This window comes from Streptomyces sp. NPDC091279 (genome assembly GCF_044757465.1).
Lineage (GTDB): Bacteria > Actinomycetota > Actinomycetes > Streptomycetales > Streptomycetaceae > Streptomyces.
In genome coordinates this window covers 531,392-589,062 of the sequence record NZ_JBIVVA010000002.1, presented here as the reverse complement: position 1 = coordinate 589,062, position 57,671 = coordinate 531,392, and the positions used below count along the sequence as shown (strand labels likewise).

Here is a 57,671-nt window from a genome sequence, read left to right as displayed (position 1 = left end):
CGGGGGTGTTGCCGTAGGTGTTCCGGAGACTTGGCGTGGGCATTTCATTCAGGCGGGAGCGCGTGGGGATTTCGCTATGCCGGGCCGTTGTTATATCCCTCACCTACTGGCCAGTCCGGATTTCAATGTGAAGTTGCCTAGAATTTGGCCCGGACACGCCACAGGGAGGGAGCGGTGACCTTGCGACGGGACTTCAAGGAGCCTGCCAGAGGCCGCCCCGACCTGGTCATCGGCCGGGACGGGCTGGTTGTCGCGGCGCGTGAGCAGCTCGCCCGGGGCGGCAGTGTGCTGTTCCACGGCCCCGCCGGAATAGGAAAGTCGACCGTGCTGCGGGCAATGGCCGCGCAATACGGGTCGGCGGCCCGCACCGTGTTGCGCTGCTCGGCGACGGAGTCCGAATCCCATCTTCCCTTCCTGGCCCTGGCCGATCTGCTCGGTCTGGTCCTGGACGAGGTGTCCGAGCGGCTGCCCGCCGCCCAGCGCACCGCCCTGGAGTCGGCCCTCACCGGGCGCGGCGAGTCCAGCCTCCAGCGCGACGGCCTCGCCCTGCGGCTGGCCGTGCTGTCGGCGCTGCGCGCCCTGGCCGCCGAGGGTCCCGTGCTGATCGTCGCCGACGATCTCCAGTGGCTGGACTCGGCCAGCGCCGAACTGCTCGGCTTCGCCGCCCGCCGCCTCGGCGACACCCCCGTGCAGATGCTGTGCGCGGTGCGGACCGAGGGCCAGGAGTACGACCGGCATCTACGCGCGTCCCCGCCGGACACCCTCGCCGTGCGGCTCGGCCCGCTCTCCGGTTCCCAGGTCTCCGCGCTCCTCGACCACCGCGGGTACACCGGGCTGCCCCGTTCCATCGTGCGGGACATCCACCGCACCAGCGGCGGCAACCCGCTCTTCGCCCTGGAGCTGGGCCGGGCGCTGGCCGAGAGCGCCACCCCGCCCCGGCCAGGTGAGGCGCTGCCGGTGCCGACCTCGCTGCGGGCCCTGGTCCTCAACCGGCTGGAGATGCTCTCGGCCGAGGCCCGCCGCACCCTGCTGGTGGCCAGCGCCGGTGCCCGTCCCACGCTGGCCCTGCTGCACGCGGCCGGGCGGGAGAACGCCGAGGCCGAGACCGCGCAGGCCGCCGAGCTGGGCCTGCTGGCGACGGAGGGGGAGGGCCCGGCGGTACGGTTCGCGCACCCGTTGATCTCGGCCGCGCTGTACGCGGAGGCGCCCGCGCAGGACCGGCGGGCCGCGCACGCCGCGCTGTCGACGGCCGCCTCCGACCCCATCGAACGCGCCCGGCATCTGGCGCTCGCCGTGACCGGCGCCGACCCGGAGGCCGCCGCCCGGCTCGCCGAGGCCGCCGCCCAGGCCCGGGACCGGGGGGCGCCGTCGGTCGCCGCCTCGCTCGGGCTGCTGGCCGCCCGGCACACCCCGGCCGACGACGAACCCGGCCCGGACGAACGGCGGTTGGAGGCCGCCGAGGACGCGATCACGGCCGGTGAGGTGGATCTGGCCCGGGACATCGCCCGCGAGGTGCTGACCCGGGCGACGGCGCCGACGGACCGGGTGCGGGCCTGGATGGTGGTGATCGAGGCGGCCGGGCAGGCGCTCGGCGAGGTCGACACCGTCTATCCGCAGGTCCTCGCGGACGCCGGTGACGATCCGGGGCTGCTCGCCCTGGTCCGCTATCAGCTGGCGTGGCGGGCGCTGGTCGTCGAGGGCGATTTCGCGGAGGGCCGTCAGGAGGCCGCGCACGCGGCGGAACTGGCGGCGCGTGCGGACGACCGGCGCACCGAGCTGCTCGCGCTCGCCTTCCAGGCCCAGACCGAGACCCTGATGGGCCACCCGGACGCCCCCGCGACCATCAAACGGGCGCTGCGCGAGCCCCAGGACCCGCAGGTGGCCTGCCATCACAACGGCCCCGGCGCGACCCGCTACCGCTGGCTGATCATGAGCGACCAGCTGCCCGAGGCCCGTTCCACGGTCGCCGCGCTGCTGCGCGAGGTGCGGCGGCGCGGCATGGTCGAGTCCGAGGTGCACTTCGTGCGGCTGCTCGCGGAGACGGAGCTGCGGTCCGGGCACTGCGGCCGCGCCCTCGACCTGGCCCGGGAGAGCCGCCGCCTGGCCCGTGACTCCGGGATCGGCGAGGTGCCCTCGGCCGTGCTGACGTCGCTGGCCGAGGCGTCGGGGGGCGATGTGCAACGGGCCCTGGAGCTGGCCCGGGAGGCGGTCGCGCAGGCCGAGGAGGTCGGCGACCAGATCTATGTGTCGCGCACGCTGGCGGCGCTCGGGCACGCCCAGCTGGTGGCCGGGGACGACGCCGGTACCGTCGTCTCGCTGCGCCGGGCACGGGAGTTGGAGAGCGGCCTCGGCATCACCGACCCGGCGCGCGGGCGCTGGCAGGGCGACCTGGCGGAGGCGTTGGTGCGGGTCGGTGAGGTGGACGAGGCGCAGGAGCTGGTCGACGTCACCCGGGAGCACGCGCTGCGGCTCGGGCGGGAGAGTGTGCTGGCGGTCCTGGACCGGGCGGAGGCGATGGTGCGGGCTGCCCGTGGCGACCACGAGGCGGCGCTGGCCCAACTGACGTCCGTGCAGGACCGGTTGGCGAAACTGGGCTACGGCCTGGAGGAGGCGCGGGCCGCGTTCGCGCTGGCGGCGCTGCGCAGCGGTGGTCAGGCCGCGGGGGGAACCATCACGCCGGTTCCTTCGTCCTATGACGAGGCGGCCCGGTTGTTCCGGCGCTGCCGGGCGCTGCCGTGGCTGCGGCAGGTGGAGGCCGCCGGTTCGACACCGCCGGTGCTTCAGCCGCCCGCACCGGGCGCCGCCGCGCTCGACGGACTGGAGGGGCTCGCGGCGATGGAGCGTCAGGTGGCCGGTCTCGTCATGGAGGGCGCGACCAACCGGGAGATCGCCGCCCGCCTCTTCATCAGCGTGAAGACGGTGGAGGCGACGCTCACCCGGGTCTACCGGAAGCTGGGCATCCGCTCGCGGGTGGATATCGTCCGACTGGCGGCGGGGCGTAACCCGAAGTGACGTCACTGCGGGTTAACTGAGCGCCGACCGAGGGTTTTCCCTGCCCAACTCCCCCTAGGGGGTTCCCTCATTGGGACGAGGGTGTGCCGGGTCCTAGCGTGTGGGCATGCCGCTTCGCCGGGCATACGGAGGTCGGTCCCGCGACCCCCGTGCACACCCCCCACACCCGCGCGACCCCCACCGGCAACCCCACTGAGGAGACTCATGTTCGGGCTCAACCGCGCCAAGAAGTCCGCCGCTGTCGCCGTCGCGACGGCTGCCGCAGCCGCTACCGCCCTGCTCGGCGCCCCCCAAGCCGTGGCCGCCCCGCAGCCCATCGTCGGCGGTTCGACGACCACGACGACGGCGTACCCGTTCGTCATGCAGATCACGGACGCCTCGCAGAACCAGTTCTGCGGCGGAACGCTGGTCTCGGCGACCAAGGTGATCACGGCCGCCCACTGTATGGTCGGCGAGTCCACCAGCAGCGTGCGTGTCGTCGGTGGCCGCACCAACCTCAACGGCACCAACGGCACCGTCGCCCGGGTCAGCAAGATCTGGGTCAACCCGAGCTACACGGACGCCACCAACGGTGACGACGTGGCCGTTCTGACCCTCTCGACGTCGATGCCGTACACGGCCGCGTCGTACGTCTCCTCGTCGCAGACCAGCCTGTACGCGGCCGGCACCACGGCCCGCATCCTCGGCTGGGGCACCACCTCGGAGAACGGCAGCTCCTCGAACACCCTGCGGACGGCGACCGTGCCGCTGGTGTCCGACTCCAGTTGCAGCAGCTCCTACGGTTCGGACTTCGTCCAGTCCGACATGGTTTGCGCCGGACTCACCTCCGGTGGCGTAGACACCTGCCAGGGCGACAGCGGCGGTCCCCTGCTCATCGGGGGCGTCCTGGCAGGGATCACTTCTTGGGGCGAGGGCTGCGCGCGCGCCGGTTCTCCGGGTGTCTACACCCGGCTGACCACCTTCTCCAACCTGGTGACCACGCAGGTCAACTCGTAACCCAGAAGGTCTCCTGAGCGCGTCTCAGGTGCAATGCCAGGGGGCGTTGCGGGCTTCCACGAGCAGCCCGCAACGCCCCCTATCCATGTCCGGCGCCCGGTCGCCCAGCTCGACGCCGTTGCCGCCCGGGAGGACCGGGAGCCGACGGGCGAGGGTCGCGCGACCGAGGACGCGGGGGGGGCAGGCGGGGACGCCGCCACGGTCGTCATGGCGAGACCGCCAGGACGAAACCGGCGGGACCGGCGGGACCGCGAGATACGGACAACGGCGGTCCCGGCACTCTCACCGAATCCCGCACGGAGGCTCACCTCGCGGGGCTGATCGTCCCGTATATCCTGCGGAGGATCACGCCCGCACGGGCCCGGGGTACCGCCGACCGCAGGCTCGACGACCCGAGAGGCAGCCGCATGTCCGAGCGACGCGCCCGTCCCGCCTCCCCCGACGCGAAGAAGTCCGGCTGGCGCCGTGCCCTGACCCCGCCGCAGTCACCGGCCGAGCCGGAGCCCGAGCCGCCGGTCGAACCGGAGCCGGAGCCGCCCAGCATCGTGCAGGCCGCGCTCTACCGGGACGGCGTGCGCGTCTCGACACCGGCGACGCTCGCCGAGACCTACCGGGAGCTGCGCGAGCAGCCGGCCGGCATGGCGTGGATCGGCCTGGCCCGGCCGACCGAGAGTGAACTCCATTCCCTGGCCGCCGAGTTCGACCTCCACCCGCTCGCCGTCGAGGACGCGATGGAGGCCCATCAGCGCCCCAAGCTGGAACGGTACGGCGACACCCTGTTCGTCGTGCTGCGCGCGGCCCGCTACCTGGACGCGCAGGAGGAGGTCGACTTCGGCGAGCTGCATGTGTTCGTCGGCCATGACTTCGTGATCACCGTCCGGCACGGCGCGGCCCCCGACCTGTCGGCGGTACGGCGCCGGATGGAGGAGACGCCTGAGCTGCTGCGGCTGGGGCCCGAGGCGGTGCTGTACGCGATCCTCGACTCGGTCGTCGACGGCTATGTCCCGGTCGTCGCGGGCGTCCAGAACGACGTCGACGAGATCGAGACGGAGGTCTTCCGGGGCGACCCGAAGGTCTCCCGGCGCATCTATGAACTCTCGCGCGAGATGGTCGAGTTCCAACGTGCGACGCGTCCCCTGGTGGGCATGCTGCACAGTCTGATGGCGGGGTTCGCCAAGTACGGCACCGACGAGGAGCTCCAGCGCTATCTGCGCGACGTCGCCGACCACGTCACCCACACCAGCGAACGCGTCGACGGCTTCCGCCAGGCCCTCACCGACATCCTCACCGTGAACGCGACCCTGGTGACCCAGCAACAGAACGCGGAGATGCGGGCGTTGGCGGAAGCGGGCTTCGAACAGAACGAGGAGATCAAGAAGATCTCCAGCTGGGCGGCCATCCTCTTCGCCCCCACCCTCGTCGGGACGATCTACGGGATGAACTTCGACCGCATGCCGGAGTTGCACTGGGCCCTCGGCTACCCCTTCGCCATCATCCTGATGGCGGTGGTGTGCACCAGCCTGTACGTCATCTTCAAGCGGAAAGACTGGCTCTGACCGGGGGAGTAGCCCGGGTCAGGCGATGCGGGCCGCCGCGATGGGGCGCTGGGCGACCGTGTGGGTGTTCGCCGCGTTGGTGTTGACGCTCCACCGGTAGCGGGAGAACTCGCCGGTGGCGTCGGAGGCGTAGAACATCATGTGGCCGATGCCGACGCCCTCGAAGGCGTCGGTGTCGGCGCTGCCGCCGGTGCGGGTGTCGGGGTAGGGGGCGTAGCTGGCCAGGCCGTGGACGCCGTGCGGGTCGGAGGTGCAGTCGACGACCTCGACGGCGTACTGCGTCTCGCCCGCGAAGTTCGCGGCGTTCGGGTAGACGCCCTTGATCTGGCGGACCATCACGATGTGCCCGGTGTTGTTCGCGACGGTGCCGTTGTAGTCGACGGCGATCACATCGCCGGGGCGCAGGTCCCTGACCTTGCGGATGCGCTGGAAGCGGGGGCCGCCGGTGTGGTCGGCGAAGGCCTTGCGGTAGTCGGCGGCCTCGGGGATGCGGTCCTGGAAGTACTGGCGGAAGTAGGCGTCGTCGGCCCAGCCGTAGGTGTGCCGCAGCACCCAGGTGATGAACGAGGAGCAGCGGGCGCGGGCGATCCAGCCGGCCAGGTCGTCGGGGCGTCCCCAGGTCACCGTGGACGGGGAGCCCACGAGGTAGACGTTGTTGGCGCGGGCGGTCCTGCCGCTGATCAGCGCGATCTCCGCGGCGTCCAGGGCACGCCCGTAGGCCCGGACGTCGTCGACGGCGCCCTTGAAACGGTTGGCGTAGGCGCCGTCCCAGCGGGCCCGGCCGATGTTGAAGCCCTCGGTGGCGGCCCAGGAGAGGGTGGCGTCGGCGCTGCCTTCCAGGACGCCGTTGACATGGAGGTGGACGCGGGTGCCGTCCCAGACGCCGGTGAGGTGGGTCCAACTCCCCAGCGCCACCGGGGTGGTGGAGAGCGCGGAGATCTTGACGCTCTGGTCCTCGCCGCGCACCTTGAACGCCCACGCCGACGCGGTGTCGTCGTACTGGAGCAGGAAACGGCTGCACGTGGCGCCGTCCTGGCTGACGGCCGTGTACATGGTCGCCGGGTTCGCGTCGGGGGCGAGCCGCAGCCAGGCCGAGACGGTGAAGGGGGCGGTGGTGTCCAGGACGGAGGCGGTGGCGGCGTACGCCCCGGAGGTTCCGTCGAGGCTCAGCTCGCCGCCCGCGCGCAGGGTCGTCCAGGTGGCGCCGGTGCCGGTGGTGACGGGACGGTCGCGCCCGGAGCGGTCGGCGCCGGAGCCGTCCAGCGCCCAGTGTCCGACCAGCCCCGTCGTCAACTGCCCTGCCGCGAGCAGCCGTTGGTACTGCACCATCCGTTCGGCCTCGGCGAGATGCGGCACGGTGACGGGGGTGAACGGCGTGTCCAGCACAACGTCGGCCGCGGCGCTCCCGGCGCCACCGGTCACCCCGGTCACCGCACCGGCCCCCACCAACGCCGCTCCGCCCAACAGCCCACGTCTGCTGACCATGGTCGCTCTCCCCCACCCGTCGCCCCGCGCACGCTGCTGTGTGCGGGGTCGGCAGAGTCTATGGGGTTTCGGTGAAGCGCGGCCCGCCGGTCGCGCGGCGGGGGCCCGGCGGCGGTCAGGTCACGGTGAGGGTGTGCAGCAGGTCGTTGTAGCCGGTGGCGGCCTCCCAAGTGCCTTGGTTGGCAAGCCTGATGGAGTACTCGGGCCGGGTGGGGAGCTGCGGGTCGGGGAGGTTGAGCAGCATGCGGTAGCTGCCGGCCGGGAGGTCGGCGGGCAGGGTCGGGGTGCGGTCGACCGTGGTGGTGGTGCCGGGCGCCCACCGGCGCGGGTCGCCGGTCAGCGGGAGCCGGTACACCTGGGAGGTGGCGGTGTTGCGCAGGACGAGTTCGAGGCCGCGCGGGTTGAACGGCGCCGCGAACCCGTCGTTCTTGACGGTGAGGTGCACCGGCAGGGAGCCGCCCCGGCTGGCGGTGTCCGGGTAGGTGCCGTTCTGGAGGGCGAAGCGGTAGCCGAGGTTCCTGGTGATCTCGGGCAGGCAACCACCGCTGCGCCAGCCGTTGATGACGTTCGGCTCGTAGTCGGTGTTGAGGTACGACCAGTGGAACATCCGCAGCTCGGAGAGGGTGGTGGGGCAGTCCGTCCGGGGCGCGTTGACGCCGCAGGTCTCGCCGCCCATCGCGAGCGCGGACGTCTCGGCGGCCAGGTAGGGGTATTCGACGGCGGTGTTCTCGTAGGTGCCGTAGTCGTCGGCGCTGGCGAGGAAGCAGTCGTTGTGGTGACCGAGGCGCGCGGCCGGCGTGCCGTTGTACGCCTGGTCGGCCGGGAGCGCGGTGGCGCCGTACATCGTGCGCTTGTATGCGGGCGTGCGCAGCTGCACCATGCGGGTCGACGGCAGCGCGCTGAGCGTCTTGTCGACGACGGCCTTGCGGTTGGCCCGGTCGGCGGTGGTCAGGTTGCCCGCGTTGCCGAAGTTCTTGGTGTAGTAGCCCTCGCCCCAGGCGCCGACGAAGCCGGCCTGGACGACGTCGATGACGTCGCTGCCCGCGCTCAAGTAGGGCGCCAGCTGGTCGAGATGGGCCAGGACCCGGTCCTTGGTGGCGTCGTCGCCGTCGGCGGAGTCGGTGTAGGCGAACCGGACGATCAGCTTGACCCCGGCGCTGCGGGCGGCGGCGAACTGCCGCTGGAGCCGGTCCAGTTGGCCCTGGCTGATGGGGCTGTTCCTGAACTCTTCCAGGTAGAAGACGCACATCACCAGCGAGATGCCCTCGTCGGTGCGGTACTTCTGGAGGGTGGCGGCGCTGAAGTCGTTCTTGTCGCAGCTGTCGGTGTGGTGGTAGAGGCCGCGCTCGGGGTTGGCGAACGTGTCGCCGGTCTGCGGATAGGACACCGCGGCGGCGGTCGCGGCGACCTCGTCCGGCTGGGCCGGGACCGGGGCGGCGCCGACGAGCAGCGCCCCCAACAGGCCTGCCACGGCAAGGCTGTTGAGGACGGTGGGGTGGGGAAGGAGTCTCTTCATCGAGGCGATTCCTGACCTGAGAGGTCCTGCGGGGGCCCGGTGGCCTGGGCGACCGGGAGGATCAGGTGGCGATCCCCTGGATGAACGGAAGCAGGGCCCACAGGGTTCAACTCGCCCTGGAGGATGGTCAGTTGTGCGGGGACGTGACAACATCCTTGTCCCATAGGTGAGTTGGGTCGCGCCGGACGCTGTTGCGTGTGCTCAGCCGTTGAAGGTGTCCGGGTCGAAGCCGATGCGCTCGTCGCGGTTGAGGGCGGAGATCTCGCCCATGTCGCCCGGGCTCAGTTCGAAGTCGAAGAGGTCGAAGGCGCCGAAGCCGAGTTGGGGGATCTGCACGGCGTTGTTGAGGGTGCGGGCGGGTACTGCGGTCACGGTGACTCCCTGCCCCCGGCGCGCCTGTGGCCGCAGATGATCTGCGGCCACAGGGGTGCTGCGAAGGGGGTGCCTACCGGCCCCGGCAAGGGGGTCGGCGGGCGCTCAGGTTCCCTTGGTCCGTCGGTCCCGTCAGAAGGGGAAACGGTGGTTCGGGGCCGCGCCCTCCCAGCGGGACCCGCCACAGCCTTCGGCGTAGAAGCCCTTGCCGTTGGCCGCGCCCGCCACGATGCCGCAGCCCGCGGTCTCGCCGCGCGAGCCGTGGTGGTCGTCGTAGTCGTGGGCGAGCGCCGAACCGGCGCTGCCGAAGATCGCGGCGGCGGCGAGGACGCCGGCTGCCAGAGTGGTGCGCATACGCATGGATACTCCCGATGGAGAGAGGGAAGGACGTGCTAACCCTCCCCGTGGACATATGCGCACGAAACGCCATTCACCTGGACGCCACCCGAAACCACCCGTCTGCCGCTCCCTGCCCGGCGTGTCGCACCCCGGAGGGTGAGGGCTACGTACGAGAGGTGACGGCGCCGACCGGGACGCGACGGCCGACGGCTCCCCTGGGTGACGCGCCTAGGTGACGGCCGAGTCGGCCTCAGAGCGCGGTCGGGATCGGCCTGTCGTCGCGCTTCCCCGGGCCGCCAGATCCCGTTCCCGGGTCCTCTCACCTGCGTCCTGTACGGTGCCGTCGACGCCGGGGTCGCGCGTTCCCTCGGCCTGGAACGCGGGGTAGAGCCTCGTGGCAGGTCCGACAAAGGGGGCGCCGCACCCGGAACTCCCGCTGCCCACTCGGAGGACGCCCCGATGACGACGGACCCCCACGCTCCGTTCACCGCCCGCACCACGCACGGTGCGGTGCGCGGAACCCGCACCGACGGCACGGCGGGCGTGTTCGCCGGTATACCGTTCGCGGCGCCGCCGGTCGGCCCGCTGCGGCTGCGTCCACCGCAGCCGCCCACCCCGTGGGAGGGCGTGCGCGAGGCCACCGCGTTCCCCGCCGGACCCGCGCAGCGCGGCGCGGACGGCCCCGGCGGCTGGGAGACGTCCGAGGACTGCCTGTACCTCAACGTGTGGACACCCGACGTCGACGGCCGACGCCCGGTGCTGGTGTGGATCTACGGCGGCGGCTTCGAACTCGGCACGGCCTCACCGCCGTTGACCGACGGCGGGGCGCTCTCGCGGCTGACCGGTGCGGTGGTGGTGGCGCCCAACTACCGGGTCGGCGCGCTCGGTTGGCTCACCCCGGCCGGGCCGGACGCGCAGCGGTGGGCCGACAGCGCCAACCTCGGCCTCCAGGACCAGACGGCGGCGATGCGCTGGATCAGCGACAACATCGGTGCGTTCGGCGGCGATCCGGACAACGTCACCATCGCCGGGCACTCGGCGGGCGCCTTCTCGATCGGCGCGCTGCTGGCGCGGCCCGCCGCACGCGGAACGTTCCACAAGGCGATCCTGCACAGTGGCAGCATCGGCCGCGTCTACCCGGCCGACCTGTCCGCCTCCCTCACCGAGGAACTCCTCGCCGAGGTCGGGGCCAAGGACCTGGACGAGCTGTCCTCCGCCCCGCTCGACCGCATTCTCGATGCCCAACACACGCTGATCGACCAGGACTTCGGCGTCCGTAACCTGCCCGGCGGCCGGGCCTGGGGCCTCGTGCTCGACGGCACGGTCCTCACCGAGGACCCGGCCGAGGCCATCGCGGCGGGCGCGGCGGCCGGTGTTCCGCTGCTGATCGGCGCGGACCGCGACGAGTTCCGGACCTTCCAGTACCTCTTCAACAGCGAGTTCTACCGCCACCCGGCCGACGAACAGGCCCTGTTGGCGGAGATGGAGAGCGCCGGGGTGGAGCACCCCCGCGAACTGCTGGCCGCCTACCGCGCCCAACTCCCCTCCCCCACCACGCCGGACAGCCCCCGGCGCTCCGAACTCTCCGACCTGCGCACCCTGTTCCTCTCCGACGCCGTCTACCGGCGCCGCGCGACCCGGCTGGCCCGCGTCCAGACAGCCGCGGGCGGCACCGCGTACACCTACCTGTTCGCGGCCGAGCCCCTCGGCCCGCAGTACGGGGCGTTCCACGGGTGCGAGCGCTTCTACGCGTTCGACCAGCTGGCGGCCCTGCGGATCGACACCCCGGAGCAGCGTGCCGTGCGCGATGCGCTCACCGGGGCCTGGTCGGCGTTCCTGGCCGACGGCGACCCCGGCTGGCCCGCCTACGACGAGGAGCGTGCCGACAGCACCCGGCTGATCGGCGGTGCCGTGCCCTTCGTCGAGGAACCGCCGGCCGAGGTGGCCCGCCGGTGGCCGCTCACGCCCTGACGAGCCGCCACAGCGAGGTGACCTCCGCGGCGCGGGCGGCGTGGAGGGGGTCGGCGGTGTCCCGGGCGCGGGGATGTCCCGGCCGGGTGCCGATCCGGTCGACCACGCGCAGGCCCGCTGTCTCGATGGTCGCCAACAGCTCGGCGCGTGTGCGGAGTTGGAGGTGTTCGGCCAGGTCCGAGAGGACGAGCCAGCCCTCGCCTCCCGGTGCGAGGTGCGCGCCGAGCCCGTCCAGGAAGTCGTGCAGCATGGCGCCGCCCGGGTCGTAGACACCGTGTTCCACGGCGGAGGTCGGACGGGCGGGAATCCAGGGCGGGTTGCACACGACGAGGTCCGCCCGGCCGTCGGGGAAGAGGGCGGGGCCGACGACGTCGACGCGTCCGGCGAGGCCCAGCCGGCTCACGTTGGCGCGGGCGCAGGCCAGGGCGCGGGGGCTGATGTCGGTGGCCACGACGTGCGCGAAACCCCGGCGGGCGAGGACGGCCGCGAGCACTCCGGTGCCGGTCCCGAGATCGAACGCCGTTCGCCTACAGGGGAGTTGGGGGCCGGTCGGGGTGGACAGGGGTGCGTGGGCGACGAGGTCGACGTACTCGCCCCTGACCGGTGAGAACACCCCGTGGTGCGGGTGGACGCGGGCGCCGAGGGCCGGTACCTCGACGCCCTTGCGGCGCCATTCGTGTGCGCCGACGACGCCCAGCAGTTCGGTGAGCGAGACGGCCATCGGCCCGGTGGGCGGGCCGTACGCCTCGACGCACGCCTGCCGGACGTCGGGGGCGCGGCGCAGGTCGAGGCCGTATTCGTCGTCGAGAAGGACGAGGAATCTGCCCAGGACGCGCGAACGGTGGCCCCGGGCCCGGCGGTTGAGGTGGAAGGAGTCGGCCGGGCCCTCGCCTCGCCGGGGAGGTTTCCGGTCGACGCGGCGGCCCACGGCGTGCAGGAGTTGGCGTGCCTGGGGGAAGTCCCCGCGCCACAGCAGGGCGGTGCCTTCGCAGGCCAGGCGGTGAGCGGTAGCGGCGTTCAGGCGGTCGTCGGCGACAACGACCCGGCGGGGAGCGGGCGTTGCGTTCTCGGAATGCCAACGGGCGGAACGGGGCGTGTGGTTCTCGGTCCAGTGGAGGGTGGCCACCAGTACTCCTCGTGATCGAACGTGCGGGGCACGAAGAGCACTTCGACGAGGAGCGCGGAGCGATGCGCGGGCCGGACGGCCCGTACCGGGGCACGGGCGCGTGGATCGGGTCGGGTGGGGCTACCGCTCCCGCGTCGAAGCGCGGAAGGAGAAGTCGCCGAGAACCATGCCGAGCGTCACGACCAGCCCTTTCAGAGAGATGACCCCAGAGGCTCGCACAGCCCCGTCCGCCCGGGCAAGCCGGGCGGGGCGGTTGGCCGTTCGGGGCGTTGTCAGTGGGTCCGTCTATGTTCGTTGCATGAGTTCTTCCCTGAGCGTCTATCTGCTCGACGTGGCCGCCACGCGCGCCTTGGTCGGTTCCCGCGACGACCAGTTGCTGGAGGTCATCCACAAGAGTTACGCCGACGATCTCGCCCACGACGACGCCTCTTTCTCGCACGCGATAGCGCAGGGCGCGCCCACGGCGTCCGAGGCACTGCACGCGGTCGTGCACGGCGGCCCGTTCAGCGCGAACCGGGACCACGCCTTCCAGTACGGCTACGCCTACCAGCGGTTGTGCTCGCTGACCGGCTCGTTCCTGGACAACAGCTCCTTCACCCCGCACCGGGGCGCCTGGCTCTCGGCGGTCGACGAGGGCCTCCACGCGCTGGGCATGACCGCCGTGTCCGTCGAGGACTTCAGCTACAACGGCCTGCCCACTCCCCTGCCGTACGCCTACACACCGGGCTGCGGTGAGTGGACGCCCGATCAGATCGCCCGGGCACTGGAACAGTTCGAGGAAACGCAGCGGGCGACCGCCGAGTCGGGGCAGGTGCCGCCGCTGGAGCCGGAGGTCGTGGAGGCCGTCATGCAGTGCCTGGGCTGGATGCGCCGAGCGGCCCGACAGCCGGGATTCGGGGTCATCGGGTTCCGATTCTGAGCGGCGGCCACGGCCCGGCGGACGCCCACCTCCGACTCTGAACGCCGGGGCGGACCCGTCGACATCCGCCTGCGCCCCTGAGCCCCGGGGGCGCATCGGCCGACGCCCACCTCCGGCTCTGAACGCCGGGGCGAACTCAGCGACGCCCGCACCCACCCCGCGCCCACCCCGCCCCGCTCAGAGGCGCGGGTGCCTCGCCCAACCGCCCCGCCCAACCGCCCCGCCCCGCCCCGTCCCTACACGCTCGGCGTGTTGGTTCCGTCGGTGCCGGCCAGGGCCGCTACCTCGGCCTCGAAGTACTGGTCCGGGTCGAAGCCCATGCCCGTGAAGTGGCCGGCGAGTTCGAGGGAGAGGATGCCGTGCACCCGGGTCCAGAAGCTGAGCCCGCGGTGCAGCACCGCCGGCGGGGCGGGGTGGCCGCGGGCCCAGTCGCGGTGGTTCTGGAGATGCGCGGCGAACCGGATGCCGGCCGTGCCCGACGGCGGCGACAGCGGCGCCTTCTGGAACGCGTCCAGCAGCACCGACATGGCCTCCGCGCTGATCACGGTCGTGTCCTCGGGCGCCTCGTAGCCGGGCACCGGCGTGCCGTAGATGAGGAAGTAACGGTGCGGGTCCGCCAGCGCCCACCGGCGGATCGCGTGGGCCAGCGCGGACACGTCCCCGCCTGACGCGGCGGTCGCGCGCAGAGTGTCGGCGAGGCTGCGATAGGCGTCTTTGATCAACTCGGTGATCAGTTCGTCGCGGCTCGCGTAGTAGCGGTAGAGGGCGGGACCGCTCACCCCCATCTGCTTGGCGATCGCGTTGACCGAGAGCGCGGACGCCCCGGCCGTGGCGATCTGCCGCCAGGCGTGCTTCTTGATCTCGGCCCGCACCTGAACGCGGTACCGCTCGCGGGGGGTCTCGGTCTTCGCGCCCATCTCGGCCCGCCTCCTCGTCACACCCCCACATCTGGGGGAGTCCCTCACCTTTTTTGCGGGCCCCTCTAACGCCCGTTAGAGGGTATCACTTTACCTTCAGGGCGTAATTGTCGCTGGTCAGCGACCGGCAGCCGCCCACGTGACAGCTCCGCAGGCAATGCGCGGCAGCGCGTGACACCCCCTCCCGGGAGTTAGAAGGTCTAACGAAAACCATTGACGCCCTCACGCGGCAGTTATAGCTTCTAACTAAAGCGATAGGCAGTAGCACTCACGCACGGAGGCCGGTCATGCACACCGAGCAACTCGTCGAGGTCGTCCTTCCCGGCGTCGTGGAGCCGGAGGGGCTCCAGGTCAGACACGGCGGCACCGTCCCCGCCCCGGGCCCGGGGCAGGTCGTGATCCGGATGGAGGCGACCGGGGTGTCGTTCGCCGAGCAACAGATGCGGCGCGGCCGGTACTTCGACCAGCCGCCCTACCCCTTCGTCCCCGGCTACGACCTGGTCGGCACCGTGACGGTGACCGGCGCAGGGGTCGGCCCCGACCTCGTCGGCCGTCGGGTGGCCGCGCTGGTCAAGGTCGGCGGCTGGGCCAGCCATGTCGTCGTCGACGCGGCCGACGTCGTCGCCGTTCCCGACGGGATCGGGGCGGCCGAGGCCGAGACGCTGGTGCTCAACGGCATCACCGCCTGGCAGATGCTCCACCGCAAGGCCCGCGTCCGCCCCGGCGGTACGATCGTGGTGCACGGCGCCAACGGTGGCGTCAGCTCCGTCCTGGTCCAACTCGCCCTCGCCACCGGCATCACGGTGATCGGCACCGCGTCCACACGCCATCACGACACCCTGCGCGCACAGGGCGTGCGCCCCGTCGACTACCGCGCCGGTGACCTGGCCGCCCGGGTGCGCGAACTCGCGCCGGGCGGGGTGGACGCCGTGTTCGACCACGTCGGCGGCCGGGGCATCGTCGACTCGTGGCGGATGCTCGCGCCCGGCGGCACGCTCGTCTCGTACGGCACGGCCGCGACCCGGGACGATCAGGGGTCCAAGCAGTGGCCCGTGCTCAAGCTGATCGGCCGGCTCTGCTGGTGGAACGTCCTGCCCAACGGGCGGCACACGTCCTTCTACTACATCTGGGCGGGACGTTCGCTGGGCAAGAACCGGTTCCGGGCCCGGTTGCGCGAAGACCTCGCCGAGGTCTTCGCGGCGCTGCAACGCGGTGACGTCACCCCCCGCATCGCCGCCCGGCTCCCCCTCGACCGCGCCGCCGACGCCGTGCGGCTGGCCGAGTCCGGCACGATCGCCGGGAAGGTCGTCCTGACACCGTGAGCGCGGTCGGCGGCGGCGAGGGCAGCGGGGCGGCGGACAGTTCCACGTGTCCCGTGGGCAGGTGGGGGGCGTCGGTCCGGGCTCAGCGCATCGTCGGTGTGGACAGGCGGCGTTCCATCGCGGCGAGGTGATCGGCCCCGCGGTAGGGGTCCTGTTCGTACAACGACCGTAGGGCCGGGGCGAGTTCGGCGACGGTGTCCGGGTCCGTCACGTCGCACCACTCCTCGTAGGCGCGGTCCAGGCAGGTGCGGGTGGCGCTGAGGTCGGTGTGGAAGCGGGCGGCGGCCAGCCAGAGGCGGGCCGAGAGGGCATGGTCGTCGGCGATGCGGGCGACCACGGCACGCACCTCGATCCAGTGGGTGGCCTCCGGGGACTTGGCGCCGTGGACGCGGACGGCGTCGTTCTCCCGTGCCCGGATGAGGGTCTCGACCTCGGCGAAGCGTCCGGAGCGCGCCTGGCGCCACAGGTGGTCGTGGATGTCGCCGTCGGGTTCGCGGCTGCTCAGGGCGAGGAGTTCGTGCTGCGGGAAGGTGAGGGGGACGCGGATCTCGCCGGTGCCCTCGGGGGCGGGTTCGGTGCGGCGGGCGTCCGCGACGACGACCACCGCCACGCCCAGCATGATCATGGCGAGGCCGGGTGCGGCGTTGCGGGAGGGGAGTTGGCCGAGCCAGAGCCAGGCGGTGAGGGCGGCGATGGGCGCTTCGAGGAGCAGCATCACGCTGGCCACGGTGGCCGGGACGCGGCCGAGGGCGTAGTTGAGGGAGAACAGGCCGAGCAGCTGGGGGAAGATCAGCAGCCCCAGCAGGGCGATCAGGGTGTGGCTGTCGAAGGTGAGCAGCGGGGTGCCCTGGATCAGGCAGACGACCAGGAGTTCCACGGTGCAGACCAGGGAGCAGAGGACCGAGAACACCATCGGGGAGACGTCGGGCCTGGCCTGTTCGCTGAGGGCCGTGTAGCCGGCCATGGCGATGCCGCCCGCGAGGGCGAGGCCGTCGCCGAGGAGTGCGCCGCCTCCCGATGTGCCGTCCATGCCGCTGGCGACCGCCGCGCCCGCGACCGACACGGCGAGCCCGAGCCAGGTGGCGCGGGGCAGCCGGTTGCCCTGGAACGTCGAGATGAGCGCCTGCCAGACGGGCTGGGTGGCGACCAGTGCGGTGGCCATGGCGACGCTGGTCATACGGGTGCTGGTCATGAACGTGGCGAAGTGCGCCGCGAGTGCCGTACCGGCGAGGACGCCGTAGACGGCGCCCCGGCGCTGTTCCTTGCGCACCAGGAACCGTTCGCCGCGGAAGACCTTGCGGAATTCGCCCCGGCGGATCAGCAGGACCACGGGGCCGACGGTGACCAGGCCCAGCACGTTGCGGCCGAGGGCGAGGGCGAGCGCGGGGCCCGTTCCGAACGCTGTCATCGGAGCCGTCGCGGAGAAGGCGCTGACCGACAGAAGCATGACGGTGAGGGAGACGGCATCAAGCTTTTTGCGCATGAAGGAGAGCAACCTTTGGGACGAGCAAGGGGAGGGGGAGCGACACCGGAGCAGCCGACATCGTGGCCACCGGTCATGGCCGTCGCGGGGCGAGTCGAGGTGGGGGGACGTCGTCACCGGGCCGGTGTGCCGGATCACGGTCCACCGGCGCGGACGATCCGCACAACGTGGTCGACCACGAGAAGCACCACGAGATCGGCGGCGGGTCGGCGGCGGCCCGCCCCGTGACCTGCCTCACGGGGCCCGGATGAACTGGAGTGGTTTAAAACCCGTTGCACCTCCTGCGCGACGCCACCGACCGCAGACCCGTCTGGAGGGGTGGGGCCGCTCATCCAGCTCAGGAGGCAAGCGAATGTCAGTTCCGGCACGTGAACACCAGGACGCCGTCGCCCTGTTGGCGGCGGAGGCCGGGCGCGCCCGTGGTGGCGCCGGACGTCTGGTGCTGCTGCGGGGGGCCACCGGCACCGGCCGGACCACCGTCCTGGAGCGGGCCATGGCGGACGCGGCCGGGCACGGGATGCGGGTGCTGAACGTGCACTGCTGCGGCACCGATCACCCGGGCCCGCTCTCGACGGTGCTGCAACTCCTGTGCTCGGCACCGGAGTTCGTCGATCTCGCCGTCGACCCGGAGGAGCCCGACAGCGCCGAGACGCTGTGGCGGCTGCTGCGCGGGTACGCCGTCTCCACTCCCCTGCTGCTGGCCGTCGACGACGTCCATCTCGCCGACCCGGCCTCGCGGCACTGGCTGGCGCTGGCCGCGCGGCGCATCGAGCGGCTGCCGGTGCTGCTGGTGGTGACCGAGCGCAGTCAGTACGACGTCGATCTGCCGTCGCCCGGCATCACGCACGCGTTGCCGCCCGCGCTCATCCGCACCCACACGTTGCCTCCGCTGACCCGGAACTCCGGTGTGGAGATGGTGAGTTCGGCCCGGCCTGACGCCTCGCCCGGGTGGGTGGGCGACTGTGTCCGGGCGGGTGCGGCGAGCCCGCTGCTGCTGCGGGCGCTCCTTGAGGACCTGGGCGGTGACGCGGCGGAGACGGTGCCCGAGGTGTGCGCCGCGTTGTACCCGGGGGCGTATCCGGCGGCGGTGAGGTGGTGGCTGGACAACGCCGGTCCGCTGACCCGGGAGGTGGCGCGGGCGCTGGCCGTGCTGGACGAACGGGGGCGCGACCTCACCGGCGTCCACGCGGGGGTCGGCGAGCACCTCGATCCGGCCGGGCTGCTGGCCGGGGTGACCGGTGCCGATCCGGCGCGGGTGCTCGGGTGGGTCACCGCGATGACCCGGCTCGGTCTGCTGCGGCCCGACGCGACCGGGCGGCTGCGATACGCGCATCCGCTGCTGCGGGACGCGGTCCTCATGGCGGTGCCGGAGCAGCGGCGGCAGGCGGTGCACCGGGCGGCGGCCGAGACGCTGTCCCGGCGCGGCGCGACCAGCGAGGCGGTGGCCCGGCAGTTGCTCCAGGCCGACGCGGTGGGTACGCCGTGGGCGCTGGGCGCGTTGGCGGGCGCCGCCGCGCTCACGCAGCGCGACGGGCGGCTGGACGCGGCCCGGGCGTTTCTGCGCAGGACGCTGGCCGAGCCGATCTCGCTGGGGCATCGGCAGCGGCTCCTGGTGGACCTGGGGTCCCTGGAGTACGCGGGCGGGCGGGCGGCGACCGCGTTGCCGAGGCTGGCGGACGCGTTGCGGCTGGCCGAGGAGCTGCTGCCGTCCGACGCGGGGGCGGCGCGGGCCGGGGTGCGGGCGGCGGTGGCGCTCGGTACGGCGCTCGCGGGCCTGGAGCGGACCGTCACCAGCGTGGAACTGCTGACCGACGTGAGCGGACATGTCGAGGACCGTCCGGAACTGGCCGACGTCCTGCTCAGCGCGGCCGCTGTCCTCGGGGACCGGGACGACAGCGTCCGGCCGAGGGCGCACGCCTGGCTGCGCGCGCTGGAGGAACGGCAGCCCGGGAGGGTGGGCGCGGCCGGGCGGGCGTTGCTCGTGCGGCACGCGGCGCTCACCGGGCGGGTCTCGGCGCAGGAGGCGATGGAGCGGCTGCGCACCCTGCTGGCCGAGCCGTCCGACGCGTCGGCGGAACCGTTCCTGGTCGGCACGGCCGCCGCCGTCGCCGTCTGGGCGGACCAACTGGACGAGGCGGAACGGCTCTTGGAGAGCGGCCTGAGCGCGCAGTCGCCGGCGTCGTTGCATCCGATGCTGGATGTGCTGGCCGAGGTCCGCGCCGATCTCGTCGCCGCGCGCGGTGATCTGACGGCCGTCCTGGCGACGGACGAGGTCCGCTCCGGTGGGGCGCGCGACGCCGGTGCGCTCGCCGGGGACGCGCACGCGATCGTCGCCCTGGTGGAGGCGGGGCGCGTCGAGGAGGCGGCGCGGCGGGCGTGGGCCGTTTCGGCGGGGAGCACGCGGGACGCGTGGGGGCAGTTCCGGTTCCGGTACGCGAAGGGGGTGCTGCGGATGGCGGAGGGTGATCCGGCGGGCGCGTTGCACGACTTCCTGGAGTGCGGGCGGCGGCTGCCGGTGCGCGAGACGGTCTGTCCGGTCGTCGCCCCGTGGCGGATCGCCGCGATCGAGGCGCACCTCGCGCTGGGCAACCGTCCGGAGGCGCTCGCGCTGGCCGAGGAGGAGGTGCGGCTCGCCCGGATCTGGGACACGCCCCGCACGACGGGCCGCGCCCTGAACGCCCTCGCGGCGGTGACCGGCGGGCGGCGCGGCCTGACCCTGGCCGACCAGGCGGTGGCGCTGCTGCGGGCAGCCCCGGCGGAAACGGAGCTGGTGGCGGCGTTGATCACGCGCGGGCGGCTGCTGGTCGCCACCGGTGACGCCGGTGCCGCCCGGCACTGTCTGCGGGACGCCGCCGAACTCGCCGAGCGGCTGGGCGCGGTACGGCTGCGGCGCCAAGCCGAACAGGCCCTCCGGGACAGCGGTGCGCGGCGCCCGGTCACGGCCCGTACGGGGGTGCCGGCGCTGACGGCGAGCGAGCGGCATGTCGCGGGGCTGGCGGCGGACGGGCGGACGAACGGTGAGATCGCGGCCATGCTCCATGTGGCCCGGCGCACGGTCGAGACCCATCTCACCAGTACCTACCGGAAGTTGGGGATTCAGAAGCGGGTGGAGCTGCGCAGGGTACTGGAGGGGCAGCGGGGGGTGTGAGGAAGCCTCTCCCCGGGCCCAGCGGCTTGTCGCCGACGGGCTGTGGAGCACCGGCGCGCGGTGGTCCGCCGGTCGCCGGACCGCCGTTCGAGGCCGGGCGTTCCCCGCGCCCCCTCGCGGCGATGCCCAGGCCGGGGCTGTGTGTGACCCCCGGCCGCGGGGGTGCGGGGGAGCATCTACGCTGGTCAGGAGGAAGTGTGTGGCGTTGACGCTGGTGGAGCGGAGAAAGGGGACACCTGGTGGTGAGCGAAGGACAGGGCACGACCGGGGACGCGGCCGGCCCGCCCCGCCGGATTCCGCCGGGTCAGCGCCAGGTCCACGGCTGGCCGGTCTCGCACTACGGCCCGGTCCCCCGCTTCCGCATCGAACGCTGGGACCTGCGTGTCCACGGCGCCACCGCCGACGGCAGCATGCACGTGTGGACCTTCGCCGAACTGTCCGCCCTGCCGCACACCACCCTCGCCGCCGACCTGCACTGCGCGACCGGCCCCACCTCCACCGACCACGAGTGGTACGGCATCCCGGCCCGCGCCCTCCTGGAGCTGGTGCCGCCCGCCCCCGATGTCACGCATGTGATGGCCTGGGCGGAGTACGGCTACTCGGCCAATCTCCGGATCGCCGACTTCGACCGCCCCGACACGCTCCTGGCCACGCACCACAACGGCGAGCCCCTCACCGCCGAGCACGGCTTCCCGCTCCGGCTGATCGTCCCGCACCTCTACGGCTACAAGAGCCCCAAGTGGCTGCGGGCCGTCGAGTACCTCACCGAGGACCGGCGCGGTTTCTGGGAGGAGCGGGGCTTCCACAACATCGGTGAGGTCTGGAACGAGCAGCGCTACTCCCACCAGGAGCAGCCCGGCGACGGTCCCCCGCTCAAGGACGATCTGTAACGGCGGTCAGCGCGACGCCCGCCCGGCTCTCAGCGTGCGCGAGCACCAGCCGATGACGGTGGCGTTCACCAGGGCGCCGAAGACGACGGCGACGACGAACGACCAGGCCTGGTCCGGCAGTACGAGGAAGACGAGGCTCGTCGGGGCCGTGGCCAGCATCGGGATGACGCCCGCCATGGACTCCCCGGTGTCGTCGAACACGGTCACCGCGAACGTCCAGATCAACAGGGCCGCGCAGACACCGAGGTAGACGAGGGCGACACCGTCCGTGAGCAGGTGGCGGAGTCGACGGGTCGGGCGGGGGTGGGTGGTGGGGTCGGTCATGGGTGGGGCTCCTGGTCAACTGGTGTGCGGGGACGGTGGGTTGGGGCGGGCGAGGCCCAGGTCGTAGGCGAGGATCGTCGCCTGGACCCGGTCGCGCAGCCCGAGTTTGCGCAGCAGGGCGTTCACATGGGACTTGACGGTGCCGACGGTGATGCCGAGTTCCCCGGCGATCTCCGCGTTGTTGAGGCCGGCGGCGATCAGGCCGAGGACGTAGCGTTCGCGGGCGGTGAGGCTCTCCAGTGCGCGCGGGACCTCTCCGGAACGGAACCCGGCGCCTGTTCCCGAGGCGTAGTGCCCGATGAGCCGACGGGTGGCGGAGGGCGCGAGGACGCTCTCGCCTGCGGCCACCACCCGGATGCCGTCGAGGAGTTCGGAGGGCTGGACGTCCTTGAGGAGGAATCCGGAGGCTCCGGCGCGCAGCGCGTCGAAGACGTAGGCGTCGAGGTCGAAGGTGGTCAACACCAGCACCCGGGGCGGGTGTTCGCGGCCGGTGACGATCCGGGTGGCGGCGATGCCGTCCAGTTCGGGCATCCGGACGTCCATGACGACGACGTCGGGGGCCAACTCCCCGACGAGGCGCACCGCTTCGGCCCCGTCGGCGGCCTCTCCGACCACCGTCATGTCGTCCTGGGCGTCGATCACGGCGGCGAAACCCGCCCGGACGATGCCCTGGTCGTCGACGACCAGCACCCGCAGGCTCATCGGCTTGTCTCCTCGTCCGCCGCGCACGGCAGCAACAGGCGGACGGTTCCCGCCCGTTCGGTGTCCTCGATGGTCAACGTGCCGCCGAGCGCCGCGACCCGCGCCGCCAGCCGGTCACGCACGCCGGGACGGGCGGCGCCGGGAACGCCGGTGGCCGTGAGCACCAACGTAGCGTCGGCCGCGTCGATCTCGATCAGCGCGGGCTCCTCGCCACCGGCCGCGAGCAGCGTCTCGACGGCGTGATAGGCGGCCAGGTCGACTGCGGTGGGGAGGTGTTCGGGCACCCGTGCGGTGAGCCGTATGACGACGTCGCGGCCGGTGGCCCGGCACTGGTGGGCGAGCAGGTCGAGCGCCTGGAGGGTGGGCTGCGGTCGCAGGGCCGGTTCGTCGGCGCCCTCGCCCTCACGAACCGTGTCGAGGAGGGCGCGCATCGCGGCCAGGGCATCGCGGGCGCGTTCGGCGGTGGTGTCGAGGCGGCCGGCCTCGGCCTGCGTGACCATGTCGGCGGTGCGGGCGAGAACGGTGGTCTCCAACCCGGCGGCGATCCGGCGCCGTTCGGCCCAGGCGTCCCGCACCGCCTCCTCGGTCCACCCGGCGAGGCGCTCCTCGCTCACCCCGCGCGCCTCCCGCTCCCGCCGCCCGCGCCGGGCCCCGTACCAGTGGGCCGCACCCGTCAGGACGCCGGCCCCGCCGACGGCACCGAGGACAACTCCCCACGTGGGGACCGTCGTTGGCCGGTCGAGGACCGCTGCGACGACGGCACCGGCGTGGACGAGGACGGCCGCGAGGACGAAGCCGCGGGCCGACCGTCCGCCGGACCCCGCCGGGTCACCGGACGCGCAGGCCCGGGCCGTCTCCAGGGCCACGGCTGTGCAGGTGGCGAGGGCGCCGAGGGTGACGGGGAGGAGGACCGGGCCGGTGTAGTGGCCGGCCGCCATCGCCAGCGGCCACAGCGGGGCGAGCGCCAGCAGCGCGATCCGGGCGGTGCGGGGCGCCCGGCGCAGCCACAGCAGGGCGACCGTCTGGGCCGCCGCGAGCAGCGCGAACAGCACCCCCGCCGACACCCGCCCGCCGCTCGACGCCTCCCCCGAGCGCACCACCAGGACCGGCAGCAACGGCTGCACGCCCAGGCCGAGCGCGGCGACCAGCTGCGCCACCCGGTAGGACGGCGGCACGGCAGGCTCGTCCGGCGCCGCCGTCCGGCCCGGCAGCACCGCGCGCACCTCCCAACCGCCGTCCGCCGTGGGCCCGCTACTCAACGTGCCGCCGACCTCCCGGGCCCGGGACCGCAGAAACCCCTGCCCGCGCCCGCCGCCGAGCCCGGCGCCGTGCGCCGCCGCACCGGTCGGCGGGGCCGCGCTGGTGACGACGACCTCGGTGCGGGTGTCGCCGTACCGGCACACCACCGCGGTGCGGGCGCCCGGGGCGTGCCGGGCGACGTTGGTGAGGGCCTCGCGGACGATGCCGTGGACCGCGTCGGCGAGGGCGCCGTCGGGCAACGGGTCGATCTCCGCGTCGACTTGCTGGTCGAGGCGGCGGAACCCGGCGATCAGGGACCTCAACCGCTCGTCGGGCGCGGGGAGTTCCTCCCGTGAGGGTGCCGGTGCCCGGACCGCGCCGAGCGCCCGGGTGACCGTACGTCCGGTCTCGACGGCGAACTCCAGTGCCTCGTCGGCGAGTTCGGGACGCCGTTCGCGCAGGCCGAGCGCGGCACCGGCGGTGACGACGACGGCGGTGAGGTGATGGGCGCTGACGTCGTGCAACTCCCTTTCCATCCGGCGCCGTTCGGCCTCGGGGAGCCGGTGGCGTTCGGCTTCGGCGCGCCCCAGACGGAGTTCGGTGGTCCGCCGGGTGCGGTGGGCCCGTCGCGCCCACAGGCCGGTGCCGCAGGCGGTGGCGTAGAGGAGGGCGGTCAGGACGAGGTCGAGTCCGTCGCGTTGCGACAGCCCGTGCAGGCTGAGCCCCTGCACGAGTTGCCAGAACGCGAGCGCGGACACGCTCAGCACCGCGGTGAACGGGTCGCGTTCCCTCGCCACGGTGAACAGCGCGAGGGCGACGCCCGCCGTCCCGAGCACCGCCGTTCCGCCGGCCGGCAGCGGTCCGGCGCCGAGCGCGCAGGCGGCGGCGACCAGGATGAGGGTGACCACCGGCCGGGCCCGGCGTCCGGCGAGCGCGGCGGTCACCGTGCCGGCGACCAGCAGCGCGACGAGGAGCGCGGAGGCGGGCGGCACCGTGCCACGCGCCAGCTCCGCGCCGGGCCACACGGCGGCCTGGGCGCACAGCAGGAGGACCGGGAGCAGCCGGTCGTCGTCTCGATCGATGACGTTCATGATGAATCCAGGCTAGGTGTGGTCAGGTGGCCCGCGGCTCGGGCTGAGGGCGGAGCCGCGCGCCCCGCTCTCTACCTCTGGTTCGAGACGGTGATCGTCCGGCGGAGCGAAGACCTCGCCGGGTGCCGGGCCATAGTCTCGACCTCGTCGAAAGGCATGCGGGAAGCCGTGGAGGAAGCGGTCGGGAAGGCAGTCGTACAGGTTCCCTTTCCGTTTCATCTCCTTCGCTTTCATCCCTTTCGCTCCATTCCATTCACTCCATCCCTTTCACTCCATCCCTTTCGCTCCATTCCATTCGGCCCGTTTCTTTCGGTTCATTTCTTTCGCTTTCGCTCATCTCATTCGTATAGCCTTGAGGGGAATTCTCATGTCCAAGCGCGTTCTCGTTTCGTCGCTCGTCGGTGTCGCCGTCGTCGGTGGTGTGGTGGTCGGTGGTCTCTCTTCCGCCTTCGCCGCAACGGAGTTGACCGTGGACAACGCCGTCGCCCGGTTCTCCCCCGCGTCCGGTGGAGAGCCGGCCGCATTCACCTTCACCGCCGATGTGCGCGACGACTCGGGCGTCAAGAGCCTGAATGTCGTCGCCTGGCCTGCCGCCTCGAAGCTGGACCCGACCGAGAAGGACATGCGTTCCGTGGAGAAGGCCACCTGCGTGCGGGTGTCCGACGAGAAGGCCACCTGCACCTATCGGCCCGCGCTCTCCGAGAAGGACGCGAACGAGTTGGCCGAGGGCACCTGGTACGTGTCGGCGCTGGCGACCGCCGAGGACGGCGACACCGCGTTCGTGCCGAAGGCCGCGACCTTCGAGGTCACGCGCTGAGAGTTGCGGGTAGGCGGAACCCAGGCGGTCGGCCGCCCGTTGGATCTACGGGGTCCACTCGGACGAACACGGCCAAAGCGACACGTAAGGAGCGGGGAGCCACGTGAAGACACTGGTCATCGGCGGCGGGATCGCCGGAACGGCGACGGCGCTCGGCCTGCACCGGGCGGGCCTCGACGTCGAGGTGTACGAGGCGCATCCGGACTCGGCCGAGGACATCGGCGCGTTCCTGACCCTGGCGAGCAACGGCATGCGGGCGCTGGCCCAGCTCGACGCGGCGACGGCCGTCGGGCGGGCCGGGTTTCCGCTGACCTCGATGCGGGTGCTTGACGGCACCGGCGGTCAGGTGGCGCACGTGCCGCTGGGCGAGGCCGATGATCCGGTGCTGCGGTTCCGGTGTCTGCGGCGCGGTGAGCTGAGCGGGGCGCTCCAGGCGGAGGCCGAGCGTCGGGGCATCCGCATCCGGCACGGCGCCCGGCTCGACTCCGTCCAGGAGGGGCCCGACGGCGTCACCGCGCACTTCGCCGACGGCAGTACGGCCGACGGTGATCTTCTTGTCGCGGCCGATGGGCTGAACTCCACGGTCCGTCGGGGGCTGGCCCCCGATGTCCGGCCCGTCTACGCGGGGCAGCGGGTCTTCTACGGCTACACGGACGCCGTTCCCGACGGGCCCGGGGACGCCGTGATCACGATGGTGCGTGGGAGTGGGGCGGCGTTCGGGTACGCGGTTTCTCCCGGTGGGGAGACGTACTGGTTCGCTCGGGTCGGCGGTGCGGCGTTGTCCGCCGAGGAGATCGCTCGGGGGACGGCGGGTGATTGGCGGGAGTTGTTGGTGCCGTTGCTGCGGGCGGATGCGACGCCGGCGGCGGATCTGGTCGCGGCCACTGGTGGTGACCTGATGGTCACCAACGCCACCGAGATCGGGGTCGGTACGCGGTGGCGGTACGGGAGGGTGGTGCTGGTTGGTGATGCCGCGCATGCTGCCTCGCCGGCTACGGGGCAGGGGGCGTCCATGGCTCTTGAGGACGCGGTGGTTCTGGCCAAGTGTGTGCGGGATGCGCCTGCGGTGGGGCGGGCGTTGGCCTTGTATGAACAGGTTCGGCGGGCTCGGGTTGAGCACAACGTGCTGGTCAGTGGGGGGATTTCTCGTGGGGCCGGCGCCGGGCGGGGGCGAGGCCCTGGGCCGGGTGGAGGGGCGGCGGGGGCCTCGGGTGGGGAAGAGGAGCTTGTCCGGTACCTGGACTGGTCGTCTGACATATGGGCGAGGGGTGGGGGCGGCGTAACGGGGGGTGCGGGTTGAGTTCCGGGTGGCCGCCGGTGGGGGCTTGTCGCGCAGTTCCCCGCGCCCCTAGAAGCAACGGCGTTGCCCCCCGGCATCTGGAAAGTGCCCCCCTGTGACGCTGGCCGGGCGGGTTGAGATCCGGCTTTCCGCCCGTGGGGGCTGGTCGCGCAGTTCCCCGCGCCCCTAGAAGCAACGGCGTTGCCCCCCGGCTTCTGGAAGGTGCCCCCTGTGACGCTGGCCGGGACGGGTTGAGATCCGGATCTCCGTCGGTGGGGGCTTGTCGCGCCGTTCCCCGCGCCCCTAAAAGCAACGGCGTTGCCTCCCGGCTTCTGGAAGGTGCCCCCTGTGACGCTGGCCGGGTGGGTTGAGATCCGGCTTTCCGTCGGTGGGGGCTTGGTGTGCCGTTCCTCGCGCCCCCTAAAACAACGGCCATTCGCGTGGTCGTGGGGGGAAGTGGGGTGGGGGGTGAGGGGGGTTCTTACGATCGGGGGGTGGTGTATTTCCTGGTTGAACGTACCGTGGCGCTGCCTCTTGGTGAGGCTTGGCGGCGGGTTACCTGCTGGGCTCGGCATGGTGAGGTCGTTCCGGTGACCCGGGTGCGGGTGGTGACGCCCGGGCCGACGGGTGAGGGGACCGTGTTCGTGGCCCGCTCGGGGCTGGGGCCGCTCGCGTTCGACGACCCGATGGAGGTGACGGTGTGGGTTCCGCCTACCGAGGAGACACCTGGCCGGTGCCGGGTCGAGAAGCGGGGGCGGGTGCTGACGGGGTGGGCCGAACTGGAGGTGCGGCCGGGGCCCGGCGGGCGCAGCCGGGTGGTGTGGCGGGAGGATCTCACCGTGCGCTTCGTACCGGCGCTGTTCGATCCGGTGCTCACCAGGGCGTCCCGGTGGATCTTCGGGCGGGCCGTGAACCGGCTGCTCAGAGGGGTGTGACCGGGGAGTCGGCGGGTCCTCTGCGGCGGTCGGGCCGTCGTTGGAGGTGTCCGGTTGGTTCCTCGGCCGGTGTTCTGTGATGAAAACGGACGCCCTAGTCTGTGGCGCGTGTGCGATACGTCTGCGCGAGGAGGACGGGAATGGTGACCGGCTCATGTCGCTGAGCACCGGGAGTGCCGAATCCACGGGTGGGTCGATCGGCGGCTACACGCTGATCGACGAACTCGGCAGTGGCGGTATGGGCGTCGTCCACCTGGGCCTGTCGCCCTCGGGTCGGCATGTCGCGATCAAGGTCGTGCACGCGCAGTACGCGCTGGACCCGGAGTTCCGGGCCCGTTTCCGCCAGGAGGTCGCGGCGGCCCGCCGGGTGAGCGGGGCGTTCACGGCGCCGGTGGTGGACGCCGATCCGGACGCCGAGCAGCCCTGGATGGCGACGCTGTACGTACCGGCGCGCACGCTCACCGAGGTCGTCGCCGAGGAGGGCCCGCTGACCGGCCGCGCGCTGCGCACGGTCGCCCTGGGTCTGGTCGAGGCGTTGCGGGACATCCACCGGGCCGGGGTCGTGCACCGGGACCTGAAGCCGAGCAACGTCCTGGTCGCCGACGACGGACCCCGCGTCATCGACTTCGGCATCTCCCGCGCCGCCGACAACGAGGACCTCACCGTCACCGGACGGCTGATCGGCACCCCGCCCTTCATGTCCCCGGAGCAGTTCGCGTCGCCGAGGGACGTCACCGGGGCGTCGGACGTGTTCTCGCTGGGCTCGGTGCTGGTGTACGCGTCGACGGGGAACCGCCCCTTCGAAGGCGGCAGCCCTTACCTCACCGGCTACCAAGTCATGTACGAGGCACCGGTGTTGGACGGTGTCCCGGAGCCGCTGCGGTCCATCGCCGCCCGCTGCCTGGACAAGGACCCGGCGGCCCGTCCCCAACTCACCGAACTCCAGGGCCTGTTGCTGGCCCTCCCGGACCACGCTCCCGACCCGCACCGCACCCGGGACCCGGACACCGTCAACTCCCCGTCGGTTCCTGTCTCCCGGCGCCCCGGGGCCGCTCGCCCCGTACCGGCCGCCGGTTCGGAGACCGTCGGTGCCGCGAGCCGCCCGCGCGGGGGACGCCGGATGCGACGGGCCCTCGTCGCGGTGGGCGCGGTGCTCGCCGTCACCGGCGTCGGCATCACGGCCGTTCGGCTCGCGGACGGGAGCGGGGACGAGCGGACGGCCGCCGCCGAGCCGAGCGGGACGCCCGTCGCGGCGCTGCCCGCCGGGTGGCACGCCTGGCGGGCGGATCTGCGCCGGACGCCGAAGGACGACCCGATCGACGAGCTGAACCCCGGTTGCGTGCCGGGTGGTTCGGCCGCCGTGTACTGCGCGGGCACCGGCTTCACGACCATCAGGCTGGACGCGGCGACCGGGCGGGAGGGCTGGCACGCCGGCACCAGTCCGCAGACCTCGCGCCCGGTCGGCGTCCGCGACGGCCACGTCTACGCCTACCTCAAGCCCGACTCGAACCAGACGTACCACCCTCGGCAACTGGTCGCCCTGGACGAGAAGAGCGGCCGTCAGCTCTGGTCCCGGCCGGTGCGCGGGGACACGCCGTCGCTGATGTTCAGCGGGGGCGTCCTGACGATGGACGACGCGGCGACGCACTACCTCGCCTACGACACGTCGGGCACGCTGCTGTGGCGGAGCGCCGCGTCGGCCGTGAACGTCTGCGCGCCCGTGGTGATCGGGGGCGCCCCCTACGGGCTGTGTTCCGCGCCGGGCGACTCCACCAGCGGCCCGAGCACCCTCTTCCGGCTCGACCCCGGCACCGGGAACGCCCGGAAGCTGGCCCAAGTGCCCGCCAACTCACAGGCGTTGGGCGGCGTCGACGGGCAGCCGTTGCTCGTCGCGCCGGACCAGAAGGAGTACCAGACGGCGCCCGAGGGCGACTGGCCCTACACGACGCTGCTGCGGGTCGACCCGGACAACGGGAAGGTGCGGCGGCTGACGCTGGCGGCCGGGACGCGCGGCACGCCGACCGCCGTGGGCGGCGTCGTCTACTTCGTGCGGCCCGACGGGACGGTCACCGCCGTCCGCGCCGGTGACGGCAAGCGGCTGTGGCAGCGGACCACGGACGTCGAGAACCTGTCGGCGCCTGTGCTGTCGAAGAAGTACGCCAGCCTCTACTTCGCCAACCGTTTCGGCCGGATCGTGGCCGTCAACCCCGGTACGGGCGCGGTGCGTTGGCGGACGGCGACGATCAGCGACCCCGGTGACTCGGCGGCGGGCAGCCCGCCGTACCTGGCCCTCGTGAAGGACGCGCTGGTGGCCGTCGCGGGCGACACCGCCTTCTCGCTCCGCCCCGACCGGCACTCCCTCACCCCGACCGCCGCGACGGATTGACGGACCCCGCGGTTCCGCGTCAACTCCCCTGGCACGGAACGGCGTTCAGGCCACCGACCCGATGTGCCATCCCGGGCGGGGCCTCGGGTCGTCCCGACGGTCGTGGTGCGGGTCGTGGTGGATGGGGGTGTGGGCGCCGGTCAAGGGGGCGCCGCTGCCGCCGTGCCGGGCGGCGATGATCTCCGAGGCGATCGACAGGGCCGTCTCCTCCGGGGTGCGGGCGCCGAGGTCGAGGCCGATGGGTGAGCGCAGCCGGGCCAGCTCCCGTTCGCTGACGCCGACGGCGCGCAGCCGGTCGTTGCGGTCCAGGTGGGTGCGGCGGGAGCCCATCGCGCCGACGTACGCGACCGGCAGCCGCAGCGCCAGCCTGAGCAGCGGGACATCGAACTTGGCGTCGTGGGTGAGCACGCACAGCACCGTGCGCCCGTCGACGGCCGTCCGCTCCAGGTACCGGTGCGGCCAGTCGACGACGATCTCGTCGGCGTCCGGGAACCGGGTGCGGGTGGCGAAGACGGGGCGGGCGTCGCACACCGTGACGTGGTAGTTGAGGAACTTACCGACCCTGACCAGCGCGGACGCGAAGTCGATGGCGCCGAAGACGATCATCCGGGGCGCCGGCACGGACGACTCGACCAGCACCGTGAGAGGTGCTCCGCACCGTGAGCCCCTCTCACCGATCTCCAGCGTGCCGGTCCGCCCGGCGTCCAGGAACGCGGCGGCCTCGCCCCTGACCGTGCGGTCGAGTTCCGGATGGCCGCCGAGACCGCCCTGGTGGCTGCCGTCGGCCCGCACCAGCACGGCCCGGCCCAGCAGTTCGGCCGGTCCTGACACGATCCGGGCCAGCGCCGCCGCCTCCCCGCGCGCGGCGGCGGCCAGCGCGGCCGCGACCACCGGGCGGACGGCGTCCTGCCCCCGTACCGGGGTGACGAGGATGTCGATGACTCCCCCGCAGGTCAGGCCGACGGCGAAGGCGTCCTCGTCGCTGTAGCCGAACCGTTCGAGGACGGCACCGCCGTCTGCCAACGCCTGTTGGCACAGTGCGTAGACGGCACCCTCCACGCATCCCCCGGAGACCGAGCCGATCGCCGTGCCGTCGGCGTCCACCGCGAGGGCGGCGCCCGGCCGCCGGGGTGCGCTGCCGCCGACGGCGACCACGGTGGCCACGGCGAAGTCGCGCCCCTGCTCGACCCACCGGCTGAGTTCCTCGGCGATGTCCAGCATGTCTCGTTCTCCTTGACGCTCTCGGGTTCGGGTCGGTGTCCGATGCGGTGTGGTGTCGGGTTCGGCCGGTGTCGATCGCGGGCCGGGTCAACGGCGGTGCGGCAGCGCCCTCGTGCGAGGGACCCGGCGCCGGTGCCGGGGAGCGGCCCGGTCAGGTCGGCCCGGTCGGCCACGGCGGTGCCGCAGCCGACCGACCACCTGATCCGGCGCTCCCGGCTCGGCGCTCAGCGCACGCCGAGCCAGTTCTCGATCGGGTGGAGGGCGAAGTAGACGACGAAGATCACCGCCAATCCCCACATGAAGGCGCCGACCTCACGGGCCTTGCCCTGCGCGGCCTTGATGGCCGTGTAGGAGATGACCCCGGCGGCGACGCCGGTGGTGATCGTGTACGTGAACGGCATCAGGACGACGGTCAGGAAGACCGGGATCGCGGTGGCCCGGTCGGCCCAGTCGACGTGCCGGGCGTTCATCAGCATCATCGCGCCGATCACGACCAGCGCGGCGGACGCGACCTCCTGCGGGACGAGCGCGGTGAGCGGGGTGAGGAACAGACAGGCCGCGAAGAACACGCCGGTGACCACGGAGGCGAGCCCGGTGCGGGCGCCCTCGCCGACGCCGGTCGCCGACTCGACGAACACGGTCTGTCCCGAGCCGCCCGCCACACCGCCGATCGCGCCGCCGGCGCCGTCGATGAACAGCGCCTTCGACAGTCCCGGCATCCGCCCCTGGCGGTCGGCGAGCCGGGCCTCGGTGCCGACGCCGATGATGGTGGCCATGGCGTCGAAGAACCCGGCGAGCACCAGGGTGAACACGATCATGCCGACGGTCATCGCGCCGACCTGACCCCAGCCGCCGAACTCCACGTGCCCGAGGAGCGAGAAGTCCGGCATCGACACCGCGCCGCCGTGCAGTGCGGGGGCGCCGCCCGCCCAGGCGTCCGAGTCGATGACGTCGAAGCCGTTCAGGACGATCGCGACGACGGTGCCGCAGACGAGGCCGATGAGGATCGCGCCCGGGGTCCCCCGGGCCTGGAGGACGAAGATCAGCAGCAGGGTGCCGGCGAACAACAGGACGGGCCAGCCGACGAGTTGGCCGGCGGGGCCGAGGGCGAGCGGGGTGGACCTGCCCTGGTGGACGAAGCCGGACTTGTAGAAGCCGATGAGCGCGATGAACAGGCCGATGCCCATGGTGATGCCGTGTTTGAGGGCGAGCGGTATCGCGTTCATGACCAGCTCGCGCAGACCGGTGACGACCAGCAGCATGATGACGACGCCGTACAGGACGCACATGCCCATCGCCTGCGGCCAGGTCATCACGGGGGCGACCTGCGAGGAGAGCACGCCGGAGACGGAGAGTCCGGCGGCGAGGGCGAGCGGCACCTTGCCGACGAAGCCCATCAGGAGGGTGGTGAGGGCCGCCGCGAACGCGGTCGCGGTGATCAGCGCCGACCGGCCGAGGGTGTCGCCCGCCACGTCCTTGCCGGACAGGATCAGCGGGTTGAGCAGGAGGATGTACGCCATCGCCATGAAGGTGGTGACACCGCCGCGCACCTCGCGCGCGACCGTGGACTCCCTCGCGCCGATGTGGAAGTACCGGTCGAGCCAGGACCGGCCGCCCGGGTCGCGGGGTGCCGCGCCCGCGCCCGCGTCCTCGGCGGTGGTCGGTGGTTCGAGGGACTGCTGGGTCATGTGGGCCTACTCCCAAGGTTCACAGGGGCACCCGTCTCCGTCGTCGTCGACGTCGCCGGGATTTGGGAAGGTGCTGCGGCCGCACGACCCGGGGGACGGCCCGAGACGAACGATCTCTGTGTGCCCCGGGTGACTGGTGGGCCGCCCGGGGAGGTGGTCACGCCGTGCCGGTCAGGTGTTCCGGCCGGACCGGCGTGCGGTTCAGCTCCAGCCCGGTCGCGTCCCGGATCGCCGCGAGGACGGCCGGGGTGGACGACAGGGTGGGCGCCTCGCCGACGCCACGGAGCCCGTAGGGGGCGTGGTCGTCGGCGAGTTCGAGCACGTCGACCGGGATGGTCGGCGTGTCGAGGATCGTGGGGATCAGGTAGTCCGTGAAGGACGGGTTCCTGACCTTGGCGGTCTTGGGGTCGACGACGATCTCCTCCATCACCGCGATGCCGAGACCCTGGACGGTGCCGCCCTGGATCTGGCCGATCACCGAGAGCGGGTTGAGCGCCTTGCCGACGTCCTGGGCGCAGGCCAGCTCGATGACCTTGACCAGGCCGAGTTCGGTGTCGACCTCGACGACGGCCCGGTGCGCGGCGAAGGAGTACTGGACGTGTCCGTGGCCCTGCCCGGTGCGCAGGTCGAAGGGTTCGGTCGGCCGGTGCCGCCACTCCGCCTCGACCTCGACGGCGTCGCCGCCCAGCACGTCCACGAGGTCGCGCAGCACCTCGCCGCCGTCGGTGACGACCTTGCCGCCCTCCAGGAGCAGTTCGGCGGTGGCCCAGGCCGGGTGGTGGGTGCCGAACCTGCGGCGGCCCAGCTCCAGTACCTGGTCCCGGACCAGGGCGCAGGCGTTCTTGACGGCGCCGCCGGTGACGTACGTCTGCCGGGAGGCGGAGGTCGAACCGGCGCTGCCCACCTGGGTGTCGGCGGGGTGGATGGTGACCTGGGTGACGCCCAGCTCGGTGCGGGCGATCTGGGCGTGCACGGTGACGCCGCCCTGGCCGACCTCGGCCATCGCGGTGTGCACGGTGACGACGGCCTCACCGGCGATCACCTCCATGCGGACCTTGGCGGTGGAGTAGTCGTCGAAGCCCTCGGAGAAGCCGACGTTCTTGATGCCGACCGCGTAGCCGACGCCCCGCACGACGCCCTCGCCGTGGGTGGTGTTGGAGAGGCCGCCGGGCAGTTGCCGTACGTCGACGCCCTCGGTGCTCTCCCACTGGCGCTCGGGTGGCAGCGGCATCGCGTGGACGCGGCGCAGGAGTTCGGCGACCGGGGCGGGCGAGTCGACGATCTGCCCGGTCGGCATGACGGCGCCCTGTTCCATGGCGTTGAGCTGCCGGAACTTCACCGGGTCCATGCCCAACTCCCGTGCCACCTTGTCCATTTGAGCCTCGTAGGCGAAGCAGGCCTGGACGGCGCCGAAGCCGCGCATCGCGCCGCAGGGCGGGTTGTTGGTGTAGAGGGCGATGGCCTCGATGTCGACGTCGTCGACGACGTAGGGGCCGACGGAGAGGGAGGCGGCGTTGCCGACGACGGCCGGGGACGCGGAGGCGTAGGCGCCGCCGTCCAGGACGATCCGGCACTTCAGGTGGGTGAGCTTGCCGTCGCGGGTGGCGCCGTGCTCGTAGAGGAGCCGTGCGGGGTGGCGGTGGACGTGGCCGAAGAAGGACTCGAACCGGTTGTAGACCATCTTGACGGGCCTGCCGGTGCGCAGGGCCAGCAGGCAGGCGTGGATCTGCATCGAGAGATCCTCCCGGCCGCCGAAGGCACCGCCGACGCCGGACAGGGTCATCCGTACCTTGTCCTCGGGCAGTCCGAGGACGGGCGCGATCTGCCGCCGGTCGGAGTGCAGCCACTGGGTGGCGATGTAGAGGTGGACGCCGCCGTCCTCCTCGGGCACGGCGAGCCCGGACTCGGGGCCCAGGAAGGCCTGGTCCTGCATGCCGAAGTGGTACTCGCCGCGCACGACGACATCGGCGCGGGCGGCGGCCGCGGAGGCGTCACCGCGCAGGATCGGCTGCCGGTGGACGACGTTGGGGTGCGGGACATGGCCGATGTGGTGGTCGGCGCGGCCCTCGTGGACGAGGATCGCGTCGGGGGCGGTCGCGGAGGCCTCGTCGGTGATGACGGGCAGTTCCCGGTAGTCGACCTTGATCTTCGCGGCGGCCCGGCGGGCGGTCTCCGGGTGGTCGGCGGCGACGAGGGCGACGGGTTCGCCGTGGTGGCGGACCTTGCCGTGGGCCAGGACGGGGGTGTCCTGGATCTCCAGGCCGTAGCTGCGGATGCCGGTCGGCAGGTCGTCGTAGGTCAGAACGGCGTGGACGCCCGGGGTGGCGAGGGCCTCGGCGGTGTCGAGGGAGAGGATCTCGGCGTGCGCGACGGGTGAGCGCAGGATCTGCCCCCAGAGCATGTCCTCGTGCCACAGGTCGGACGCGTAGGCGAACTCGCCGGTGACCTTGAGGATGCCGTCGGGTCGCAGCGTCGACGTCCCGATGCCGCCCTCGGCCGCGGCGCCCTGGGTGATCTTCCCGGGCGCCCCGACCGGCGTACCGCCCGATCGGAGGGAACCGGAGTCGGCTGAGAAACCCATGGTCAGACCCCCTCTTCCTGGCGGGCGGCGGCCAGTCGGACGGCGTCCATGATCTTCTCGTAGCCGGTGCACCGGCAGAGGTTGCCGGACAGCGCCTCGCGGATGTCGGCGTCGGACGGGTTGGGGTGGCGTTCCAGCATCTCGTCGGCGGCGACCAGCAGCCCCGGCGTGCAGAACCCGCACTGGACGGCACCGGCGTCGATGAACGCCTGCTGCACGGAGGAGAGTTCGAGGCCCTCGCCGCCGTGCGCGTCGTTCCCCCGGGGCTGCCACGCGCGGGCCGTGTCCCACGACGTCGAGGCGTCCGGTGAGCCGCCGCACGCCCGGCGTCTGGCGTGGTCCGCGAGCCCCTCGACGGTGACCACGTCACGTCCCTCGGCCTGGCCCGCCGCGACGAGGCACGCGCAGACCGGCACGCCGTCGAGGCGGACCGTGCAGGAGCCGCACTCGCCCTGTTCGCAGGCGTTCTTGGAGCCGGGCAGGCCGAGCCGCTCGCGCAGCACGTACAGCAGGGACTCGCCCTCCCAGACGTCGTCGGCCCGCTGCGGGCGTCCGTTGACGGTGAGGTTGACGCGCATCAGGCGGCTCCTTCCGAGCGGCGGGTGTCGCGGTAGGACTCCCAGGTCCAGGTGAGCGTCCGCCGGGCCAGCACGCCGACCGCGTGCCGCCGGTAGCCCGCGGTGCCCCGGACGTCGTCGATGGGGTTGCAGGCGCCGGCGCACAAGGACGCGAACTCCTTGACCAGGGAGGGGGTGATGACCTTCCCGTTGTCCCAGAAGCCGCCCTCGTCGAGCGCGGCAGCGAGGAACTCCTCGGCGACCCGGGCCCGTACCGGGGTGGGCGCGGCCGAGCCGATGCCGGTGCGTACCGTCCGGGTCGCGGGGTGCAGGGCGAGCCCGAAGGCGCAGACCGCGATGACCATGGCGTTGCGGGTGCCGACCTTGGAGTACTGCTGGGGTCCGTCGGCCTTCTTCACGTGGACGGCGCGGATCAGCTCGTCGGGGGCGAGGGCGTTGCGCTTGACGCCGGTGTAGAAGGCGTCGATCGGGATGAGCCGGGTGCCGCGCACCGACTCCGCCTCGACCTCGGCGCCGGCCGCGAGGAGGGCGGGGTGGGCGTCACCGGCCGGGGAGGCGGTGCCGAGGTTGCCGCCGACGCCGCCCCGGTTGCGGATCTGCGGGGAGGCGACGGTGTGGGCGGCGAGGGCGAGCCCGGGGAGTTCCTCGCGCAGGCTCTCCATGATCCGGGTGTAGGGCACGGAGGCGCCCAGGCGCACGCTCGTCTCCCCCACCTCCCACGCGTAGAGGTCGTCGATCCGGGTGAGGTCGAGCAGGTGCGCGGGCCTGCGGTGGTCGAAGTTGATCTCGACCATCACATCGGTGCCGCCGGCGAGGGGCACGGCGGTGGGGTGCTCGGCCTTCGCGGCGAGCGCTTCCGGCCAGCTGGCGGGGCGGAGGAAGTCCATGGACCGGCTCTCTGTCTGCGTCGCGTGGTGGGTGCGGATCGAGCCAGATCGGGTGCGGCGGGCCGACTCGTTCATGCGCTGTTCACGTGGAGTGGTTCCAGTACACAGGGGCAGGCTCCGCCGGGGTCAGTCACCGAAACCATGAAGGAGTTGGCTGGCCAGGGCCCTCATCTTGTAGATTCGTATGAACGGAAGGCCACGGTAACCTCCTCGTTTTCCTGTGGAAACACGAGAAACGCCCGGTCAGCCCCGACGTACGGTTCAAGCCCCACGGCGACGGCTGATCCCGTGGCCCTTTCGACCCACTTTCCCGGACTTCACGACAGAGAACGGCGGCGACGAGAATGCGGCTGCGCGCACTGCTGGACACCGACGCGCTGGGCCTGCGGCTGCTCGGCGGCGGCGACGAGCTGGACCGGACCGTGCGCGGGGTGATGACCACCGACCTGCGCGACCCCAGCCGGTACCTGTCCGGCGGCGAGCTGGTGCTGACCGGTCTGACCTGGCGGACCGGCGCGGCCGACTCGGACCCGTTCGTCACCCTCCTGACCCAGGCGGGCGTCACGGCACTGGCCGTCGGCGAGGCCGAACTGGGCGCGATACCCGAGGACTTGGTGCTGGCCTGCGCCCGGCACCGGCTCCCGCTGCTCGCGGTGGACGAGTCGGTGGCCTTCGCGACGATCACCGAGCATGTCGTGCGCCAGGTCTCGGGCGAGCGGGCCGGTGATCTCGCGGCGGTGGTGGACCGGCATCGCCGGATGATGACGTCGGGCCCGGCGGGCGGCGGTCCTGACGTGGTCCTCGAACTGCTGGGCACCGACCTGGACCTGCGGGCCTGGGTGCTCTCCCCCACCGGGCGCCTGATCGCGGGCCCGAAGGTGGCGGGCCCTGGCCTGCCCCCGGAGCTGCGCGCCCGGCTGGCCGCCGAGCACCTGGCCGCGACCCGCACCGGCCGCCGGGGCCCGCACCGGGTCGCCGTCGAGCAGGCGCAGTACTCGCTCTTCCCGATCCGCAGCAGCGGCCGTTCCCCGCAGGGCTCGCGGGACGTGCGCGAGACGGTGCTGTCGGACTGGCTGCTCGCCGTGGAGGCCGACGCGGCGGACTGGCCGGCCGAGCGCCTCGACCTGCTCCAGGGCGTCACCCAGCTGATCGCCGTGGAACGCGACCGCCGCGACGCCGCCCGCACGGTGCGCCGCCGCCTCGCCCAGGAGGTCCTGGAGCTGGTCCAGTCGGGGGCGGCCCCCGCCGAGATCGCGGCCCGGCTGCGGGTGGCGGCCCCGGTCCTGCTGCCCGGCCTCGGCACCGCCCCGCACTGGCAGGTGGTGGTCGCCCGGGTCGAGTGGGCGGGCGGCGAGGCCGTCGCGTCGGGACCGGTCGCCCAGTCGCTCCTGGAGGAGATCCTCGTCGACCCGCACGCCACCGGCCCCGAGCCGTCCGACCGCATCGCCGTCGCCCACACCGGCGAGGAGGCCGTCGCCCTGGTGCCGCTCCCGGCGGTCCCCCTGGAGCACGACGGCCCGGCGTCCGGCGTCCACGCCGACACGCTCCTCGCCACGGTCCGGGCCCCCCTCACGGCGGGGCTGGACGACGACGGTGACGTCACCCTGGGCGTCAGCGCGTCCGTGCACTCCGCGGAGGGCCTGCGGGGCGCCCTGGAGGAGGCGCGGCACGCCCGCCGGGTGGCGGCGGCCCGCCCGGGCCGGGTCTCGGCGGCGGGCCACCAGGAGCTGGCGTCCCACGTCCTGCTGCTGCCGTTCGTGCCGGACGACGTCCGCCGCGCCTTCACCGCCCGGCTCCTGGACCCGCTGCGCGACTACGACCGACGGCACCGGGCCGAGCTGATCCCGACCCTGGAGGCGTTCCTCGACTGCGACGGCTCCTGGACCCGGTGCGCGGGCCGACTGCACCTCCACGTCAACACGTTGCGCTACCGGGTCGGGCGAATCGAGCAGTTGACGGGCCGGGACCTGTCCCGCCTGGAGGACAAGCTCGATTTCTTCCTCGCGCTGCGCATGAGCTGATCACACGACTTTGTGAATTCCTTCACCCACCCTCTTGGCCGGACCCCGTGATCCGTGCTGAGATGCCGCCACCACTCGACAGCTCGATGGCGCGCTAGGGGAGGGCAACGTGGCGCATACCGCCATGTCTGGTGCCGGAACGACCGCAGGCGACGATCCGCTCCAGACCGCGGTGTGGCGGCTGCGCTCCCGCGCCTGCTGGGCGGACGCGGCGGCCCTGCTGCCACCGGACACCCCGGCCGGCTCCCTCCAGCGCACCTCGCTCCTCGTGGAGCGCTGCCTGTACACCGAGCAGGGCTGGCAGGACGCGGAGGACGCCCTGCGGGTGGCGGAGGCGCAGGCCCACAGCGACGACGAACGGGGCGCGGCGGCCTGTGAACGCGGCCAACTCGCCTACGCGGCAACGGTGCACGGCGTCCGCGACCGGGCCGACGAGGCGCGCGCGGCGCTCGGCCGGGCGGCGGCGCTGATCCCGCCGGGCGGCATGGGCCGGGCCCTCCTGGACTTCCGCAGGGGCCTGCTGGCGGAGAACCTCACGCACTCCCCGCAGGCCGCCCGCGCCGCCTACCGCAGGGCCCACGCGGGCGCGACGGCGAGACCTGATCCCCTGCTGCTCTCCGCCACCTGGCGGCATCTGGCCGGACTCGCCCTGCGCGAGGGCGAGTTGGCGGAGGCCCGGCACGGTTTCCGGGAGTCCCTGCGCATCCGGGAGGAGCTGGGCTACCTGGTCGGCACCGCCCCCGCCCTGGCCTCGCTCGCGGAGGCGGAGCCGGAACCGGAGTCCACCCGCCTGCGGGAGGAGGCCCGGCGGCTGTTCCGGCTGCTGGGCGGCGTCCCCACCTGGCTGATCCGCCAGCTCCCCCCGCTCCCGCCGCCCACCACGGCGTAAGGGGTCAGCGCCGCCCGCCGAAGTGGGCGTCCACCAGCACCCGCACCGCGCTGTCGTCCCGGGCGATCAGCGCGTCCAGCAGCGCCAGGTGCTCGGCGGCGTCGCTCACGAGGTCCACCCGGCCGCCGCCGACCGGCAGTTGAACGCGCCGGTGCAGGTCGTCGGCGATCTGCACGAGCTGCCGGTTGCCCGACAGGCCGAGCACCGCCCGGTGGAAGGCCCGGTCGGCGTCCGCGTAGGCGACCGGGCAGCCCGACGACGCCGCCCGCACGCTCGCCTCGGCCAGCGGCCGCAGCTCCGCCCACCGCGCCACCGGCACCCCGCGGGCCAGCCGCAGCAGCACCGGCACCTCCAGCAGCGCCCGCACCTCGGCCAGCTCCGACAGCTCCCGCACCCCGCGCTCGACGACCCTGAAGCCCCGGTTCGGCACGACCTCGACGGCGCCTTCGAGGGCGAGCTGCTGCATGGCCTCACGCACCGGAGTGGCGGACACCCCGAACCGCTCCCCCAGCGCCGGCGCCGAGTACACCTCGCCCGGCGCCAGCTCGGCCCGGGCCAGCGAGTCCCGCAGCGCGTCGAGGATCTGGCCGCGCACGGAGGCCCGCTGCACGGACCGGGCCTTGGGCGCGACGGGCGCGCAGTAGCCGTGCTCGCCGCGCACCGCGCCGACGTTCCTGCCCGCCACCGCCCCCGGTGGCCCGGACTGCCCGGGCACCCGGACCAGTCCGGCGACTCCCTGCACACGCTCCGCACGCTGCTCCACGGGCCCACCTCCGGACGTGTCGTACTTGCGGTCATTGCGACGGGTTGCTACGTACCCGTCAAGCACCCTAGGCCCATCGGGCACCAGTTCAAATCCCACCGAGAGCCGGTAAGGGCAGGCTTACCTCCAGATTCACGCACTTCGGCGGCGAACGGCGGACCCGGGCACCCACGGCTCCCGGGACGCCCGCGTCGGTGCTCACGGCCGCGGGCGACCGCCTGACCAAGACGTTCCCGGTGCTACGGATACACGAGCCGTTCCCGGGCGCCGGACAATCGCGCCACCGGGGCCGGATTCGTGCCCCGGGGCGGCGGCGTCACGGGCGAGATCCCCCAGGGCCACCGGGCTCGGGCGCCCCTTTCGGCGGGCGGATCGCCAACCTCGCCTCGCTCGCGGTGGCTTGATCCACCCTCAGCGAGACCCCCGGATGCACGTGACGTAGGATCAGCGCCGAACGAGACACCACCCGGAAGGACACCCAAACGCTCCTTTGGTCACAGGTGATTCACGAATTCCTCACCTGCCACGGGAACTTTCCGTGGAACCACCCGTACGGGTAGTCTTATTCGAACTCAACTCCCGCCCCTCACGCGGCAGTTCGAGCAGAACGCCGCCCTGGGCATCCCCTTGCACTTCCTTGGCGGCCTCTTGCCCCGAAACCCCCTGAGGGCCGGTGGAATTGGGCCACTATGGCGGGCGTTACGCCCTATCCCAATGCAAGGGACCCAGATGAGACTGACCGACATATCGCTGAATTGGCTGCTTCCCGGCGCCGTACTGCTCCTGGGCATGCTGGCGGCGGTGGCGGTGCTCGCGCGCAGCAAGCGGTCCGGGGAGCACGCGAAGACCGAGGACTCTTGGGAGCGGAGCGAGGAGCGGCGCAGGCGCAAGGAAGCCATCTACGGCTGGGCCTCGTACGTCCTCCTCTTCTGCTGTGCGGCCGTCGCCGCCGCGCTCTCCTTCAAGGGGCTCGTCGGCTTCGGTGAGCAGAACCTGGGCCTCAACGACGGCTGGCAGTACCTGGTGCCGTTCGGCCTGGACGGCGCGGCGATGTTCTGCTCCGTCCTCGCCGTGCGCGAGGCCAGCCACGGTGACGCGGCCCTCGGCTCGCGGATACTCGTGTGGACGTTCGCGGGCGCCGCGGCCTGGTTCAACTGGGTGCACGCGCCCAGGGGCATGGGCCACGACGGTGCTCCGCACTTCTTCGCCGGCATGTCCCTCTCGGCCGCGGTGCTCTTCGACCGCGCGCTGAAGCAGACCCGCCGGGCCGCGCTGCGCGAACAGGGCCTGGTGCCCCGTCCGCTCCCCCAGATCCGGATAGTGCGCTGGCTGAGGGCGCCCCGCGAGACCTACAAGGCCTGGTCGCTGATGCTCCTGGAGAACGTCCGCAGCCTGGACGAGGCGGTCGACGAGGTGCGCGAGGACAAGCGGGAGAAGGAGCAGAGCCGACTGCGCCGCCGCGACAAGGAGCGCATGGACCGCGCCCAGCTGAAGGCCATAAGCCGGGGGCACCGCGGGATCATCGGCCGCGGCCGGCAGATGGAGGCGCTGGAACGTGCCTCCGCCGCCTCCACCACCGCGGAGCCTGCCATACCCAACCCGGAAGCCCTGCCCGTCCGTTCGCGTCCGTCGTTGCAGCCGGTACGCAAGGGCGGTTCCGAGATGACCGTCGACCTCACCGCGGAGGACGACACAATGGCGCTGCCGCGCCTCGACTCTCTGGAACGCAAGCTCAAGGATCTTGAGCAGCAGTTCGGCTAGCCGGACCGGAGACGTCATCACGGGAGAGGGGCGCGACCCACGGGTCGCGCCCCTCTCCCGTTCCCCCGTGCCGGGACGGTTACCGACCGGCGCTCGCCGCGTCGATGCGGAATATCTTGTGGCCCCGGTTCATGTCGACGACCAGCCGGGTGGTCTCGCCGCCGCCCCAGGTCAGGGTGACGACGGCCTCGGTGTAGCCGTCGGTGCCGCTGTCGGTGACCTGCCAGGATTCCGGGACGTCCTGGGCGCGCAGCACACCGTTGGCGTGCTCCCGGGCCTCCCAGGCGGCCAGCTGCTTCTGGAAGCCGGCGGTGAGGTAGTGCGCCCGCAGAACGGCCGGGAGCCCGTCGTCGTTCCCGTCGGTCACCGCGTCGATGTAGGTGCCGTAGAAGTCGGCGATCCGGGTGAGGTTGTCCGCCGACGAGCCGCTGACGCTGCGCGGCGCTCCCGCCGACGCCTGGGCGCTCACCCCGAGCCCGAGCGCCAGGGCGAGCCCGGCGGCGGCGACGGTACGGCGGACGGTGCGGTTCTTGCCGTTCATGAGTGGTTCCCCGTTTCTCGGTGTGCGGTGCGGTGTGCGGTGCGGTGTGGGACATGCGGGGCCGCCCGCCCGACCCCCGTGCGGGAGGGCGGCCCCTGTTCGATGCGGCTCAGGCGAGCCGGTCGACGGCGGTGACGGTCGTCCTCTTGAACGCCTTCACCGGGACGCCCTCGAAGCCGCCCAGCCGGCCCCAGTCGACGACGGTGACGGTGCGCCCGTCGCGGCCGACCGACAGCAGCCGGACATCGGCGGCGCCCCAGGCCGTCCCGGTGTGCAGCCCGTAGACATGGGCGCCGTCCTCGACGGCGAGCGTGCCGTAGTCCTTGAACTCGGCCCTGGCCCACGGGTAGGCCTCCTCGATCCGCGCCGGGCAGGAGCGGATGTCCTGGTTCACCCGGGCGAACAGGCCCTTGGCGGCGGCGGTGTCGGGCAGCACGACGCTGATCTGCCGGGCACCGGTGTCGAGGTCGGTGCGGAAGTCGCGGTACCAGGTGTCGGCCTGGCCGGGCAGCGCCAGTTGGAGGCAGGTGTCCTGTTCGGTCTCCTCCGGGACGCCCGCGGTGACCCGGCCGGCCGTCCAGGCGGAGGACGCGGCCGGGAGATCGCCGACGGTGAGGAAACCGGGCACGTGCGGGGCGGCGTTCGCCGGTGCGGTGGCGGCGGCCCCGAGTACGGTGGCGGCGAGGACGAGGAGCGCGCCGGTGCGGGTGCGCTTGGACATGGTTGTCCCCCGTGGATGAGTGCGGTGGTGGTCGGACGCGCACCGCCGGCCGGTTGGTCGGGCCGGTCCGGTCGGTGCGGCACCAGAAGCATCGGCGCTGCCGTGAGCGGCCCGCAACAGCCGCCGCCCCTTCCACCGGGATGGAACCATCCCACCCCCTCTGACGTGCAGGTACAGGGGAGCCTGGGATACCGGGACAGAACACAACGGGGGAACGGTGACCACTCGCGACGACGTCGAGGAGTTCGCGGCGCTGCTGCGGCTGCTCAAGGCGCGCACGGACCGGAGCTACGGCTCACTGGCCCGGCGCCTCAGCATGAACACCTCCACGCTGCACCGCTACTGCGCGGGCGAGGCGGTGCCGACGGAGTTCGCCCCGGTGGAACGCCTCGCCGCGTTCTGCGAGGCGACCCCCGAGGAACGCCACGAACTCCACCGCCGCTGGCTGCTGGCCGTCGCCGCCCGCCAACGCCCGAAACCGACGGAGGCGGCCGAGGCGGGGGCGACAGCACCGGCGGAGCCGTCGGAAACAGCGGGCCCGGCGGAAACGGCGGAAACAGCGCCCCCTTCCCCCCACTCCCCCCGCCCTTGGTTCCGGCGGCGCCGTACTCTCGTCGCCGCCGCCGCGACCACCGTGCTGTTGGCCACCCTGAGCAGTCTCTCGGCCCCGCCCCCCGGCCACTCACCGGCGGACGCGGCAGGCACCCCGAGCCGGTCCCCCGCCCCCTCCTGGTCCAGGACGCCCGCGCCGCCCAACTCCCCTTCCCCCGGCCGCTCCTCGGCCTCTCCCCCGGCGACGACGGGCACCCCTTCTCCCGCCGCTGCCGGGAAGGGCGGGGAGAAGGAGGGGCACGAGAAGGGCGCGAAGGCGGCCGCGCCCACCGGCGGGGCGGTCTCCGTGCCGCTCACCTGGACCGCCGACTCGCAGATCTGGAACCAGGGGTGCGGGCACGACTACATCATCGACAAGCAGCCCGCGCAGGTCCCGCCGCCCCCGATGCAGCAGGACGCGGCGGCCTGGGCGGCGACGCAGGGCGCGGTGCACGGGCACCAGACGATGGTGCAGATCTCGGTGCAGGGGACGTCGTCGACGGCCGTGGTCCTGGAGGCGCTGCGGGTCCGGGTCACCGGCCGGGGCACGCCGCTGAAGGGGATCTCGTACGCGATGGAACAGGGGTGCGGCGGCGAGTTGACGCCCCGGACGTTCGCGGTGAACCTCGACATGGACCGGCCGATCGCCCGTTCGATGCCGGGGGCGGACAGCACGCACACGATCCCCGCGGTCCGTTTCCCGTACCGGGTCTCCGCCACGGACCCGGAAGTCCTGCTGGTGACGGCGGAGACCGAACGGTACGACGCCTCCTGGTACCTGGAGCTGGACTGGTCCTCGCAGGGCCGCACCGGCACCGCCCGCGTCGACGACCACGGCCGCCCGTTCCGCACCAGCGGCAACGAGGGCCTGCCCCGCTACTGGTACGGCACCAAGGACGGGCAACGCCAGTGGGTGCCGTACCAGTAGCGGGGCCTGAACGGGGTCAGGGCCGGGGGACGTTGCGGAGGTTGGAGCGGGCCATCGTGAGCATGCGGCCGACGCCTCCGTCCAGGACGATCTTCGACGCGGAGAGGGCGAAGCCGGTGACCATCTCGGCGCTGATCTTCGGCGGGATGGACAGCGCGTTGGGGTCGGTGACGATGTCGACGAGGGCCGGGCCCTTGTGCTTGAACGCCGCCTTCAGGGCGCCCGGCAGGTCCCTGGGGTTCTCGACGCGCACCCCGTAGGCGCCGCAGGCCCGGGCGACGGCCGCGAAGTCCGGGTTCTTGTTGGCGGTGCCGTAGGAGGGGAGTCCCGCGACCAGCATCTCCAACTCCACCATGCCCAGCGAGGAGTTGTTGAAGAGGACGACCTTCACCGGCAGGTCGTACTGCACCAGCGTCAGGAAGTCCCCCATCAGCATGGAGAATCCGCCGTCCCCCGACATCGACACGACCTGTCGTTCCCGGTCGGTGAACTGTGCCCCGATCGCCATCGGCAGCGCGTTCGCCATCGACCCGTGCGAGAACGAACCGATCACCCGGCGCCGCCCGTTGGGCGTGATGTACCGCGCCGCCCAGACGTTGCACATCCCGGTGTCGACCGTGAACACGGCGTCCTCGTCGGCGAGTTCGTCGACGACGGACGCCACGTACTCGGGGTGGATGGGGACATGCTTCTCGACCTTGCGGGTGTACGCCTTGACGACGCCCTCCAGGGCGTCCGCGTGCTTCTTGAGCATCTTGTCGAGGAAGCGCCGGTTCTCCTTGGGCTTCACGCGCGGGGTCAGACAGCGCAGCGTCTCCCGCACATCACCCCACACCGCGAGGTCCAACTTCGAACGGCGGCCCAGGCGTTCGGGGCGGACATCGACCTGCGCGATCTTCACGTCGTCGGGCAGGAAGGCGTTGTAGGGGAAGTCGGTGCCGAGCAGGATCAGCAGGTCGCACTCGTGGGTGGCCTCGTAGGCGGCGCCGTAGCCGAGCAGCCCGCTCATGCCGACGTCGAACTTGTTGTCGTACTGAATCCACTCCTTGCCGCGCAGCGCGTGCCCGACCGGTGACTTGATCTTCTCGGCGAACTCCATCACCTCGGCGTGCGCGCCCGCCGTGCCGCTGCCGCAGAAGAGGGTGACCTTCTCGGCGCGGTCGATGAGGTCGACGAGTTGGTCGATCTCGGCGTCACCGGGGCGGACGGTGGGCCGGGAGGTGACGAGGGCGGTCTCGATCGGCTTGTCCGGGGCGGGCTCGGAGGCGATGTCGCCGGGGAGTGAGACGACGCTGACGCCGGACTGGCCGACGGCGTGCTGGATGGCGGTCTGGAGCAGCCGGGGCATCTGCTGCGGGCTGGAGATCAGTTCGCAGTAGTGGCTGCACTCGGTGAACAGCCGGTCCGGGTGGGTCTCCTGGAAGTAGCCGAGGCCGATCTCGCTGGACGGGATCTGCGAGGCGAGGGCGAGCACCGGGGCCATGGAGCGGTGGGCGTCGTAGAGGCCGTTGATGAGGTGGAGGTTGCCGGGGCCGCAGGAGCCGGCGCACGCCGTGAGCTTCCCGGTGATCTGCGCCTCGGCCCCGGCGGCGAAGGCGGCGGTCTCTTCGTGGCGGACGTGCACCCAGTCGATGGCCGGGGTGCGGCGCACGGCGTCGACCACCGGGTTGAGGCTGTCACCGACGACGCCGTAGAGGCGTTTCACACCGGCGCGGACGAGGATGTCGACGAATTGCTCGGCGACGTTCTGCTTGGCCATGGCTCTCGTGTGCCCTTCGGTCTCCTGAAGATCCCTCTGGGTTCCATGAATTCACAGCCCGCGCGCTCACGCCTCCCAGACGGCGGCGGCCGTCCGGTCGTCCGGGTAACCCACGTCACCCTTGATCCGCACCTGGGTGTCGGTGAGGAAACCGGCGAGTCCGGGCGGGGCGGCGCCGGACCAGCGGGCCGCGAGACGGCGGCGCAGGTCGGCCTCACCGCGCAGGGGGTCAGCGAGGCCGCCGGTGCACATCAGCAGCGTGTCACCCGGCCGGGCTACCGACGCCCGGAACCGGAAGGGGGCACGGGACGCCTCCGGGGCGGGTGCGAACGGGCTCGGCGGCGCCGGAACGCCCAGGTCGAGGGTGCTGCGGTCGCCGTCGGGCGTCTCGGCGGGCGTCGATCCGAAGCCGACGACGGGTTCGCCGGCGGTGTCGGTGACGCGGGGTTCGATGTCCTGCCAGTCCCCGTCCCGGAGCCGGAACAGGCCGCCGGTGCCGACGCCGAAGAAGACCCGGGTCCGGCATCCGGGGTCGGCGGGCAGCAGCAGACAGCGCAGGCCGGCCGCGTACTCCTCGGGGTCGACGCCCTGTTCGGCGGCGGTGGCGCGGAGCTTGCCGAGGCTGCGGTCGGTCAGCCGGTGCAGTCCCGACTTGAGGTCGCCGCGCCGGGCGGCCCGGATGTCCTCGGCGAGCCGGGCGTGACTGCGGCCGACGGCGCGGCCGATCCACTGGCAGGCCTCGGCGGCGGCCCGGTGGGCGCCCGGGGTGGCTCGGGCACCGCTGGCCATCGCCACCAGCACGAGGGCGTGGTCGCCGGTGCCGAAGCGGGCGGTGAGCAGCGCCTCCCGGCGGGGTTCGCCCCGGTGGCGCGCCGCGTCCCCGCGCACCGAGGCGGCCCGCACGGTGCAGGCCCCGTACCGGGCACCGTCCAGCACGGTGTCCGCGACCAGGTCACCGAGATCGTCAGGATCGGCGAGGGGCAACGCGGTGGGCTCGGCGTCACGGGTGGGCGGCCCGGAGCCGGCCTGGGCGGGCGGTGAGCCGGTGGGGTGGGCCGGGCCGGGCGCCTCGGGGGCGGTGCGGCGGAGCTGGGCGGGGATCTCGGGAGCGGGAGCGGGAGCGGGGTCCGGGGTGGCGGCCGGGGAGTCGGTGAGCGTGTCGGCGGCCGAGGCGAAGCGGTCGTCCAGGGAGTCGGGTGCCGGTGCCGGGCCCGTGTCCTGGGCGGCGTCGTCGTACAGCTGCGCCCACCAGTCGTCGTCGGGACCGGTGGGCCTTCCCCCCTGCTGGCTCATGCCGGTCATTGTCCACGCGAGGGCCGCCCGGGACCGGGGCATCGGGAAAATCCGGCCCACCGCCGTCGGCCCCGAGCCTGCCGCGTCACCGCTCGAACGGCGGTGCGGGCCGGGCTCCCACCCCACCGCGGCGCCGGTGCGGTGACCCCCACGGCCGCTTCTGACCTGCGTCTTCCGGCGCCGTCCGGCACCCTGGTCAGATGGGCGTGTGGGACCTCCTGCTGGTCGGCCTGGTGCTGGTGCTCGGCCTGTGCGGAGTTCTGGTGCCGGGGGTGCCGGGGTCGTGGCTGGTGTGGGCCGCGGTGCTGTGGTGGGCGCTCAAGGACCCGCAGCCGTTGGCCTGGGGTGTGCTGGTGGGGGCGACGGTGGCGTTGTTCCTCTCCCAGGTGGTCCGCTGGTCGTTGCCGCCCCGACGGCTGCGGAACAGCGGCACCACCCGGCGCGCGGGCGCGTACGCGGGGGTGGGCGCGCTGCTGGGGTTCGTGGTGATCCCGGTGCTGGGCGCGATCCCCGGTTTCCTGGCCGGGATCTACCTCCACGAACGGCTGCGGCTGGGCGACCGTGCGGCGGCGCGGGCGGCCCTGCGCACCGCGATGCGTTCGGGCGGCTCCAGTGTGCTGACGGAGCTGTTCGCCTGTCTGCTGATCGCGGGCGCGTGGCTGGGCGCGGTCATCTGGGGCTGACGGCACCGCCCCGAACGGCACCGTCCTGAACGGCAGCGCCCTGAACGGCGGCGTCCTCGACGGCAGCCGCTGCCGCGTCGCTCTCGATGGCGCCCTCCAGGGTGAGGAGCCGTACCTTCCGGTCCAGGCCGCCCGCGTAGCCGGTGAGGGCACCGCCGGCGCCGATCACCCGATGGCAGGGGCGCAGCACGAGGAGCGGGTTGGCGCCGATCGCCCCGCCGACGGCGCGGACGGCGGCCCGGGAGGCGCCGACGCGGGCGGCGATGTCACCGTAGGTCGCGGTGGTGCCGTACGGGATGGCGTCGATGGCGGCCCACACCTTCTCCCGGAACGCGCTGCCCTCGGTGCGGAACTCCAGCTGGAATTCGGTGAGTTCACCGGCGAAGTAGGCGGCGAGCTGTTCCTCGGCGGCCCGGAAGAGGTCGGGGCTGTGCCGCCAACCCTCCTGCACGGTACGGCCGTTCTTCTGCCCGGCCACGGAGAGCGAGGTCAGGACGCCGTCGGCGTCGGCGGTCAGCAGCAGTGGGCCGACGGGGCTGTCGAGGGTGGTGTAGTGGACGCGGTTCTCGGTCATCGTGTCTCCAACTCCCCTGCGATGCGCAGGTGATGCAGGGCGTACGAGCGCCAGGGGCGCCAGCTGTCGGGCAGGTCCGCGCCGGGCGGGGCGACGTCCGGGTCACCGAGGGCGCGGGTACGGAGGGTGGCGACGGTGGCCGCGTCGAGGCCGGGCAGGGCGAGCAGCGCGGCCTGGGCCTCGTCGCGGTCGGCGCCGGGGTCGAGGCGGACGGTGCCGTCGGCGAGGGCGGCGGTGAGGGCGCCGAGGGGGCCGTGCAGTTCCGCCTCGGCGAGGACGGCGGCCTCGGGGAAGAGGTGGGTGAGGGTGCCGTGCGGGGCGTCGAGCGCCTTGCCGTAGCGCCGGACGAGGTCGGCGGTGGCGGTGGGGCCGAGGAGGGTGCGGACGGCGAGTTCGTCGGGGTCGGCGGTGCCGGGTGAGCGCAGGCCGGGGCGGGCGGCGACCAGCGGGGCGAGGCGGGGGTCGGCGCCGAGGCGTTCGTCGACGGCCCAGGGGTCGGCGTCCAGGTCGAACAGGCGGCGCAACCGGCCGACGGCGGTGGTCAGGTCACGCGGGTCGGTGAGGTGGAGGCGGGCGTCGAGCCAGCCGCCGGGGTGGGCGCCGGGGGTGGCCCTGGAGGTGCGGGGGCGTTCGTCGACGGCGACGACTCCGGTGCCGTGCGGCAGGCGCAGAGTGCGGCGGTGGACGCGGCGCCCGGGGACGCCGGTCACCTCCGCCACGCCCGCGACGGCCTCCTCGGCGAGCAGGTCGAAGACGGGTCCTGCGAGGTAGGGGCCGCGGTGGGCGAGCCGGAGCGGTATCCCGGCGGCGGCCGGTACGGCGGTGCGCCGGGTGGCCTTCGGGGTGGCGGCGCGCAGCTCGCTCGGGGTGGCGGCGTAGACGTCGCGGATGGTGTCGTTGAACTGGCGGACGCTGGCGAATCCGGCCGCGAACGCGATCTGGGTGATGGGCAGTTCGGTGGTCTGCACGAGGACGCGTGCGGTGTGCGCCCGCTGCGCCCGGGCGAGCGCGACGGGGCCCGCGCCGACCTCGGCGGTGAGCTGGCGCTGCACCTGCCGGGCGCTGTAGCCGAGCCGGTCGGCGAGCCCGGCGACGCCCTCGCGGTCCACGACGCCGTCGCCGATCAGCCGCATGGCCCGGCCGACGACGTCGGCGCGGACGTTCCAGTCGGCGGAGCCGGGGACGGCGTCCGGGCGGCACCGCCGGCAGGCCCGGAACCCCGAGCCCTGCGCGGCGGCGGCCGTCGCGAAGAACCGCACGTTCTGCCGCTTCGGCGTCACGGCGGGGCAGCTGGGCCGGCAGTAGATCCCGGTCGTGCGCACGCCGAAGAAGAACGCGCCGTCGAACCGGGCGTCCCGGCTCCGCACCGCCTCGTACCTGCTGTCCTCGTCCGTCATGTTCTCCAGTGTCGATGACACGGAGGACTGTGGCTGGCGGAATTCGGACACGGCGCTGGGGAGCGCGGGACGCCTTCACCATCGGTTAGAAACGGAGCTTTCCCTGTTTGGCGTCCAGCGCGGCGCGGCCCTGTGCTCCCTTCCGTTTCCAGTCGCGGCGGATCTCCGCACGCAGGCGGGCGTCGGTCTTGGCGATGATCCGCTGGTTCTCCCGCAGCAGCTTGCGGTAGCTGTCCAGGCGGCGCTGCGGGAGATCGCCGCAGGCGAGGGCGGCGAGGACCGCGCAGCCCGGTTCGGCCTCGTGGGCGCAGTCGTGGAAACGGCAGTCGGCGCCGAGTTCCTCGATCTCGGCGAAGACCTGCCCGACCCCGGTCCCGGCGTCCCAGAGGCCGACGCCGCGCAGTCCCGGGGTGTCGATGAGGACGCCGCCGCCGGGCAGGGCGAGGAGGTTGCGGGTGGTGGTGGTGTGCCGTCCCTTGCCGTCCATGTCCCGGGTGGCCCGGACGTCCATGACATCGGCGCCGACCAGGGCGTTGGCGAGGGTCGACTTGCCCGCGCCGGACGCGCCGAGCAGCACGGAGGTGGAGCCGCCGGTGAGCGCGACGAGGGGGCCGAGGCCCTCGCCGTGCAGGGCGCTGGCGGTGAGCACGGGGACGCCGGGCGCGGCCGTCTCGACGTCCTGGACGAGGTGGGCGAGGACGGCCGGGTCGGGGACCAGGTCGGCCTTGGTCAGGACGACGACCGGCTGGGCGCCTGACTCCCAGGCGAGCGCGAGGAAGCGTTCGACGCGGCCGAGGTCGAGTTCGACGGCGAGGGAGAGGGCGACGACGGCGTGGTCGACGTTGGCGGCGAGGATCTGTCCCTCGGACCGCTTGGAGGAGGTGGAGCGCACGAACGCCGTGCGGCGGGGCAGGTAGGTGCGCACATAACGGGGGGTGCCGCCGGGTTCGACGGCGACCCAGTCGCCGGTGCACACCACCCGCAGGGGGTCGTGCGGGGTGACGAACGCGGTGTCGGCCCGCAGCACGCCCCCTGCGGTGACGACATCGCACTGACCGCGGTCGACGCGCACGACGCGTCCGGGCAGCAGTCCTTCGGTGGCGAACGGGGCGAACGCGTCCGCCCACGCGTCGTCCCAGCCGTAGGGAGCGAGCGCGGCGACAACAGAGGTGGAAGACAAGGGAGACCCTTCGAACGGGCCCCGGCGACAGCGAAGAAGGTCAGCCGACGGCCACGGAGGTGAACCTGACATACGGAATGCGGGCAAGGCCCATCGCGATCACCGTCATCGGTCAACACCCCCTTCTTCTCACCTCGGTGGGCAACGGCGGCGGAGGCCACCGTGCGAAGTCGGGTTCAGTCTAGGACCGGGGTGAGAGGACGGCCAACGATTATTCGGGGGCGGTGTTCGGGCGGGGACAGGCGGAACCGCCAGTCCCCTGCGCTGCCAGGACGGGTACAATCGCACGGCCCGGGCTCGGAATCGGGGGCCCGATCGGGCCCTGCTCCGACGCATGAGACGCAGGAACTCCCGCCCCGACCCGGATGTGTTCGATGCCGGCCACATAATCTATGTTGCAGAGGCAAACACGGGGGGCTTCGCATTCCGCACGCGCATCAACCGCGTCCGGGGGCGACGTCCGGCGAGTCGGGACAGGGGCGACGGACTGCTGATGGCACGGGACTACGACAGCCAGCTTCTTGAGTCGGTGGCGGTGCGGCGCCGCAGGATGAGGGACGCGTTGCTCTTCGGGGCGCAACGGACGCGGCGCACGGCGGACGAGCGGCTCGGGAAACTGTTCGCGGGTATCGCCATCGCGGCCGTCCTGTGCGCCGGTTGCGTCGGCTGGTCCTTCATCCAGCACACGCTCTCGAAGCAGAAGGCCGAACAGCAGAAGCAGCAGGGCCAGGTGCTCCGCCTCGGGCAGTCGTCGTAGCCGACGCGGCCGTCCACGTCGTCCCACCCGTCGATCTCACAGACCACGCACGCCCCGGGATCGGCACGGACGCAGCAGGCAGACGGGGAACTGTACGGAGTCAAAAGGATTTCCCGTCGGCGAAGCCATGCCGCCTCGGCACCGGAAGGTGGCCATTCGCACGATGATAGGTTCAGGTAAGTGGTGAGTAAAGGAACGACTTCTCGGGCGCAGTTGAGCCGAGTGACCCTGGTCGGCGAGCGACGTCGGGCCGACATAGTCCTGCCCTCCGACACTCCGATCGGGCAGCTCCTCCCTGACATACTGCGGCTGCTCGACGATCGTGCCGCGTCGCGCCCGATGACCCGTCAGCTCATTACCTTCGACGGTTCCGCGCTGCCGCACGACAGCACGCTCGCGTCGGCCGGGATAGCCGACGGCGCCGTCCTCCGGCTCGTCAGGACTCACTCCGCGCCGCCCGCTCCGGTGGTTCACGACGTCACCGACCTGGTCGCCGACGACCTCGATCTTCAGGCCTGGCGCTGGCGTCCCGCCACTCGGCGCGGCAGCGCGGGAGTGGCGAGCGTCGCCCTCACGGTGACCACCGCGCTGTTCGCCCGTCACGAGTTCGCACTGGGCTCCCTGGCCGTCGCCCTCACCGCGCTCTCGTTGGTCCTGCTGGCGACCGGCACGCTCGTCGCCCGGATCGGGCAGAGCAACCAAGGCCTGGCGACCGCCCTCCTGCTCGCCTCCGGCGGGCTGGGCATCGTCACCGCATGGACCGCCGCGGATGCCTACCACTGGTCGGGAATCGTGCGACTCGCTGCCGTAGCGGGCGCACTCGTCCTGACACTGTCGCTGCTCGGCTACTTCTCACCGCTCGGTCGAGGCGGGCTCATCGGTGCCGTCGCCACCGCTGTGATCACCGCCGTGTGGGAGGTCGTCGCCGCCGTCCAGAGCGAACCGGCCCGGCTCGGCGCGGTGATGGCTGTCCTCTCCGTGGTGCTGCTCGGCCTGCTCCCGCGGCTCGCCCTGACCGCCTCGGGGCTCACCGCACTCGACGACCGCCGCTCCTCCGGCGTCTCCGTCAGCCGCCACGAGGTGAGCAACGCGCTCGCCGCCACGCACCGCGGGCTCGCTCTCGCGACGATCGGCACCGCGATCTCAGCGGTGACCGCCGGCTGGCTGCTGACCCTCGCCGAGGAACCCACCGTGTGGACGGTGACCCTGCCGACACTCGTCGTCGTGGTGCTTCTGTCACGGGCGCGGGCCTTCCCGCTGGCCGCCGAGGTCGTGGCACTGTTCGTCGCCGCGGCGTTGCTCATCGTGCGCCTCGTGACGCTGTGGACCGAACGCGACGGGGGTGCTGGGCCGCTCGCCGTCCTGGTCGCGGCGGCGTTGCTGCCGCTCCTCGTCCTCGCGGTGCAGCCATCGGAGCATGTGCAGGTCCGGCTGCGGCGCGCGGCCGACCTCGTCGAATCGATCGGCATGGTGGGACTCTTCCCCCTCGCCATCGGGGTGTTCGGCGTGTACGGGCAACTGCTCGACAAGTTCTGAGTCAACGCGCCGGTGATCCTGGCGGGGCAGCAGGTCGAAAGAAGAGGGGCAGGGGCAGGAATGCCGAACGGAGACAACTGGCAAGGCGATGTCCTGCGCGATCTCAAGGGCGGAGCACCGCTGCCGAGCCGGGGGCCGGGAGCGGCGGGGCTCCGGCAGCCGGAGTCGCAGGCCGGTGCATCCGCTCCGGGCACCGATGGCACCCCTCTTTCCGGGGCTCCGCCCCAAGACACTCCACCGCAGGCCGCGCCTCCCGCGCACCCGGCCCGACCGGCGGCGTCCCAGGCCCACGTTCCACAGCCACCGGGCCCGACCGTACGTACTCCTGAGTCCCGCCCCGCGATCGACCGGAACCTCGCCAAAACAGCGGGCAAGCCCCGGCACGGTGAGTCTTTCGCCGCCCGCGCCCTACGCACCGTGCGTCGCAACGTCTCCTCGTCCACCGCCCGTGAGGTCGCCGAGGTCACCCGGGTCGCCGAGCTGCTCCAACAGCCCGTGACCACCGGCCGCCAGATCGCCGTCACTTCCATCCGCGGCGGCGCAGGAAAATCCACGGTCGCCGCACTGCTGGGGACCACCTACGCCCACTACCGGCAGGACCCCGTGCTGTTCGTCGAAGCCGACCCGGCCCTCGGCTCGCTGTCGATACGGCTCGGCGCCGAGACTCTGCGCTGGACCACCGGTGACCTCGCGGACATCATCGAGCCCCAGATGTCGCTGCTCGATGTCACCGGCTATCTCGTCCAGCTCCGTGACAACGCCTGGCTGCTGCCCGGCAGCCAGGGCCAGATCGGCGCGATGCTCAGTACCGGCTCCTACGAGCGGGCCATGGTAGCGCTGCGCCGCTACTTCGGCGTGACCGTCGTCGACTGCGAGACGCTGCCTGCCGAAGTCGCCAGGGTCGCGCTGTCCGCCTCCCAGGCCCGCGTCCTCACCGCCCCCGCGACCCTGGAAGGCATCACCAGCACGTACGCGGTCCTCCAGTGGATGCAGGGGCTGCCGCCCCACATGATCACCGGCACAGTCGTCGTCCTCACCCAGCAGACACCGCACCCGGGAATCAACCTCGCCGAGGCGGTCCGCGCCCTCCAGACCACCAGGGCGAGCGTCCACGTCCTGCCGTACGACCGTCATCTGGCGGCCGGCGGCCCACTCCGTACCGAGTTGCTCGCCCACTCGACCAGGAAGACTGCCACCCGGCTGGCCGCCGAGGTCTTCTCGCTGTCCCAGAAGCGCCGTTGACAAAGATGCCTGATCCGACCGTGCCGAACCCGACCGTGAGGGGCGGACGACGATGACCACCCGACTGATCCACCGCCCGGCCAGGACCGTCAGACCCCCGGCCGCACCCGCCGCACGCACCATCGAGGCGCCGCCCAACCTTCCCGAGGGGAAGGCGGGGAACGTCGCGATGTCGTTGCTGCCCGTGGCCGGAGTCATGTCGTCCGTCGTCATGATGACGGTCGTGCGCAACAGCCAGTTCGCGGGGCTGGGCGCCATCATCCTGCTCGTCACCGTCGTCGGCTCGCTCGCATTGGTCTTCTCCCAACGCGGCAAGGCCCAGCGCACCCGCCGTACCCAGCGCGAGGCCTACCTCGCCTACCTGGAGGACCTGCGCGAAGAACTCACCGACGAGGAACGCGCGCGCGGCGAGCACGCCGACGTGCTCAATCCCCCGCCGCACGCGCTGTACGACATCGTCCGCGACCCTGCCCGACTGTGGGAACGGCGGCGAGTCGACGGCGATTTCCTGCGGGTTCGCGCAGGCACCGGTGAGATGCCCGTGCGCGCTCTTCAGATCGGCCAGCAGGGCTCCTCCGTCCTCACCCCGCCCGACCGCTTCATGCTCAACGAAGCGTCGGCACTGACCGCCCGTTTCCGCAACGGAACGGAACTACCGCTCACCGTCCCGCTGGACCGGGTGGGCAACGTCAGCGTCATCGGCCCCCGCGAGGACTGTCTGCGCGTCGCGCGCGCCCTGCTGGTCCAGACCGCAGCCCTGCACGCCCCTGACGACGTGGCGCTCGCTCTGGCCGTGCCCGGCGACCGGCTCCCCGACTGGGAGTGGGCCAAGTGGATGCCACACCTACTCGACACCGAACAGCTCGACGGCCCCGTTGCCGCCCGTCGGATCGCTCCCTCCACACCCCTGCTCGCCCGACAGATCGGTTCCGAACTACGCCGCCGCGCCTCCTACGCCGCCGAGGTACGTCGTGGGCTGTCCGGCAAGGACGCCCTGTCCATGACGTCCCGGCTGCTCGTCGTCGCCGACGGACACCGTGAGGACGCCGTCGAACTACCGCGCCCCGACGAAGCCGTCGGCCTCTCCGAGATGGGCGTCACCGTCCTCCACCTGCTCGAACAGCGGGTGCAGGAACCTGGTCAGGTCAGCGTCCGCATCACCGTCGATGAGGACCGAGTCCTGGTCGAGGATCTGCGCGAGGACGAGCCGATCAGCGCGCGCGGCATCGTGGACGAGGTCGACGTCCCCTTCTCCGAGGGCCTCGCCCGGATGATCGCGCCCCTGCGACTTTCCGCCGAGTCCCTGGTCGACGCACCCTTGTCCGGCCCCGTCGACTTCGCCGACCTTCTCGGTATCGACGACGTGGCCCGGCTGGATCTGGCGCGGCTGTGGGCTCCGCGCGGTGAACGAGCCTTCCTGCGCGTGCCTCTCGGGGTCAACGACTCCCGCGAACCCGTACTGCTGGACCTGAAGGAATCCTCCGAGCTGGGCATGGGCCCGCACGGTCTGTGCGTCGGCGCCACCGGTTCCGGGAAATCCGAGCTGCTTCGCTCCCTTGTCCTCGCCCTGGTCGCCACGCACCCTCCGGAGGACCTCGCCCTGGTCCTCATCGACTACAAGGGCGGCGCGACCTTCGCGCCATTCGCACAACTGCCGCACGTGGCCGGTGTCATCACCAACCTGGAGAACCAGGCTGGTCTCGTCGAGCGCGTCCACGCCTCACTCGCCGGTGAGGTCAAGCGGCGCCAGCAGGTCCTCAAGGACGCGGGCAACGTCGCCGACATCGGGGACTACGCCGCACTGCGTGCCGAACGACGGCTCGACCTGGACCCGCTCCCTCATCTCTTCGTCGTCATCGACGAGTTCGGTGAACTCCTCACCGCCAAGCCCGACTTCATCGACCTGTTCCTGTCCATCGGCCGGATCGGACGCTCCATCGGCGTGCATCTGCTGTTGTCCAGCCAGCGCATCGAGGGCGGCAAGCTCAGGGGGCTGGACACCTATCTCTCGTACCGCCTGGGTCTGCGTACTTTCTCCGCCGATGAGTCCCGCACGGTCCTGGACACCACGGACGCCTTCCACCTTCCTCCGCTGCCCGGCTTCGGCTACCTCAAGGTCGACACCAGCCACTACGAACGTTTCAAGGCCAGCTATGTCTCCGGCGCGTACCGGGGCCCGGTACAGCATGCGGAACAGGAGGACAGCGGCCCTCTCGCCCTTGAGTACGAAGCGTTCAACACCCTCTCCAGGTCCG

At 72.6% G+C, this 57,671-nt stretch carries 45 protein-coding genes (2 of these 45 running past the window's edge); 22 read left to right on the top strand and 23 right to left on the bottom strand.

From position 1 onward, the window contains the following. From ACIQOU_RS06135 to ACIQOU_RS06120, 4 genes are all read left to right on the top strand, one after another. Positions 1-17, top strand: partial view of a LuxR family transcriptional regulator gene (locus tag ACIQOU_RS06135; protein WP_401534296.1) — the final stretch only. 820 nt of this gene lie to the left of the window's left edge; 17 of the gene's 837 nt are visible here — the last part of the coding sequence; its start codon lies beyond the left edge, outside the window; the stop codon is at positions 15-17. Between the two features lie 157 nt (positions 18-174). After that, positions 175-3,012 (top strand): AAA family ATPase, encoded by a 2,838-nt coding sequence (locus tag ACIQOU_RS06130; RefSeq protein WP_401534294.1) that lies wholly within the window; start codon positions 175-177, stop codon positions 3,010-3,012. 204 nt (positions 3,013-3,216) lie between these two features. After that, positions 3,217-4,008: a S1 family peptidase gene (locus ACIQOU_RS06125; protein WP_401534292.1), complete on the top strand. Its 792-nt coding sequence runs from the start codon at positions 3,217-3,219 to the stop codon at positions 4,006-4,008. A 407-nt stretch (positions 4,009-4,415) separates the two neighbouring features. Beyond that, the gene (locus ACIQOU_RS06120; RefSeq protein ID WP_401534291.1) at positions 4,416-5,564 is read left to right on the top strand and encodes a magnesium and cobalt transport protein CorA; all 1,149 of its coding nucleotides are present in this window, start codon (positions 4,416-4,418) and stop codon (positions 5,562-5,564) included. A gap of 18 nt (positions 5,565-5,582) precedes the next feature. Here the strand turns inward: ACIQOU_RS06120 and ACIQOU_RS06115 are convergent, their stop codons facing one another. From ACIQOU_RS06115 to ACIQOU_RS06100, 4 genes are all read right to left on the bottom strand, one after another. Beyond that, on the bottom strand, positions 5,583-7,049 hold the full coding sequence (locus ACIQOU_RS06115; RefSeq protein ID WP_401534289.1) for a LamG domain-containing protein: 1,467 nt from the start codon (positions 7,047-7,049) through the stop codon (positions 5,583-5,585). A 115-nt stretch (positions 7,050-7,164) separates the two neighbouring features. Then, entirely contained in the window at positions 7,165-8,565 is a 1,401-nt protein-coding gene (locus tag ACIQOU_RS06110) for a DUF4832 domain-containing protein (protein ID WP_401534287.1), read from the bottom strand. A gap of 201 nt (positions 8,566-8,766) precedes the next feature. Next, on the bottom strand, positions 8,767-8,937 hold the full coding sequence (locus ACIQOU_RS06105) for a hypothetical protein (RefSeq protein ID WP_401534286.1): 171 nt from the start codon (positions 8,935-8,937) through the stop codon (positions 8,767-8,769). 132 nt (positions 8,938-9,069) lie between these two features. Then, positions 9,070-9,291, bottom strand: a complete 222-nt coding sequence (locus ACIQOU_RS06100) for a hypothetical protein (protein WP_401534284.1) — start codon at positions 9,289-9,291, stop codon at positions 9,070-9,072. Positions 9,292-9,735: 444 nt separating this feature from the next. Between ACIQOU_RS06100 and ACIQOU_RS06095 the strand changes: the two genes are divergently transcribed. Continuing rightward, positions 9,736-11,247 (top strand): carboxylesterase/lipase family protein, encoded by a 1,512-nt coding sequence (locus tag ACIQOU_RS06095; protein WP_401534282.1) that lies wholly within the window; start codon positions 9,736-9,738, stop codon positions 11,245-11,247. On the opposite strand, the gene ACIQOU_RS06090 is transcribed toward ACIQOU_RS06095, so the two are convergent. Beyond that, positions 11,237-12,373, bottom strand: coding sequence for a methyltransferase (locus tag ACIQOU_RS06090; RefSeq protein ID WP_401534280.1), 1,137 nt, complete (start codon positions 12,371-12,373; stop codon positions 11,237-11,239). The genes ACIQOU_RS06095 and ACIQOU_RS06090 overlap by 11 nt on opposite strands. 298 nt (positions 12,374-12,671) lie before the next feature. On the opposite strand from ACIQOU_RS06090, the gene ACIQOU_RS06085 reads away from it, so the two are divergent. Further along, entirely contained in the window at positions 12,672-13,292 is a 621-nt protein-coding gene (locus tag ACIQOU_RS06085; RefSeq protein ID WP_401534278.1) for a hypothetical protein, read from the top strand. Between the two features lie 236 nt (positions 13,293-13,528). On the opposite strand, the gene ACIQOU_RS06080 is transcribed toward ACIQOU_RS06085, so the two are convergent. Continuing rightward, positions 13,529-14,209, bottom strand: a complete 681-nt coding sequence (locus tag ACIQOU_RS06080; RefSeq protein WP_401534276.1) for a TetR/AcrR family transcriptional regulator — start codon at positions 14,207-14,209, stop codon at positions 13,529-13,531. A 287-nt stretch (positions 14,210-14,496) separates the two neighbouring features. Here ACIQOU_RS06080 and ACIQOU_RS06075 point away from each other — a divergent pair, with 287 nt between their 5' ends. Next, the gene (locus ACIQOU_RS06075; RefSeq protein WP_401534274.1) at positions 14,497-15,531 is read left to right on the top strand and encodes a medium chain dehydrogenase/reductase family protein; all 1,035 of its coding nucleotides are present in this window, start codon (positions 14,497-14,499) and stop codon (positions 15,529-15,531) included. A gap of 82 nt (positions 15,532-15,613) precedes the next feature. Here the strand turns inward: ACIQOU_RS06075 and ACIQOU_RS06070 are convergent, their stop codons facing one another. Continuing rightward, positions 15,614-17,014 (bottom strand): DMT family transporter, encoded by a 1,401-nt coding sequence (locus ACIQOU_RS06070; protein ID WP_401534273.1) that lies wholly within the window; start codon positions 17,012-17,014, stop codon positions 15,614-15,616. Between the two features lie 352 nt (positions 17,015-17,366). On the opposite strand from ACIQOU_RS06070, the gene ACIQOU_RS06065 reads away from it, so the two are divergent. Beyond that, positions 17,367-20,162, top strand: coding sequence for an AAA family ATPase (locus ACIQOU_RS06065; RefSeq protein WP_401534271.1), 2,796 nt, complete (start codon positions 17,367-17,369; stop codon positions 20,160-20,162). 239 nt (positions 20,163-20,401) lie between these two features. After that, positions 20,402-21,052 carry a molybdopterin-dependent oxidoreductase gene (locus ACIQOU_RS06060; protein WP_401534269.1) on the top strand — a complete coding sequence of 217 codons (651 nt, stop codon included), beginning with the start codon at positions 20,402-20,404 and terminating at the stop codon, positions 21,050-21,052. Positions 21,053-21,058: 6 nt separating this feature from the next. Here ACIQOU_RS06060 and ACIQOU_RS06055 read toward each other — a convergent pair whose 3' ends face one another. From ACIQOU_RS06055 to ACIQOU_RS06045, 3 genes are read right to left on the bottom strand one after another with little or no spacing between them, the layout of a single operon-like run. Beyond that, on the bottom strand, positions 21,059-21,376 hold the full coding sequence (locus ACIQOU_RS06055; RefSeq protein ID WP_401534268.1) for an SCO4225 family membrane protein: 318 nt from the start codon (positions 21,374-21,376) through the stop codon (positions 21,059-21,061). A 15-nt stretch (positions 21,377-21,391) separates the two neighbouring features. After that, positions 21,392-22,078, bottom strand: a complete 687-nt coding sequence (locus ACIQOU_RS06050; protein ID WP_401534265.1) for a response regulator — start codon at positions 22,076-22,078, stop codon at positions 21,392-21,394. Beyond that, positions 22,075-24,408 carry a histidine kinase gene (locus ACIQOU_RS06045; RefSeq protein WP_401534262.1) on the bottom strand — a complete coding sequence of 778 codons (2,334 nt, stop codon included), beginning with the start codon at positions 24,406-24,408 and terminating at the stop codon, positions 22,075-22,077. The genes ACIQOU_RS06050 and ACIQOU_RS06045 overlap by 4 nt, the downstream gene beginning before the upstream one ends. Before the next feature lie 367 nt (positions 24,409-24,775). Between ACIQOU_RS06045 and ACIQOU_RS06040 the strand changes: the two genes are divergently transcribed. From ACIQOU_RS06040 to ACIQOU_RS06025, 4 genes are all read left to right on the top strand, one after another. After that, positions 24,776-25,225, top strand: coding sequence for a DUF5707 domain-containing protein (locus ACIQOU_RS06040; protein WP_401534260.1), 450 nt, complete (start codon positions 24,776-24,778; stop codon positions 25,223-25,225). Between the two features lie 103 nt (positions 25,226-25,328). Beyond that, positions 25,329-26,525, top strand: a complete 1,197-nt coding sequence (locus ACIQOU_RS06035; RefSeq protein WP_401534259.1) for an FAD-dependent oxidoreductase — start codon at positions 25,329-25,331, stop codon at positions 26,523-26,525. Between the two features lie 473 nt (positions 26,526-26,998). Continuing rightward, positions 26,999-27,439, top strand: a complete 441-nt coding sequence (locus ACIQOU_RS06030) for an SRPBCC family protein (RefSeq protein WP_401534256.1) — start codon at positions 26,999-27,001, stop codon at positions 27,437-27,439. A gap of 154 nt (positions 27,440-27,593) precedes the next feature. Beyond that, entirely contained in the window at positions 27,594-29,825 is a 2,232-nt protein-coding gene (locus tag ACIQOU_RS06025) for a PQQ-binding-like beta-propeller repeat protein (RefSeq protein WP_401534254.1), read from the top strand. A gap of 45 nt (positions 29,826-29,870) precedes the next feature. On the opposite strand, the gene ACIQOU_RS06020 is transcribed toward ACIQOU_RS06025, so the two are convergent. From ACIQOU_RS06020 to ACIQOU_RS06000, 5 genes are all read right to left on the bottom strand, one after another. Beyond that, positions 29,871-31,046 (bottom strand): XdhC family protein, encoded by a 1,176-nt coding sequence (locus ACIQOU_RS06020; protein WP_401534252.1) that lies wholly within the window; start codon positions 31,044-31,046, stop codon positions 29,871-29,873. Positions 31,047-31,270: 224 nt separating this feature from the next. Continuing rightward, positions 31,271-32,734 (bottom strand): NCS2 family permease, encoded by a 1,464-nt coding sequence (locus tag ACIQOU_RS06015; protein ID WP_401534250.1) that lies wholly within the window; start codon positions 32,732-32,734, stop codon positions 31,271-31,273. A 157-nt stretch (positions 32,735-32,891) separates the two neighbouring features. Continuing rightward, entirely contained in the window at positions 32,892-35,315 is a 2,424-nt protein-coding gene (locus tag ACIQOU_RS06010; RefSeq protein WP_401534248.1) for a xanthine dehydrogenase family protein molybdopterin-binding subunit, read from the bottom strand. 2 nt (positions 35,316-35,317) lie between these two features. After that, on the bottom strand, positions 35,318-35,893 hold the full coding sequence (locus tag ACIQOU_RS06005) for a (2Fe-2S)-binding protein (RefSeq protein ID WP_401534246.1): 576 nt from the start codon (positions 35,891-35,893) through the stop codon (positions 35,318-35,320). Next, positions 35,893-36,780: an FAD binding domain-containing protein gene (locus ACIQOU_RS06000; RefSeq protein ID WP_401534680.1), complete on the bottom strand. Its 888-nt coding sequence runs from the start codon at positions 36,778-36,780 to the stop codon at positions 35,893-35,895. The genes ACIQOU_RS06005 and ACIQOU_RS06000 overlap by 1 nt, the downstream gene beginning before the upstream one ends. 344 nt (positions 36,781-37,124) lie before the next feature. Here ACIQOU_RS06000 and ACIQOU_RS05995 point away from each other — a divergent pair, with 344 nt between their 5' ends. Next, complete coding sequence (locus ACIQOU_RS05995) at positions 37,125-38,801, top strand: PucR family transcriptional regulator (RefSeq protein ID WP_401534245.1); 1,677 nt, start codon at positions 37,125-37,127, stop codon at positions 38,799-38,801. Between the two features lie 109 nt (positions 38,802-38,910). Beyond that, positions 38,911-39,690 carry a hypothetical protein gene (locus ACIQOU_RS05990; protein ID WP_401534244.1) on the top strand — a complete coding sequence of 260 codons (780 nt, stop codon included), beginning with the start codon at positions 38,911-38,913 and terminating at the stop codon, positions 39,688-39,690. A 4-nt stretch (positions 39,691-39,694) separates the two neighbouring features. Here the strand turns inward: ACIQOU_RS05990 and ACIQOU_RS05985 are convergent, their stop codons facing one another. Next, positions 39,695-40,453 carry a GntR family transcriptional regulator gene (locus ACIQOU_RS05985; protein WP_401534241.1) on the bottom strand — a complete coding sequence of 253 codons (759 nt, stop codon included), beginning with the start codon at positions 40,451-40,453 and terminating at the stop codon, positions 39,695-39,697. A 729-nt stretch (positions 40,454-41,182) separates the two neighbouring features. Here ACIQOU_RS05985 and ACIQOU_RS05980 point away from each other — a divergent pair. Next, complete coding sequence (locus ACIQOU_RS05980) at positions 41,183-42,214, top strand: DUF2637 domain-containing protein (protein ID WP_401534240.1); 1,032 nt, start codon at positions 41,183-41,185, stop codon at positions 42,212-42,214. 79 nt (positions 42,215-42,293) lie between these two features. On the opposite strand, the gene ACIQOU_RS05975 is transcribed toward ACIQOU_RS05980, so the two are convergent. Both ACIQOU_RS05975 and ACIQOU_RS05970 read right to left on the bottom strand, forming a co-directional pair. Then, positions 42,294-42,755, bottom strand: a complete 462-nt coding sequence (locus ACIQOU_RS05975) for a hypothetical protein (RefSeq protein ID WP_401534238.1) — start codon at positions 42,753-42,755, stop codon at positions 42,294-42,296. Between the two features lie 109 nt (positions 42,756-42,864). Then, on the bottom strand, positions 42,865-43,476 hold the full coding sequence (locus ACIQOU_RS05970; protein WP_401534236.1) for a hypothetical protein: 612 nt from the start codon (positions 43,474-43,476) through the stop codon (positions 42,865-42,867). Positions 43,477-43,693: 217 nt separating this feature from the next. Between ACIQOU_RS05970 and ACIQOU_RS05965 the strand changes: the two genes are divergently transcribed. After that, a complete protein-coding gene (locus ACIQOU_RS05965; RefSeq protein WP_401534234.1) occupies positions 43,694-44,995 on the top strand; it encodes a helix-turn-helix domain-containing protein in 1,302 nt (433 codons plus the stop codon). Positions 44,996-45,011: 16 nt separating this feature from the next. Here ACIQOU_RS05965 and ACIQOU_RS05960 read toward each other — a convergent pair whose 3' ends face one another. Then, entirely contained in the window at positions 45,012-46,754 is a 1,743-nt protein-coding gene (locus tag ACIQOU_RS05960; RefSeq protein ID WP_401534232.1) for a pyruvate dehydrogenase, read from the bottom strand. 66 nt (positions 46,755-46,820) lie between these two features. Continuing rightward, a complete protein-coding gene (locus ACIQOU_RS05955) occupies positions 46,821-48,047 on the bottom strand; it encodes a protein phosphatase 2C domain-containing protein (protein WP_401534229.1) in 1,227 nt (408 codons plus the stop codon). Positions 48,048-48,247: 200 nt separating this feature from the next. Here ACIQOU_RS05955 and ACIQOU_RS05950 point away from each other — a divergent pair, with 200 nt between their 5' ends. Beyond that, a complete protein-coding gene (locus tag ACIQOU_RS05950) occupies positions 48,248-48,730 on the top strand; it encodes a DUF456 domain-containing protein (RefSeq protein ID WP_401534227.1) in 483 nt (160 codons plus the stop codon). Here the strand turns inward: ACIQOU_RS05950 and ACIQOU_RS05945 are convergent. The 3 genes from ACIQOU_RS05945 to rsgA form a co-directional block, all read right to left on the bottom strand. After that, positions 48,717-49,304, bottom strand: a complete 588-nt coding sequence (locus tag ACIQOU_RS05945) for a methylated-DNA--[protein]-cysteine S-methyltransferase (RefSeq protein ID WP_401534224.1) — start codon at positions 49,302-49,304, stop codon at positions 48,717-48,719. The genes ACIQOU_RS05950 and ACIQOU_RS05945 overlap by 14 nt on opposite strands. Continuing rightward, on the bottom strand, positions 49,301-50,701 hold the full coding sequence (locus ACIQOU_RS05940; RefSeq protein ID WP_401534222.1) for a bifunctional transcriptional activator/DNA repair enzyme AdaA: 1,401 nt from the start codon (positions 50,699-50,701) through the stop codon (positions 49,301-49,303). Before ACIQOU_RS05940 ends, ACIQOU_RS05945 begins: the two co-directional genes overlap by 4 nt. 85 nt (positions 50,702-50,786) lie before the next feature. After that, on the bottom strand, positions 50,787-51,881 hold the full coding sequence (gene rsgA, locus ACIQOU_RS05935; protein ID WP_401534220.1) for a ribosome small subunit-dependent GTPase A: 1,095 nt from the start codon (positions 51,879-51,881) through the stop codon (positions 50,787-50,789). Positions 51,882-52,374: 493 nt separating this feature from the next. Between rsgA and ACIQOU_RS05930 the strand changes: the two genes are divergently transcribed. The 4 genes from ACIQOU_RS05930 to eccCa all read left to right on the top strand — a co-directional run. Next, the gene (locus ACIQOU_RS05930) at positions 52,375-52,638 is read left to right on the top strand and encodes a hypothetical protein (protein WP_401534218.1); all 264 of its coding nucleotides are present in this window, start codon (positions 52,375-52,377) and stop codon (positions 52,636-52,638) included. A gap of 180 nt (positions 52,639-52,818) precedes the next feature. Then, a complete protein-coding gene (eccD, locus tag ACIQOU_RS05925; protein WP_401534216.1) occupies positions 52,819-54,174 on the top strand; it encodes a type VII secretion integral membrane protein EccD in 1,356 nt (451 codons plus the stop codon). Positions 54,175-54,234: 60 nt separating this feature from the next. Then, positions 54,235-55,416, top strand: a complete 1,182-nt coding sequence (locus tag ACIQOU_RS05920; RefSeq protein WP_401534215.1) for a MinD/ParA family protein — start codon at positions 54,235-54,237, stop codon at positions 55,414-55,416. Positions 55,417-55,468: 52 nt separating this feature from the next. Continuing rightward, a protein-coding gene (gene eccCa, locus ACIQOU_RS05915) for a type VII secretion protein EccCa (RefSeq protein ID WP_401534213.1) crosses the window boundary here: on the top strand, positions 55,469-57,671 show its 5' portion. Its footprint extends 1,772 nt past the window's final position; only the first 2,203 of its 3,975 coding nucleotides appear in the window; its start codon is at positions 55,469-55,471; its stop codon lies off the right edge, out of view.

Excerpts from the sequence above, each read along its gene's own strand:
- ACIQOU_RS06125 (WP_401534292.1), top strand. The coding sequence starts at position 3,217 with ATGTTCGGGCTCAACCGCGCCAAGAAGTCCGCCGCTGTCGCCGTCGCG.
- ACIQOU_RS06120 (WP_401534291.1), top strand. The coding sequence starts at position 4,416 with ATGTCCGAGCGACGCGCCCGTCCCGCCTCCCCCGACGCGAAGAAGTCC.
- ACIQOU_RS06115 (WP_401534289.1), bottom strand. The coding sequence starts at position 7,049 with ATGGTCAGCAGACGTGGGCTGTTGGGCGGAGCGGCGTTGGTGGGGGCC.
- ACIQOU_RS06110 (WP_401534287.1), bottom strand. The coding sequence starts at position 8,565 with ATGAAGAGACTCCTTCCCCACCCCACCGTCCTCAACAGCCTTGCCGTG.
- ACIQOU_RS06100 (WP_401534284.1), bottom strand. The coding sequence starts at position 9,291 with ATGCGCACCACTCTGGCAGCCGGCGTCCTCGCCGCCGCCGCGATCTTC.
- ACIQOU_RS06095 (WP_401534282.1), top strand. The coding sequence starts at position 9,736 with ATGACGACGGACCCCCACGCTCCGTTCACCGCCCGCACCACGCACGGT.
- ACIQOU_RS06085 (WP_401534278.1), top strand. The coding sequence starts at position 12,672 with ATGAGTTCTTCCCTGAGCGTCTATCTGCTCGACGTGGCCGCCACGCGC.
- ACIQOU_RS06080 (WP_401534276.1), bottom strand. The coding sequence starts at position 14,209 with ATGGGCGCGAAGACCGAGACCCCCCGCGAGCGGTACCGCGTTCAGGTG.
- ACIQOU_RS06075 (WP_401534274.1), top strand. The coding sequence starts at position 14,497 with ATGCACACCGAGCAACTCGTCGAGGTCGTCCTTCCCGGCGTCGTGGAG.
- ACIQOU_RS06070 (WP_401534273.1), bottom strand. The coding sequence starts at position 17,014 with ATGCGCAAAAAGCTTGATGCCGTCTCCCTCACCGTCATGCTTCTGTCG.
- ACIQOU_RS06065 (WP_401534271.1), top strand. The coding sequence starts at position 17,367 with ATGTCAGTTCCGGCACGTGAACACCAGGACGCCGTCGCCCTGTTGGCG.
- ACIQOU_RS06055 (WP_401534268.1), bottom strand. The coding sequence starts at position 21,376 with ATGACCGACCCCACCACCCACCCCCGCCCGACCCGTCGACTCCGCCAC.
- ACIQOU_RS06050 (WP_401534265.1), bottom strand. The coding sequence starts at position 22,078 with ATGAGCCTGCGGGTGCTGGTCGTCGACGACCAGGGCATCGTCCGGGCG.
- ACIQOU_RS06045 (WP_401534262.1), bottom strand. The coding sequence starts at position 24,408 with ATGAACGTCATCGATCGAGACGACGACCGGCTGCTCCCGGTCCTCCTG.
- ACIQOU_RS06040 (WP_401534260.1), top strand. The coding sequence starts at position 24,776 with ATGTCCAAGCGCGTTCTCGTTTCGTCGCTCGTCGGTGTCGCCGTCGTC.
- ACIQOU_RS06025 (WP_401534254.1), top strand. The coding sequence starts at position 27,594 with ATGTCGCTGAGCACCGGGAGTGCCGAATCCACGGGTGGGTCGATCGGC.
- ACIQOU_RS06020 (WP_401534252.1), bottom strand. The coding sequence starts at position 31,046 with ATGCTGGACATCGCCGAGGAACTCAGCCGGTGGGTCGAGCAGGGGCGC.
- ACIQOU_RS06015 (WP_401534250.1), bottom strand. The coding sequence starts at position 32,734 with ATGACCCAGCAGTCCCTCGAACCACCGACCACCGCCGAGGACGCGGGC.
- ACIQOU_RS06010 (WP_401534248.1), bottom strand. The coding sequence starts at position 35,315 with ATGGGTTTCTCAGCCGACTCCGGTTCCCTCCGATCGGGCGGTACGCCG.
- ACIQOU_RS06005 (WP_401534246.1), bottom strand. The coding sequence starts at position 35,893 with ATGCGCGTCAACCTCACCGTCAACGGACGCCCGCAGCGGGCCGACGAC.
- ACIQOU_RS06000 (WP_401534680.1), bottom strand. The coding sequence starts at position 36,780 with ATGGACTTCCTCCGCCCCGCCAGCTGGCCGGAAGCGCTCGCCGCGAAG.
- ACIQOU_RS05995 (WP_401534245.1), top strand. The coding sequence starts at position 37,125 with ATGCGGCTGCGCGCACTGCTGGACACCGACGCGCTGGGCCTGCGGCTG.
- ACIQOU_RS05980 (WP_401534240.1), top strand. The coding sequence starts at position 41,183 with ATGAGACTGACCGACATATCGCTGAATTGGCTGCTTCCCGGCGCCGTA.
- ACIQOU_RS05975 (WP_401534238.1), bottom strand. The coding sequence starts at position 42,755 with ATGAACGGCAAGAACCGCACCGTCCGCCGTACCGTCGCCGCCGCCGGG.
- ACIQOU_RS05970 (WP_401534236.1), bottom strand. The coding sequence starts at position 43,476 with ATGTCCAAGCGCACCCGCACCGGCGCGCTCCTCGTCCTCGCCGCCACC.
- ACIQOU_RS05960 (WP_401534232.1), bottom strand. The coding sequence starts at position 46,754 with ATGGCCAAGCAGAACGTCGCCGAGCAATTCGTCGACATCCTCGTCCGC.
- ACIQOU_RS05955 (WP_401534229.1), bottom strand. The coding sequence starts at position 48,047 with ATGAGCCAGCAGGGGGGAAGGCCCACCGGTCCCGACGACGACTGGTGG.
- ACIQOU_RS05950 (WP_401534227.1), top strand. The coding sequence starts at position 48,248 with ATGGGCGTGTGGGACCTCCTGCTGGTCGGCCTGGTGCTGGTGCTCGGC.
- ACIQOU_RS05945 (WP_401534224.1), bottom strand. The coding sequence starts at position 49,304 with ATGACCGAGAACCGCGTCCACTACACCACCCTCGACAGCCCCGTCGGC.
- ACIQOU_RS05940 (WP_401534222.1), bottom strand. The coding sequence starts at position 50,701 with ATGACGGACGAGGACAGCAGGTACGAGGCGGTGCGGAGCCGGGACGCC.
- ACIQOU_RS05930 (WP_401534218.1), top strand. The coding sequence starts at position 52,375 with ATGGCACGGGACTACGACAGCCAGCTTCTTGAGTCGGTGGCGGTGCGG.
- ACIQOU_RS05920 (WP_401534215.1), top strand. The coding sequence starts at position 54,235 with ATGCCGAACGGAGACAACTGGCAAGGCGATGTCCTGCGCGATCTCAAG.